We start from the raw sequence: 57,671 nt of genomic DNA, 5'->3' as shown, positions 1-57,671 counted from the left end.
TGAGCGACAGGCAGCGCAATGGTGTGACGAAGGGCGTGTTGCGCGTATCACCGATTTTTAAGTGGTATGTACAAGATTTCAGCAAAGGCTGGCAAGGCGCAAACTCTCTGCGTGAATACCTTGCCATGTATGCCAAGGCGCTAGGTTTAAGTGACGCCGAAAAGGCGCAACTTATTTCCGGAAAGCTTGCCATAGAGTACAGTGATTACAATTGGGCCCTGAATGACCTTGGTAATAAATAAGGTAACTAGCCATGAGTGTGTGCGACTCGGATGCCGTGCTGTCGGTCATTATTCCGGTACTCAATGAGGCGGCGGGGTTACCCGCCTTATTGACCGAGTTGATCGAGCAATGTGGTCAATGCCAAAACGCGGTCGAGGTGATTTTTGTTGATGGTGGCAGCAGCGATGCCTCTGCGGCTTTGATTGCGGCAAGTGGATTTCGGCTGGTGGCGGGGCCGCGAGGGCGCGCGCGGCAAATGAATGTCGGCGCGTCGCTGGCATCTGGGGGCTATCTTTTGTTTCTACATGCCGACACCCTGCTACCAAAACACGCTTTTGACCGTGTTATTTCTGTGTTGGAGTCTGGGCTGTGGGGGCGCTTTGACGTTCGTATTCGCGGTAAGGCGCAGATGTTTAAAGTGATTTCCTGGTTTATGAACTGGCGGTCTAGGCTCAGTGGTATCGCTACCGGCGATCAAGCCATTTTTGTAAGAGAAGCCGCGTTCATTGAAGTGGGTGGTTTTCCTGATCAGCCGCTAATGGAAGATATTGCGCTGTCGAGCTTGTTGCGCGAGCGTGAGGCGCCGGTGTGTTTGCGTAACAAAGTAGAAACCTCGGGACGGCGCTGGCAGGAGCGCGGTGTGTGGCGCACTATTTTATTGATGTGGCGGCTGCGTTACCTCTACTGGCGGGGCGTACCTGCTGAGCAGTTGGCCAGTCGATATGAATAGTTTTTTGTCACTATGACCGCAACAAAACCTCGAATAATACTCCAATTATTTGCTAAAGCGCCGCGGGCAGGGTTTGCCAAAACCCGTTTGATTCCTACTTTGGGCGAGTCGGGTGCTGCGGCAGTCGCTAAGCGCATGCTGGAAAATACCTTGGCAGAATGTCAGCGAGCATTGACTCAGGTGAACGATGATTATCGGCTTGCCGCCGAATTGTGGGCGACGCCAGGCGTCGGTGCGCCAGCGTGGGCTGCTATTGAACTGCCGAGTTCAATTGAAGCGTTAAATCAGCCTGTTGGTGACCTGGGTAAACGCATGGCCACTGCTGCGGAGCAAGGCTTACAACGCGCTGAGGGTATTATTTTACTTGGTAGTGATTGCCCTGCGATTACTGCAGAAAGTTTGCATTGGGCGGCCAAGGCTTTGCTTAGCCACGATAGCTGCATGATTCCGACCTTTGATGGTGGTTATGCTTTACTCGGCCTATGCCGCTTTTCGCCGCACTTGTTTGCGGATATTGCGTGGAGTACAGATACGGTGGCAAGCGTGACTCGGCAGCGTATAGCAGAATGTGGCATGAGTTTAGCGGAGCAGGACAAAGTCCATGATATTGATGAGGCCGCTGATTTGTTGTATTTACCTGAGGGCTGGTTATGAATGCCCGCGCTATTGGATGTGAGCCCAGATGATTGGTGAAGGCCACTAATGTCCCGTTTTCTCAGTAATATTCAAGCTGGGCGGCTAGAGTGGATAGGTCTGCGGCCTGAGCGTCAAGCGCCAATGCGGGTTGTTGAGCAAGCCCTGGCGATTGCTGATCGCGGGCTACAGGGAGATCGGCGTGCGGTGGGGAGTAAGGGGGCGGCGCGACAGATCACCATTATTAGCGACGAGTTTATTCAGTCGATTGCCGAAAACCTAGGGCGCGAGTTTATTTCGCCAGATTTGCTGCGCCGCAATCTTGTGGTGTCTGGGCTTAAGCTCAATGCCTTGCATTATCAGTATATTCAAATTGGTGATGCGGTGTTTCAGCTCACGGCCACGTGTCATCCCTGTTCGCGTATGGACTCGACATTAGGTGAAGGCGGCTTGGCGGCGATGTTGGGCTATGGTGGTATGTGCGCCAACATTATTGAATCCGGAAAAATTCAATGCGGCGACACAGTGCTGTATTTGCCCCCCGGAACATATCAAGATCGCCAAATGATCCTGTGTTGAGGGCATTTTGATTGTTATTTAGATTACTGCTGCTTGGCCAGTTGCCGCGCGAAAAATGCCCATATCTCTTCCGGGCCGTTTATTTCTAAGCTGGTAAGCCCAAGTAAACGCAGGGGTCGGTATATCGGCTGCGGAATCACGTGACCGCCATCGGTAATGGTGTACAGAATAATTTCCGGCCGACCTCGATCGCGCCATGCGTAATATTTACTGCTAGTGGGGTCGTTTGCTTGGGTGTTTTTGAAGTGCTTGATTTCACTTGGGCTGCCTCTGTAACCCGCTAAATTAGCAAAGTATTCAGCGCTCGTGACCGCCGATTTAACATCACCGCGTGCGCCGAATCCAAATAGCTTAACGTGGCCACCGTAGTAAGGATTTACTGGATCTTCGCTGCCATTCATTATTAATACCGGCACAGCTATCCCAGATTCAATACAGTCGAGGTTGTCGGCGCTGGGCAGGTTAGCGGCAATCGCGGCAATTGCGGCAACGCTGTTTGGGCGCTCCAGAGCAAAGCGAAACGCCAGTTGGCCGCCATTGGAATATCCGGCAACAAAGGTTTTATTGAGATCGCTACCGAGGCGGTTATGCAATTGTTGACGTATAGCGTCAATAAAACTTAGGTCATCTATATTTTTTGTGCGGGCAGTATAGTTTGCGACTTTTCGACAGTCGTTCCAGTGGTTTTCGTAGCCGCTGGGGTAAACAAGAACAAAGCCGTGTTGCTCGGCCAATTGTTCAAATTGGTAGCCGCTGAACTCCCTGATATCGGCAACCGACTGCATCGAGCCATGAAGCATAAAAACAACAGGGGAGTGCTCAGCAAGTTTTTGGGGGATATATAAGCTGTAATTGCGCTGCCGCTCGCCTACTTGAATGGTGATTTCTTCTAGTGCGTGGTTTGTTGGTGGCGCCACCGATGGCGCGTAACCGTAATAAATCAGGCTAATTATTCCCGCTGCGGTCGCGAATAATACACTGAGCCGGATTATCTTTTGCTTTAGCATTGGTGCCTTCAAGTGTCATTTTCGTGGTTCGGGGCCGATTATAGCGCGAATTGCCTTGGCCTACGCGAGCTAGAAATAATACTCCAGCCCTAATTCCACGTAGCTGTCTCTGCGAATCGAGTAAAGCGGGTCAGCAGTTTGTTTACTGCGAAAATGATATAACTCAGCAATCAGGCGCATTGTGTCGCCAAGACGGGTACTCGCTTCAATAACCGCTGAGCGACTATCGCTATCGTCGAGGTCTTGGCTTATGCCAAATAAAATTTCCGTCGAGGCAATATCGTTTAGGCTTATCCGCCCACCACTAAAAATATCATTTTGGAACGCCCCTGCCTGCGCCTTACTGCGGCTGTCGTAAGAGTATTCTAGCAGCACCCCTAAATCCCAGAACCGGGTATTGATGCCCGTGAAGGTGTATTCAAAGCCAGCGGTACTGGCATTCATATCTTCCGTTAGTGAATGCCCTAATCCGCGGCGGTGAATGGCTTCGAGTTTCCACAGCCAGTCGCCGCTAATATATTGAGCGTCGATGCCACTCTGTTCAATTAGCGGGTAATAGGGCGCAAGCGCAAAATCACTGCCATTGATAATAACTTCATAGAGTGGTTCGCGAGATGTGCCTTGAAACCACGACAGGCCTAGATTCCAGTCGCCTAAATAATGACTCCAACGCAGGGCGTAGTCGATATGCTCGTCTTCCTTATCACTTTGATATCGCTCTTGGTTGTTGAGCGTGGCGGGGGTGGAGCGCAGTCGTCCGTCTTGCCCTGCAAATTCCCTTGGCCGAAAATGTGGCAGGATAAACGCGTCTATCACCCCCCAGCTTTGAATGCTGGCAAAGTGAATCATTGGCTGGCCGAGTTTGTCTTCGCCGTCGGCAGATTCAACAAAATCAGTTTGATTGATAATGTCGACCAAATGCTGAGATTCAGTCACGCCCCAGAATACCGTGTTAATGCCTATGCTTAGTTCCCAGCTAGGGCCAACATGCTGCCAATAGAATTCCCGCAGATCGCCATGGCTGCGCTCACTGTCTAGCGAGTCGTAGCGGTAAAACGCCTTAATATTAAAGCTGTCATCGCCGTCGTTCCATTGTGTAAACCACTCTGGCGCAATGACCGCCGACACCGTCTCTGATCCCTGCTCTGCTTCGGCGGCGGATGTTGGGTAGACACGTCCCTGTAGGCCAATATAGCCGAGCAATTCGCTATGAACGAACAAGGGGTTTAGCGCGATTGCAGCGACGCTTAGCCGCAGTAAAGGCAAAGACAATTTTTTCATAACGATGCCTTTAACGTGCGCGCTTCAAGCTGTTTTCGGTGAAGTCACTTTCATCTAAGCCAGTGCCAAATTGGTAGTTGCGTAAATACACTTCAGTGCGGCGCTGATTTTTGTGATTGAGCATAGACTGCTTGGTTGGGCGCCAGAATTTGTCCAGGTGTAGTTGGTAGTCTGATAATGTGAGCGTTTTAAGCAGGGTGTCTTTGCGGTCGTAAAAATCGATCTTCAGTGCGCGATAGTGAGTCTTGTCTATCCACGAAATTTGCTTGCTATAGCCTGAATATTCATCTCTTGGTATGGATTCAATAACAAAGCAATCTTGGCCATCGAGAGTCTCGTCGCGCAACCAGCGGTAGTCGTATTGTTCAACTTCAAAGGAATTTAAGTCTTCGTAAGCGAATTCGCTGCCCATAAAGGGGCCAGATTTGTTTTTGGACGCGATGCGCTTTACCCGTTTAAGCGCGGGCAGGTAAAGCCATTGATCGTCCATGGCATTGGTATGGGTGAAGCTGAGAAATGCGGTACCTTTAACGTCGTTGGGGCTGTCGAAGATGGTCATGGACTTGTCGCCGTCGTCGGCCACTTCAAGCGACAACACCCGCATTTCTCGCCGGCTTTCGCGCTTGCCGTTGTGCAGCACCATTTCCATTTCGGCGCTATTATCTACCCAGCCGCGGTCACGGGCTTTCATTTCCTTGGCAATGCTTAGGCCTATTGCTTCAGGGCCGTTCGCGGTGTTGTTTTGTTCTTGGCCATTGGCTAATAGCGCGGTACATAAGCATAGCGCGCTGACAAAAGGTGCGATGAATTGAGTTCTTATAGGCACGTTGGGAGCTCCAGGCAGACGGCGGTTTATTATTGCCGATTATACATTTGAATGTGGCTGTGAACTTAAAGCATAATCGGGTCATAAATCAAATTTGCTTAGATTTTATGCGCGCGCTTAATAGTGCTCGTATACAGCGAAATCATAATAACAAACAGGGGAGTTACCATTGGCTATGGCCATTCAAAACAATAAATTTGTTGATCGAGTCGATCGGTCATTTGGCTATTTAGCGGATTGGGCGGTGCACCACCGCAAATTGGTCCTATTGTTGTCCGTAGTCATGTTGGCCTTGGGCCTATATTTTGCGGGTATGGTGAAGAGCGATAATAGCCTCGACGCCTACTTTGATAAAAGCGACCCAGCGTATATTGCCTATAGCGAATATCTCGATGAGTTTCTGTCTGATGAAGTGACCTATATTGTGTATCGGGTGCCCGACCGAGAACACGGCCCCTTTAATATTGATGCTATGCGCCAAGTGGCTCAGCTTAGCCAGGCGTTTGCCGACGAAGTGCCCTATGTGCGAGACGTGATCAGCTTGCCAACGGTTGAGTTTATTCGCGCTGATGGTGACTCGATTACCGTTGATGAGCTCATGCTCGACTTCCCTGAGACCCAAGCGGAACTATTGGATTTGCGCAAAGAGGTTTTAGGGCGGCCGCTGTATGTGAACTACATTATTAATGCCAAGGCTGATTACGCCGCGATTATTCTGGAAATGGAACGCAGCAGCGTAGACCCCCTAGAGAAAATCATTTACGACGAGGCCAAAGGAAATCAACTCGACAATCTCTATCCTCAGGTAAGTGATATAAAGATTCGAGAGATTCTTGCGCGTCCTGAGTATGCGGGTATTGATTTTTACTTGACTGGTGATGTGCCGATGAACTCGGCGTATAACCAAGTGTTTATGGAAGACGCGGCCATCGGTACGGCGGTGACCTTAGTGGTACTGGCTATTCTGTCGGCCATTCTATTTAGGGCAAGTGTCATCGCTTTGATTGGCCCGCTAGCCGTCGTAGTGCTTAGCATTGTTATGGTCATGGGCATGATGGGGGCCTTTGGCTGGGTACTTGGCCTGTTCTTCGGTATTGTACCGACCTTGATCTGCGCGGTTGGCGTAGCTCAGTCGGTGCATATTCTCCTCGAATTTCAACGGGCCCACGCAGAAACCGGCGACCGCCAAGCTTCGGTAAAAGCGGCTATCGCCAAGGTTGGTGGTGCGTGTTTATTGGCATCGATTACGACCGCCGTTGGCTTTTTGGTGATGACAGTGTCACAGCTCAAGGTCCTGAGTGAGATGGCCTTATACGCGGCCTCAGGGGTGATTTTTACCTTTGTATTATCGATGACTTTACTCGTTGTGGTTCTGTCGTTTGGCAAGAGCACTAAGACTACAACAAAGCCCAACCAAGTAAAAACCACGGTATTGCCGATAATTTTACGCGCAGTGGAAGTTTGTATTGCGATAAACCTCAAGCGTCCAATGCTGTTGTTAGTGATGGGGGGCACAGTACTGCTGGTGTCCTTAATTGGTGTGACCCAGGTCAAGGTGGATTTTAATTTTCTAGAAGACTTTAAGCCCCATGTTGAGTGGCGCCAGCATACCGAACTCGCCGAAAGTGTCATGGGCGGCATTCTTAATGTCACCTATATTATCGACACCGATGACAGTGAAGGCGTTAAGCGTCCGGACGTACTAAAGGCCATTGAGGGCATCCAGCAATTTGCAGAATCCCAGTCCTTGGTCAAAAAAGCCTATTCGGTTGTGGATATACAAAAAGACCTCAACCGCAGTTTTCATGGCGATGACCCAGCGTGGTATCGACTGCCAGAGGAACGGAATTTAATTGCTCAGTACTTCTTGGTTTATGAAATGTCTGGCGGTGAAGAACTGCAGGAATTTGTGTCTCAGGATTACAGTCGCACGGTGATGGAATTACGTGTGGAGATGACGGGATCAGCGGCGATTACCGAGCTACTAAAAACGATTGATGACTATATAGCGGCTAACCCCATTCCCAATGCCGAGATTCGTAAAACGGGAATTGGCTTAATGTGGGTGAAAATGGGCGAATATATTGCTGATACCCAGCTTTACGGCTATAGCCTGATTTTCATTATCGTTGCGGGGTTTCTCTGCCTCGCCTTTGGTTCGGTAAAGGTCGGCATGCTGGCGATGATTCCAAACTTGGCGCCAGTGATTGTGGTGTTAGGACTTATGGGTTGGCTGGGTATCCATCTCGACTATATGAAGTTGCTACTGGCGACCATCGCCATAGGCATTGCGGTAGACGATACCCTGCATTTAGTCATTCGTTTTCGACGCTGCTTTTTACAAACCGGCAACTACCGCCGCGCGCTAGAAGACGCCATGCGGGATGTGGGGCCTGCGCTGTTAATTACCACGGTAATATTGTTGGGTGCATTCTCCTGTTATTTATTGTCGAACTTGGCGATTGTTTCCAGCTTTGGCATTTTGCTGAGTGTCGCAATTACGGTGGCCTTATTAGCGGACATGTTGTTTATGCCGGCGCTGCTATTAATTACCAAACCCTTTGGCCCAGAATTTGAGCCAGAAGCGGTTTCATCGCCGTTGAAGGCGACTTAACTTTCAGGCTCACCATGGCGGCCTCGGCCTTGTTCAAAGCGCTGGGCGCCCGCCAAGGTTTCGCCTGAGGATAAGGTTTTTAAGCCTAAGGTGAATTCATTGTGCATGGCGTGCTCTTCATTCATGCCCCACTGCTGGTAGGCGCTGCGGCGATCATTGCGCAGGCATTCCTGAGGAAATCCGGCAATTTGCAGCGCGAGCTGCTCGGCACTATCGCGAAGATTGTGAACACTCACTACGCGATTAACGAGGCCAATGGCTTGGGCTTCGCTGGCATCAACGGCGCGACCGGTTAATATCATGTCCATGGCACGGCTCATGCCAATTAAGCGGGGTAAGCGCACGGTTCCGCCATCAATAAGTGGCACGCCAAAGCGGCGGCAAAACACCCCCAAAATAGCGCGTTCAGTGGCAATGCGCATATCACACCATAAAGCCAGCTCTAGGCCGCCAGCCACGCAATAGCCGTCAATGGCAGCAATCACCGGTTTGCTTAATTGCATGCGGCTGGGCCCCATCGGGCCAATACCGCCTGCATTAAGGGGGTTGCGCAGCGCGGGGTCGTCGCTGGCGACGGCCTTTAGATCAGCCCCCGCGCAAAAATTGTCTTCAGCCCCACACAAAATGGCTACCGATAGCTCGGGGTCAGAATCGAACTCTAGAAATGCGTCGGCCAGGGCGTGGGCTGTTGCGCCGTTGACGGCGTTGCGAGCGAGAGGGCGGTTAATGGTGACCCAGAGAAGGGGAGGACGGCGGTCGATTTGAATCAGGTCAGCGGGCTTCATTCTTACCTCTAATTTTCAGTATTCATCAACAGCGTCATCATGCCATTTTTTACCAAGGCGTGGCATTGCGTTTTGCCTAAATTGGTTTGGCGGTGCAAAATAGCGGGCTTGGCGCTTATTAGGCAAACGCGGGCGCCGGATAATAATCGGATTGATCCGAAATAAAGCCCGCTGCGGGCGCACTCACTACTAAATGTACAGACAGGACAGAATTATGGGACCACTTAGCGGAATACGGATTATTGAACTAGAAGGGCTAGGGCCCGCGCCCTTTGCGGGCATGATGTTCGCAGACATGGGCGCCGAGGTAATTTCCATTACCCGTAAGTCGGCAGCTGCCGACGCGCCAGTAGCGAATATTATTAGTGAACGGGGCAAGAAATCCATCGCGCTGAACTTGAAAGACCCCCGTGGAGTCGAAGCGGTATTGAAACTGTGTGAGTCAGCTGATGCGTTAATTGAAGGTTTTCGCCCAGGTGTGGCCGAGCGCTTGGGAATTGGTCCCGAGCAATGCTTAGCCCGTAACCCTAAACTGGTATTTGGCCGCATGACGGGTTGGGGACAGACTGGTCCAATGGCGCAAGCCGCTGGTCACGACATCAATTACATCTCCCTGTCGGGCGCACTGCATGCCATGGGTCGCGCTGGGGACAAACCGGTACCTCCGGCTAATTTGGTGGGCGACTTTGGCGGTGGCGGTATGTTTTTAGCGTTCGGCGTGGTTTCCGCAATTTTAGAAGCGAGCCGCAGTGGTAAAGGTCAGGTGGTCGATACCTCAATGGTAGAGGGCTCTGCGGCGCTGATGCATATGATGTACTGCTTTTATAACCAAAATCTTTGGAAAGACGAGCGCGGTGTAAATATGCTGGATACCGGCGCGCATTTTTATGAAACCTACGAAACCAGTGATGCTAAGCACGTGTCTATCGGTCCTATCGAGCCCCAGTTTTACCACATTCTTAAAGAAAAACTCGGTCTAGACGAAGACAGCTTTGGCGCGCAAATGGATACTTCACGCTGGCCCGAGCTGAAGCAGAAACTCACTGAAATATTTTTGACCAAAACTCGCGATCAGTGGTGTGAAATATTTGAAGGCTCAGATGCCTGCTTTGCGCCAATCCTGTCGATGAGCGAAGCGCCAAAACACCCGCACAATGTCGCCAGAAAATCCTTTATTGAAGTGGAGGGCCAAATACAGCCGGGGCCGGCGCCTAAATTTAGTCGCACCGCGCCTGAGGTGCTTAAGGGTGCACCGCGGCCCGGTAGTGACACTGAGTCGGTGCTAGCTGAGCTAGCGGGCTACGATGCCGCAAGCTTGGCCAGTCTTCGCGCTGAAGGTGTTTTAAGTTAAACGTCAGGTTTGGTTATATCTATTTTAAAGGGCCTTAGGGGCCCTTTTTTATTGACTCAAATGTAGATACGCAAAATCCGTATTGAGAAGGGCATCGTAATAAGCGCAAAACAAAGCCTTATCTATGTGCCAGTACGGAGTGAATTATGATTAGTCCTATTATGCTTGCCGAGCGTGGTCTTGTGCCTGATCCTTTGCTGCGTCGAGGTATACGGCGAGAGTTAGCGGATCGTCTAGTGCAAGAATGCAGTGGCGACTTACATCGCAATGAGGCGCGCCGTCGCCAATTTCGTCACGAACTTAGTGTCTCCGCCATTGCCATTAAAACCGGTGAAGCAAATGAACAGCACTACGAAGTACCCGCGGCTTTATTCCAACTTATGCTCGGGCCGTGTTTGAAATACAGCAGTTGCTGGTGGGGCGAAAACTGCCAAAGCCTCGCGGATGCCGAGCAAGCCATGCTGGCGATTTATGCCGAAAGGGCACAACTCGAAAATGGCCAAAAGATATTGGACTTGGGTTGCGGCTGGGGGAGCTTTACCCTCTGGGCTGCGGCTCGCTACCCCCAGTCGCAAATTACGGCAGTGTCTAACTCTAGTGCTCAGCGGGCATTTATCGAGGCACAAGCTGCGTTGCGTGGATTGAATAATGTAAAGGTTATAACCTGCAATGTGGGTGAATTAACATTAACCGAGCGCTTCGACAGAGTCGTGACCATAGAAATGCTCGAGCATGTGCGCAATTACCGAGAATTACTCGCTAATGTCTCTGGCTGGCTAGAACCGAACGGGCTAATGTTCGTGCACATCTTCTGTCACGCCTACTTACATTACCCCTTTGATGGTGGCTGGATGACCGACAACTTCTTCAGTGGTGGTCAAATGCCTGCCTTTGACACCTTAATGCACTTCTCTGAACATATGCGCATGGTTGACAGTTGGCGAGTCAATGGCGAGCACTACTCCAAAACCCTTGAAGCGTGGTTAGTTAAGCTAGATGCCAACAAAGCCCAAGCCTTAAGTATTCTAAAAGATGCACCCAATCCCAAAATTCAGTTCCAGCGTTGGCGGATGTTTATGCTCGCTTGCTCTGAGTTGTTTGCTTACCGAGGTGGTCAGGAGTGGTTTGTGGGTCACTACCTTTTAACGCCGGGGCAGTTAGCTGATTAATGAAGATGATTAAAAAGTGCTTTGAACGCTGTATTTTAAGGGTTGATTTGTGTTAGTGAATTACCCGAATGCTGTTATATATCAATATCTTGGCGATTTTTTGAGCAGAAATCACTAATTACGAATTTATTTCACGAAGTCGTTGACAGCGGGAGGCGACATCCATATAGTACGCAGCCTGAAGCGCCCGTAGCTCAGCTGGATAGAGTACCTGGCTACGAACCAGGCGGTCGCACGTTCGAATCGTGCCGGGCGCACCAAACATAAGTCTTTGACTTATATGAAGAAACCTAGACCTCCGGTCTGGGTTTTTTTATGCCTGAAATTCCTCTGTGACGCCCCAGTGACAAATCTGTGACAAAACTCGTTTCAAAGGGTGTCGAATTTGACCATCTAGCCGCACCCGTTGTCACCGGGAGAAAGTGGTCGTTGACCTCTTAGTATGCGCCGCGCCGCCAATGCCAAGCGGTCAAGCGGCTCTACCCCATTAAGGGGGGATGGCACTCATCAAACCCTGTTAATCACACCGTCCCATCCACAATGGGCCAGGTTCTACCCCAGGCTCAGTTTCTAAAACCATACGGCCATACGCGGCTCTACCTCAATGAGGTTGGCGCGAAGAGTAATTAGTCGAAAACAACCGATAATTCTGCCGTTAGTCCATCCCAATCAGCGCCGATTTGCCCAGCGGAGGTATTTCCTTCCGATTGTTTGACGTACTCCGCTTTGAACAGGGTGTTGTCCGTTAGCCACCAGCCTAGGCCGAGCTGGATGCGATTAAGGTCCTTGTCGCCAGAAATATTATCACTCTTGTTGGTGGCCGAACTAAAGCGCGATGCAATGTATAAGCGGTTGAGTGTGAGGTATTGTGTGGCCTCGATTGCGTAGTAGTTAATTTCGCTAGCGATCTCTTGATAAGCAACGGCTTGACTGGCTACAGTTTGATCGCCATTACTATCAACGAAGCTGAATTCATCTTTAGCGATACCCGCCCAGCCACGGAATTCGGTGCCTGGGCGGGCTTGGTAGTGAGCGTTGATTTGAAAAATATTCGCGTCTAAGCCCGGCAGTAGGCCAGCGTGGGTGTCGCGTGAACTTGCACCGGACGCAGCGAAATTATAGTTGTCACCATCGCCTTGAATTAGCCCAGCGGTTTGCACGTCGGCAAAGGGTCGGTTAGTGACTTGGTCACCTAAACTGCTGATAAACCAGCCTAGGCCTAAATTTAAACCGAAACCCGTGTTAAGCGACAGCCGACCGAAGGTGTTGAAACCTCGATCTCCACTGTAGTCTTCAAAGAACGTCGGTACTGTAAAGCCAATGTCGGCATTCACTTGTGTGATTACCGAATCAGACACCTTGTGTGACCACAAGCTCTGAATGCCGGATTCTGCAGTAACAAAGTCAATAGGGGAATTGCCAATAAGTGGGTTGCTTTGTACAGCGGCGCCGTCCGAATAGCCCCGGAACTCAAATACCGTGGAAACAATGTTCCCAGCACGAAATAGCCAGCTTTGGTCTTGTTGAGCGCTTCCAGCTAGGCCGAAAATATCTAGGTCGATGTAGCCTAAATCTTGGGAAATTTCAAACTGGTCATCAGTGCCGAAATCATTGGGTTCTTCGCCGAGGTCAACATAGACGGTAACGTGATCGTGAACTTTAACAGCTAGCTCAATATTAAAGCGAAGCCGTTGGAAGCCCGGTGCCATATCGGTATTGGGTATTTCAAACGCACCTGGCTTTGCCTCTATTGCTTGGAAACCCTGCATAAGCATTAATTTGGCTTGAATTTTATTATCGAGAAATTCAGCGGAAAATGTCGGGTTTGACAGTGCTATGCAGGAAATAACTAGGGTCAAGCGAGCACAGATTAATTGGGTTACGCGTTTTTTTATCATGGTTATTACCTTGTTGTTTTGCCTGGCTTTGCAGGTCTGATTATTGTCATGTGGTACTGGTGTGGTGCGCCAAAATCGTCATATTTTTATTAAATTAACTTATGTGGGCAATGGCTCACAGTATGAGCATATTCCCAGTATGTTATTTCGGCGTCAAGTTTTGTTGGGTGTACACGCTTAGATTTTTTCAGGGTAATATATTAAATGTATTATTAATCAATTGCTTAAGTAGGATTTATTGTGTTGGAGGCTTCTTTGTAGGGGCAGGTAACAATAACTCCTTGGTCTTTCTGTGAGGCTAATATTGGTGTTTGGTGGTGAATTCATGATTGACATTGGGGTTAGTGTGTGGGAATCTGCTCGATAGCTGAGCTTTTGCTCACGCCTCTTCGGGCAGTGAGAAGACCGTAGTTATCGCGATTACCGATAGCTTTCGTATGGCGAGCTATATTCATCGGAGCAACAGCTAGCTTGTGGTGTCCTCGATGCAAAACGTGATAGGTATGGCAATGAATAATAATATTAAGCTGATTATTTTTGACTGCGATGGCGTGCTAATTGATAGCGAAATTATCAGCGCCACAGTTTTAATTGAGAAATTACGCGAGCTAAGAGTCGATATTGATTTTCAGTATGTTCAACGTCATTTTCTCGGGTATAGCTTTAAATCCGTTCGCGAAAAGGTGTTTGATAATTTTCACGTGAATTTGCCTAAGTCTTTTGAAGCAGAGTATCGCACCGTTCTGCTTGAACAGTTTAGGTGTGAGCTACAACCGACAGACGGCGTTCAAGCACTTTTATCTGGACTGCAGCTGCAGTTCTGTTTGGCGACCAGTAGTAGCCCAGAACGCACGGCCGAAGCACTTCGAATTAGCGGTTTAGAGGATTTTTTTACAGCCAAGATATTTACCGCTGAGGATGTATCGCAGGGTAAACCGGCGCCAGATTTGTTTCTGTATGCCGCGACAAAGATGGGGGTCGCACCCAGCGAGTGCTTAGTTATTGAGGATAGTCATGCAGGGGTGACCGCAGCGATTTCGGCCGGGATGCAGGTAGCTCATTACACTGGTGGGCGCCATCTTGCCGGTACAGTATCAAAGGTTATAGATGCATTTCCCCACGTTCCAGTGATACCGCATTGGAAAGATCTAGTAGAACTGCTGCCAGCAGCTGAATAGTCAACTTACATAAGATAATTGTCATTAAATAATAATTATTAGGGTATCACTATGGATAATAAATCGAACTCCGAGTTGAAACGATTAGACGATGCTGCCCGCGCAGCATGGCTCTATTACGTTGCTAAGAATACCCAGGATGAAATTGCTCAAAAACTGGACGTTTCTAGGCAATCAGCTCAGCGCTTGGTCGCACTTGCTGTCAGTGAAGGCTTGGTGAAAGTGCGCTTGGAGCATCCAATAACACAATGCATGGAGTTAGCTCAACAACTTAAAGAAAGGTTTGGTATGCTCGATTGCGAAGTTGTTCCAAGCGACCCGTCCTCACCTAATGATAATCACGGGCTTGCCCAGTGCGGTGCCGCAATACTAGAGCGCTATCTAAAATCCGAAACACCAAAAGTCCTAGCATTTGGTACAGGCAGAGCTTTAAAAGCATGTATCGATGAGCTTCCTGCGATGCAATGCCACCACCATAAGTTAGTTTCCATGCTCGGTAATATGATGTCAGACGGCGCCGCCTCGGCATTTGATATTGTTGTGTCCATGGCTAATCGAGTTAACGCCAAGCATTACCCCATGCCTCTTCCTGTTATTGCATCGTCTGTGCAAGAGAAGAAAATGCTCCATAGCCTGCAGCCGGTAAAGAGTATCTTTCGTTTAATTGAACAAGCAGACGCAACTTTCGTCGGTGTGGGCCAGATTACGGACAGTTCCCCGTTGTTTGTAGATGGCTTTATCGACGATGACGAACTGGATGCCGTCATGACTGATGGTGCAAAAGGTGAGGTCATCAGTTGGCTGTATGACGACAATGGCAAGCTTCTTAAAAACGAAATAAATAAAAGAGTGGTGAGTGCCCCTTTAATAATAAACGCGAAAAAGCCGGTATATGGAATTGCCGCCGGAGAGGATAAAATTGTTGCTATCCATGCGGCGCTGAAAGGAAAACTGCTTAATTCTCTAATTACTAATGAATATACGGCCAAAGCCCTGCTTAATTTATCATCGCAATAGTCGTTTCGGGAGATCGAACTGCTGTGCCTTTAAGTGACTTAACTAAGCTTGGTTAACAACAGAGCTGGCGATCTAGCACTTTCGATCTTTATCTTAAAATTTATATCACATACCCGTATAGCGAGGGTGATACCTAGTAAATAGGAAGTCGTAAAATGCCTAGTAATAAAATTAATATTTTATTTTCCGACGTTAATGAAGAGCAATTACCCGTTGCAAACAACAAATTACATGGTTGGAAACATTTCGCTGGTTTATATGCTGGCGAACATGTTGCTGCGACGGAATTTGTGATTGGCGCGACCTTCGTTGCCTTAGGTGCCGCAACTAAAGATATTTTACTCGGTTTGTTAATTGGTAATTTGCTGGCGATGTGTTCGTGGTGGTTGTTGACCGCCCCAATTGCAGTAGAAACTCGATTGAGTTTATACAATTACTTGAACAAAATTGCCGGAAACTCGATGACCAAGCTTTATAACTGGGCGAACGTCGCTATTTTCTCGGTGATATCTGCGGCAATGATCACGGTGTCGTCCACTGCTGTTAGGTTTTTATTTAATATACCTGCACAGCTCAATTGGTATCCTAGTAGCTTTTGGTTTGTTCTTATTGTTATTGCCATGGGTTCAATTGTTGTGCTGGTTGCTATGTACGGATTCTCGACTGTGGCTGATTTTTCTAAGGTTTGTGCGCCATGGCTATTTGTTATTTTTATCGCGGGCTCATTCAATTTGTTCCCAGGCTTGTCTTTTCATGTGCTGGGCGATACAGCGATTACTAATTGGTCTGATTTTATTGCGATAGGTGACAGTTCTATATGGACCGGCTTTACCGGTAGTGGCGAGAAAGGGATTGGGCTGTTAGAAGTCATTGGTTTTGCCTGGGCGGCGAACTCGATTACCCATTTTGGTTTGATCGATATGGCGATATTTCGCTTTGCTAAGCGGAAGCGCTACGGCTTATTGTCTGGTGTTGGGATGTTTTTCGGGCATTATATTGCGTGGATTTCGGCAGGAATTATGGGCGCTGGCGCCGCTGTTCTTCTGAAAACTACGATTACCAGTTTGGATCCTGGCGATGTTGCTTATCACGCGCTGGGCTTAACAGGATTTGTCATTATCATTATCGCGGGCTGGACTACCGCTAATGCCAACTTGTATCGCGCTGGTTTGGCAGCGCAATCCATTTTTGTTAATCATTCCAGAGAAAAAACTACCGCAGTTGTTGGTGTTGTAACCGTTATTATCGCCTGCTTTCCCTTTGTATTCTCGCAGATGTTACCGCTGTTGACGTATGCAGGGCTCTTGGTTGTTCCTGTTGGTGGGATTGTGTTTGCTGAACACGTTTTGTTCCCAAAAATTGGCTTAACCAGATATTGGGCGAAATACCAGAATATTTCTCGAAGTGTACCCGCCATAGGCTCTTGGGCTTTGGCGCTAATGTTTGGTTTTGGATTGAATGCTCTCGACGTTATGTCTTTCTACTATTTGTTTATCCCAACGTGGATGTTCACGATTGTTACTTACACCTTGTTGGCTAAAAAATATGGTGCGGACAGGAATTACAGTGAAGAGATAGCAGCAGAAGCACTTGAGCAACAGCAAATAGTTGAGTTTCAAGATGCACAAGCTATTCATGATCAAGCTTTTGTGGTTGACACCAGTGTCGTAAGTAGAGTTCTCAATGCGGTATCCGTAATTTCATTGCTTATTATTGCTGGATTCGCCTGCCAGGTTATGTTCTTTAGTTCCAGTATGGAAATTTACAGAATTAACAAATCCCAGTTTGAGACTTATTGCTTTATTTTCACTATTGCCTATTTTGGCAGCGCCTACACTTCATTGCGCCGTCAAAAAAAGCTTAATGCTTAATGCTTGCAGCGATTTTTCAATGTGCCAAAGACAAAATATTTTTTAGTTATCAACTTATTTGTAGAGCGTAGAATATGAATACTGCACCGCACGAACAAGTGAATAAAGGATTCTTGAATTCGTCGATATTGGCGAGATTGCCTAGCCATATTGATGTTCCAACATATGATCGCAGCCAGCTTAAGGCGGGAATTGTTCATATTGGTGTGGGTGGTTTTCATCGCTCGCACCAAGCTGCATATCTTAACGAGCTATTGAAGTCACCGGGTTCAGAGCAGTGGGGAATATGTGGCGTCGGTTTGCTGGATTGTAATAGTGACTTGCGAGATATCCTCGTCAAACAAGATTACCTCTATTCTTTGGTGGTTCGTCATCCAAACGGGACAATTGACAATAAGATTATAGGGTCAATGATCGATTTTATTTTTGCACCGGAAGATAAGCAAAAAGTAATTGATAAATTAGCGCATAGTGATACCAAAATTGTCTCTTTAAGCATCACTGAAGGTGGTTATCATATCCATCCCGAGACCGGTGAGTTTGATTTTGATAATGACGATGTTCGCCATGATATTCAGAATCCAAATGACCCAAGAACAGCATTTGCTTATATCATTGCCGCCTTGAAAAAACGCATGGTCAGTGGCCTAGGCCCATTCACGGTACAGTCGTGTGACAATATTCAACATAATGGGGCGATCACGCGGAAAATGATAACGGCGTTGGCTGAGCGGCTAGATCCTAGCTTAAGTCAATGGATAGAAGAAAACGTCTCTTTTCCGAATGCGATGGTGGATCGCATTACACCAGTAACAAGCAAGTTAGATATTGCTTACGTAGAAAACACCTTTCAGGTAATTGATCAATGGCCAATTACCTGCGAATCATTTTCGCAATGGGTCATTGAGGATGATTTTTGCTGCGGCCGTCCGAATTGGGACCTAGTCGGGGCTCAGTTTGTAAGTGATGTTACGCCATTTGAGAAAATGAAAATCCGGCTACTGAATGCTGGGCATTCTGTCCTTGGTTTGCTTGGCTCTATTTATGGCTATGAAACGATAGACGAAACGGTGTCTGATGTGTGTTTCGCTCAGTACTTACGTGCGTTTATGGATCTAGAAGTAACGCCTTTGCTGGATGATCTAGATGGAATCGATTTAGATGGTTACAAAGACACTCTTATTGAGCGCTTTGCGAACCCAAATATTAAAGATAGTCTGGTTCGTATTTGCTCTGAGAGCTCCGCTAAGCTACCCAAGTTTTTGCTGTCTTCTATTTTCGAAAATATAGACAAGGGGCGAGATTCATCTCTCGCGATTTTAGTCATAGCGGCTTGGTGTTTTTACAGCGATAAAGCGCTTAATCAAGCCCAGCTAGCGATTACTATTCAAGATGCAATGGCTGTAGAGCTGGCTGCGTACGCGCAAAAAACCGCTGAAGATAAGCTTTCATTTTTGAGAAATCGTCATTTTTTTGGAAATCTAGTTGAGAATAGCGAGTTTACTCTTAATTATACGAAAGCAATTGATTCCTTGTATTCCCCCTCGAGTGACATACGAGAAATTATGAATCGTGTTCTCTCGGAAAAACACAGAATTGTAGCTGAAGAGGTGAGCTGATGGCAGGTTTAATTGTTGACAGAAAATCATCTGAAGCGCTTGTAGTAAGTTGTTTTGGTGAGGTGCTTTGGGACTATTTTGATAGTGGCAAACGCTTAGGTGGTGCGCCTCTCAATGTTTGCCTGCGCTTACAATCGTTGGGAGTAGAGGCACATATATTAAGCGCAGTTGGTAGCGATGCGTTGGGCAATGAGTTGTTAAGCGATATAAAAGAACGCGGCTTAGATTCTGACTTAGTAGTAGTTAATCCGAATAAAAAAACAAGTACTGTTGAGGTTATTCTCGATAAGGGTGGGTCGGCAACGTACGAGATTGCTACAGATACTGCTTGGGATAATATTGAACTAACACCTAAGATTGCTGAGCGTGTTGAGTCGTCAGATATATTTGTTTTTGGAAGTTTGGTCGCGCGCAGCGAGGTTTCCCTCAATACCTTGCGGCAGTTAGTCAAATGTTCTGTTTACAAAGTTTTTGACGTTAACCTGCGAAAACCACACTATGCGCTTGATACTCTAGTAGAGCTGATGAACGTAGCCGATTTTATAAAACTTAATGATGATGAGTTATTTGAAATTGCGGGTGCAATGGGATCGAAATTTAATTCCTTGGAACAGAATATTGAATTTATAGGGAATAAAACTAATACCTCTAATATATGCGTCACTAAGGGCCGACACGGCGCCCTGCTTAAAGTAGGTGACAAAACCTACTACAACTCCGGTTTTTTGATTAATGTAGCGGATACCGTTGGCGCGGGAGATTCTTTTCTAGCCTCGTTGATTTATCAGTTAAGTGTTAGCAAAGATGCGCAATATGCTGTTGATTTTGCATGTGCGGTTGGTGCGTTGGTAGCGCAGAATCATGGAGCAACGCCCAAAATTTCAATTCACGAAATTCAGAAATTTATGAATCCTGCATAGATAGAGATGCTGAGAACGCTAACTAATAATAAGCATCCGTATCTAGATTTAATATTATAGGAAATTACCCATATGTCGGTTTCGTTAGTTAATAGGGCGTTTTTACCGGTGCTCCAGCAGGATTTCTCGCGGCTGGAATCGATACATATGCGCGATTTATTCGCGCAAGATCCGCGGCGGGTTGAGCGCTATTCCCTTGCTGCGGCAAATCTCTTTCTTGACTATTCAAAAAATCGCATTGATGACGAGGCCTTAGATCATCTTTTTGAACTGGCGGCGGCTTCGGAGCTGGGTGCGGCGCGAGAGGCGATGTTTACGGGTCAGGCTATTAACAACACTGAAGACCGAGCGGTTTTGCACACAGCTTTGCGTTATAACGGTCCGGATTCGATTGTGGCAGAGGGCGTCAATGTTATGCCAGCGATACGCGAGCAGCGGCAGCGCCTTGCTGATTGCGCTGCCGCGGTGCGCAATGGCCAGTGGCTGGGTGCCACCGGCGAGGTGATTCGTGACGTTGTTAATATCGGCATCGGTGGCTCGGACCTTGGCCCTGCGATGGTGACGCAAGCGCTAGCGCCTTATGGTCGCAGTGGCCCTAAAATGCACTTTGTATCTAATGTTGATCCGGTGCTGATTTGCGATATTTTGTCTGATTTAAACCCTGCCACTACTTTGTTCATTGTCGCGTCGAAGACCTTCACAACCCAAGAGACCTTGGCTAATGCGGGACTGGCAAAACGGTGGTTGGCTGCGGGGTTAGATTTGGCTGTGGACGATAATAGTTTACAGCAGCATATGCTTGCCGTTACTGCACGCCCGAGCGCCGCTATAGCGCTTGGCTATCTGGACGCGAACATATTCTGTTTTTGGGATTGGGTGGGCGGGCGCTATTCACTGTGGTCTGCAGTGGGGCTGCCAATCGCAATCGCAATTGGCCCTGAGGGGTTTGACGAGTTGTTGGCAGGTGCTGAGGAAATGGATGAGCACTTCCGGTCGGCACCACTGAAAGAGAATATGCCGCTCGTTCTGGCCGTACTGGGTATTTGGTACCGTCAATTTTTTAACTCGCAAAGCTATGCTGTGCTGCCGTATAGCCAGCGTTTAGCGCGCTTACCTGCCTATTTGCAGCAATTGGATATGGAGAGTAACGGTAAGTCGATTCAAAAAGATGGTGCTCCGGCGAGCTGGGCAACGGGATCGGTGATCTGGGGTGAGCCGGGCACGAATGGGCAGCACGCTTTCTACCAATTAATCCATCAAGGCCAAGATCTCATTCCCTGTGATTTTCTTGTTCCGACTTCGCACGAGGCGCCAGAACATGCCGAGCAACACCAAATACTTGTCGCTAATGCAGTGGCACAAGCCGAGGCTTTGATGTGCGGTAAATCAGCGGAGCAGCTTCGAGCGGAACTTGCCGAGTGCTCGCTGGCGCCAGATAAGCTCGATTTACTTGTAGCGCATAAGACAATGCCGGGTAACCGGCCTAGCAATTGCTTGTTAATACCTGAGCTGAGTCCAAAAGTACTTGGCAGCCTAATCGCGCTTTATGAGCATAAGGTATTTTGCCAAGGTGTTATTTGGGGCCTTAACTCCTTTGATCAATGGGGTGTAGAGTTAGGCAAACAGTTGGCATCGCGGATATGTAGGGAGATGTGCGGTGAGGATTCAGTTGGCGCGCGGCATGACCCCTCTACTGAAGCCCTCTTGGCGCGCCTGTCTGCGGAGGTGTGTTAATTCAGTATGCTAGTTACACAAGCTTTTGTGTAATAAAATTACATTTAAATATTATTTAGTGGTTTTTTGTGTATATTGGTTAATTTAGTTAATTAAAATTTGATCCAGTGTAGCCTTGCCATATGACGATGGAAGGCTGACCCAGTGAGGATAAATAGCGTGCTTAACGAAGTTATCAACAAGGTCACCCAAGCGGTAATCGAGCGCAGTGCAGCAAGTCGGCAAGCGTATCTTGAAAAAATTCGTCGCGCCCATCGCCCTGGGGTGTCGCGAGGGCATTTATCCTGCGGTAATTTAGCGCACGGTTTTGCCGCTTCAGATGCTCACGACAAGTCTGCACTGGCGATAGATCGCGCGGCGAACTTTGCCATTGTCTCTTCTTATAACGATATGTTGTCGGCCCACCAGCCGTTTCAGGATTACCCCGCGCAAATTAAAGCGGCGGCTCGCGAGTTGGGCGCCGTAGCTCAGTTCGCTGGTGGTGTGCCGGCGATGTGCGACGGCGTGACCCAGGGGCGTGAGGGCATGGAACTGTCGCTCTTTAGTCGCGACAATATTGCGATGGCGGCTGGCGTTGCGCTTTCTCACGATATGTTTGATGGCGTTTTATGTCTTGGTGTGTGCGACAAGATTGTACCGGGCTTGGCAATTGGTGCGCTGGCCTTTGGGCATTTGCCCTGTTTGTTTGTACCCGCAGGGCCGATGGAGTCGGGGCTGCCCAACGCCGAGAAAAGCCGTATTCGCCAGCTTTACGCCGAAGGCAAGGTAGGGCGAGCGGAATTGCTCAAGGCGGAAAGTGAGTCTTATCACAGCGCCGGTACCTGCACTTTTTACGGCACTGCAAATAGCAACCAAATGCTGATGGAAATTATGGGTATGCAGTTGCCCGGCAGTTCGTTTATTAATCCGGGCACGCCGATGCGCGAAGCAATGACCAAAGCCGCGGTTGCTACGCTGAATACATTGTCGCCGCTATCGCCGGAGTTTTTGCCGCTCGGTGAGATGATTAATGAAAAGAGCATTATCAACGGCATTATTGGCTTGTTGGCAACCGGTGGTTCTACGAATCACACCATCCACCTCGTCGCCATTGCCCGCGCAGCTGGGGTAATTATTAATTGGCAAGACATGGCCGAGCTGTCGGAAGTGGTGCCCTTGTTGTGCCGGATTTACCCTAATGGCTTAGCCGATGTAAATCATTTTCAGGCTGCCGGCGGCATGCCGCTATTAATTAAAGAATTGCTGGATAACGGGCTGCTTCATAACGATGTGAGCACGGTCGCTGGTGCAGGTGGCATGCGGCGTTATTGCAAAGAGCCCTTTTTAGATCAGGATGGCAGTTTAGTGTGGCGCGATGGGCCGACAGTCAGTTTGGACGCAGAGATTATCGCCACAGTCAAAAAGCCCTTTAGCAAAGAAGGGGGCTTGCGCTTGTTGCAGGGCAACCTTGGACGCTCGGTGATTAAAACCTCGGCAGTCAAGCCTGAGTATCGCGTGTTAACGGCGCCTGCGGTTATTTTTAATGACCAAGATGAAATGAAGGCCCGCTTTGATTCTGGTGATCTTAATCGCGATTTTATTGCCGTGGTGCGTTTTCAAGGACCCAAGGCGAATGGTATGCCTGAACTTCACAAATTAACGCCATTGCTTGGTGTGTTGCAGGACCGTGGCTACAAAGTTGCTCTAGTAACGGACGGTCGTATGTCTGGGGCGTCGGGCAAGGTGCCTGCGGCAATTCATTTAAGCCCAGAGGCCCTTGATGGTGGCCCAATAGCGCGGTTGCGTGACGGCGATATGATCGAGTTCGACGCCGAGCGCAGTGTCTTGCGGGTACTTGACGAATCTGTGTTCGAGCGGCCAGTAGCGATTTACGCCGGTGGCCATCAAGAGGGCATGGGGCGCGAGTTATTCTCTTGTTTTAGAAAGTTAGTGAGTGATGCCGAACACGGTGCGTCGGTAATGGATATGTAGTTGCCCACGGTTGCTAGGAAGCCTTCGGCTATGCGCCCTTGTTGGTGACTGACCTCGTAAATAATTAGGAAATGGTATGACAGAGCCCTTTGATATTGTCATTTTTGGTGGTGCTGGCGATCTCTCGTTTCGTAAGCTTATTCCCGCGCTGTATCGCAGTTATTGCGAGGACAAATTGCCCGCTAGCTCAAGGGTGATTGCCTGTTGCCGAAATGCGCAAGAACAGTCGGCATACCTGCAGAACGCTGATGAGGCCCTGCAGGAGTACTTAGCTGAAGGCGAGTACAGAACAGAGGCGGCGCAAGCGTTTATTGAACATGTGTATCCGGTAGAGCTTGATATTACTGAGTCGGGTGCTTTTTGGCAGACAATGGCCGAGCTATTAAACGAATATCGCCAGCGGGTGCGGGTGTATTACTTAGCCATTCCGCCCGCTATTTTTGGCGTTTGCTGCCAGAACCTTGCTAAGTATGACTTAGTCGATGAGCGTAGCCGTGTGGTGGTGGAGAAGCCTCTGGGCTATAACGCGGATACAGCCAATGCGATAAATGAGGAGATTGCCCGTTATTTTGATGAATCGGCTATCTACCGCATCGATCATTACCTAGGCAAAGAAACCGTTCAAAACTTAATGGCGTTGCGCTTTACCAATGTTATTTTTGAACAATTGTGGGATGCCAAATCCATTGACCACGTTCAAATTAGTATCTCTGAAACCGTTGGCTTGGAAGGGCGCGCCGGCTTTTACAATGAAGCCGGTGCGCTGCGCGATATGGTGCAAAACCATCTGCTTCAGTTATTGTGTTTGGTGGCTATGGAATCGCCCCACAAGATGAAAGCCAGCAGTATCCGCGCTGAAAAAGTAAAAGTATTAGAGTCTTTGCGACCAATGCGCGGTGACGACGTAAAACGGCATACCGTGCGGGGCCAATACGTTGCCGGCAACCATAAAGGCAAATTGGTGCCCGGCTATCTTGAAGAGTTGGCCGAGGCGCAGAGCAATACCGAAACCTTTGTGGCCCTGCGCGCCTATGTCGACAATTGGCGCTGGGCGCGGGTGCCATTTTACCTGCGTACCGGCAAACGCATGAAGCAGCGTTGTGCCGAGATTGTTATTCAATACAAAGAGGTTTCTCATCGCGTTTACGATCGTGATGCGGGTGCCTTGGCGCCCAACCGCTTAGTCATTAGATTGCAGCCAGAAGAAAGTATTCAGCTCACTATGATGGCCAAAGATCTCGACACCTTGGATATGCGTCTGCAGCCCGCCACCCTCAATCTTAATTTTTCCGACACCTACAAAAAGTTTAAAAGCGACGCCTATAAGCGCTTGATTCTCGATGCGGTGTCGGCCAATCCGAGCTTGTTTATTCATCGCGATGAAGTGGCCCATGCCTGGGCTTGGATAGATCCAATTATTGATGCCTGGCAATCGGATGCTCAGGATCCTCATTTGTATAGGGCTGGAACGTGGGGGCCAGAGGAATCTGACGAGCTGCTCGCCGAAGATGGTTTTAAATGGTTTAACGCTGGAGAGCAGCATTAATGGCGGCGGTCGAGTATTGCTTTGACGAGCGACAGTCCTTAGTGACAGCCCTGGTGGATCACATAAGTGAGCTGCTTAATAAGGCGATTACCGAGCGAGGCTCAGCAAGTTTTTTGGTGTCGGGTGGAAGTAGTCCACAAGCGGTTTATGAAGCACTTGCGGAGCGTCAGCTCGATTGGTCTAAGGTCGTAGTGGCGCTTGTCGATGAGCGTTGGGTGACGCAAGAGCACGCTGCGAGCAATGAGGCGTTTATCCGCCGGTCCTTGTTGCAGAGCCGCGCTGCCGCAGCGAGGTTTATTGGTATGAAAACGGCGGCTCACTCAGCTGAAGCAGGCTTACAAGACTGCGAAACGCGGTTTGCTGCGCTACCGCCTAAGGCTGATGTGTGCCTGTTAGGAATGGGCAGTGACGGTCACACCGCATCGCTATTTCCCTACGGCGCAGGGCTGGCTCATGCAATGTCGTCAGGCGATGCGCGTTGCGCGGTAATACACGCGCAGCAGAGTGAAGTGACTGGCGCCCACACTGAGCGTATGAGCTTAACGTTGCCCTATTTGTCGGCGGCTCGGCAGCGAATTTTGCTTATTACGGGCAGTGAAAAATATGAGGTGTATTGCGCAGCAAAGGCCAGCAGCGACTTTATGTCGACACCGGTCAGCGCAGTGTTAAATACCGATGTGGATGTGTATTGGGCCCCGTAATTATCTTTTTTTATTTTGAATAGTGGAATTTAAAAATGCGCAACTTAGATGAAATTATGGATCTGTGCCCAGTCATTCCGGTTATTGTTATTGATCGTGCAGAGGACGCAGTGCCACTGGCAACTGCGCTTTACAACGGCGGCCTTAAAGTACTTGAGATTACTTTGCGAACAGAGTTTGGTTTGGCGGCCATTAGTGCTATTCGCAAGGCATTACCTGAGGCAGTGGTTGGTGCCGGTACGGTAGTTACCGCTGAAGACGTGCGCAATGCCAAGGCGGCAGGTGCGGAATTTTTAGTAAGTCCGGGCTGTACATTGACGCTGCTTGCAGCCGCTCGCGCCGAAGGTATTCCCTTGTTGCCAGGGGTGAATAGTCCGAGCGAGGCAATGTTATTGCTCGAACAGGGCCAGCGCCACCTAAAATTTTTCCCGGCTGAGGCTGCGGGCGGGGTGCCCATGTTGAAGTCGATATTAGGGCCATTGCCACAATTGCGCTTTTGTCCAACGGGCGGCATAAATCCCGATAACGCGATGGAATATCTTAGCTTGGCCAATGTTGCCTGTGTTGGCGGTACCTGGATGCTGGATAAAGCGGCGATAGCGGCGGGCGATTGGGCAGAAATAGAACGCCTGTCACGCATGGCTGCGGGACTGGCGGCGTAATGGATTTAGGGCTTACTGTTTTTTGAGGTTTTGCGCTCAGCGCTTGCCTTACGCTTGGTAGTATCGAGGCTGTGTTTCACTTTTGTTAGTTGGGCTTCGGCGGCGGGACCCTGAGCGAGGGCTAAGGCCGTTGCTATTATATCGATGATGGTTAAGATAATAATTCGAGTGGTCATCGGTACGTAAATGGTAGTGTCTTCCAGCTCGTCACCAGAGGTAATGGTGATATCGGCCAGTTTGGCTAATGGCGAATCGGGATTAGTAATCGTGATCAGGGTCACTTGGCTTTGTTTCGCCAATTCGGCTATTTCAATCATAGCGTTGGTGCGGCCGGTTACTGAGAATATTAAAAAACAGTCTTTTGACGAAGCGCCAGCGGCGGCCATTCGCATCATTAGATGGTCGTCGTAGGCTACGGTGGGAATCCCAAGACGAAATAGTTTATGTTGCGCATCTTTGGCGATGGCGGCGGCTCCGCCCATGCCTGCAATAATAATTTGCCGCGCACCGCTCATGGCTTTAACCGCGGCATCTATCGATTGGGTGTCGAGGTGACTGCGCAAATATTCAAGTGCCGCTTGATTGGCGTTAATGCGTTTTTCGATAATGGTATGGGCTGTATCGCCTTTTGATACCGCTTCACTAATAAAGCTGGCGCGGTGGGCTAGGGCTTTAGCAAGTTGTACTTTAAGTTCCGGAAAGCTGTTGCAGCTCACGCTGCGGCAAAAGCGCGACACCATAGGGTCACTGACTCCCGCACGGCTAGCAAGCTCGGCGGTTGCCATATTCATCGCCTCTTCTGGCGCCGCCAAAATTTCATCTGCGACCTTGGCCTCGGCTTTACTGAGCTGATCACGCTGAACTTTGATTAAATGCAGAATGTTCATTATCTAAATTCCGGTGTTTGGCGGTGATCGACCGCGAAGATAAATATGCAAGGGGCGCAGCATTACCTGAAACACTAATGTTTTCAACAAACTGGTGATCTTATCCAAAGACTTCGAGATGCCTATACTGTAATTGGTGTAATTTTATTACATTAAAATGTTTTAATTGTCTTTTTTTGGTGGTATATTGTAATTAAATAACATTAACGCGTTAGGTAAAGGTATTGGCTATGAAGATCCGCGCTGCAATAAATGGTTATGGCCGTATAGGTAGAAACATTCTTCGTGCTCTCTATGAGTCTGGCTATAGCGATTCTGTAGAGCTAGTGGCAATTAACGATCTCGCCGACAACACCACAAATGCTCATCTAACACGCTACGATTCTGTGCACGGGCGCTTCAATGGGAAGGTCGAGACGGCCGACGGCGCCTTAATGGTGAACGGTGATCGAATCCTTACCTTTGCTGAGCGCGATCCCGCGAAATTGCCGTGGGACGATCTGGCCATTGATGTGGTTTTTGAATGTACCGGCTTGTTTACGTCTCGGGACAAAGCCGCTGCACATATCCGTGCTGGGGCACGCAAAGTTATTGTATCGGCGCCCGCCAGCGACGTGGATGCAACCGTTGTCTACGGCGTAAACGACCAGGTGTTAAATGCGCGCAGCGAGGTGATCTCTAACGCATCATGTACAACAAATTGCCTCGCACCTATTGCCAAAGTGCTTAACGACGGCCTTGGTATTGAACAGGGCTCCATGACCACTATTCACGCCTTTACCAATGACCAAAACTTACATGATGTTTACCACGCCGATCTTTATCGGGCGCGTGCGGCAGGGCAGTCGATGATTCCATCTAAGACTGGCGCTGCGCAGGCGGTTGGCTTAGTACTTCCTGAGCTGGCCGGTAAGCTGGACGGCATGGCGGTGCGGGTGCCAACGATTAATGTTTCCCTGGTTGATTTTAATTTTTTGGCGAGTCGAGACACCTCTATTGAGGAGGTGAACAGTCTGATCAAGGCGGCGGCCGACGGCCTGATGTCGGGTATTTTGGTTTACAACGACGAGCCGTTGGTATCGATTGATTTTAATCATCAGCCAGCATCGTCCATATTTGATTCATTGCAAACCCGCGTAAATGGCCGAATGGTTAAGGTGATGGCGTGGTATGACAATGAGTGGGGTTTCTCAAATCGAATGCTGGATAACTGCTTAGCGTTGATGGCGGTGGCAAAACCTGCAGTAAACAGTAGAGGAAGTCACGCCGCATGATTCGCCGCACCAAGATTGTTGCCACCCTAGGCCCAGCTACCGACGGCGAAGGCGTGCTAGAAAAGCTAATACTTGCTGGTGCCAATGTGGTTCGGCTTAATTTTTCCCACGGCTGCCCAGCCGACCACCGCCGTCGCGCCGAAGAGGTTAGGGCGCTGGCAAAACAGCATCGTCGGAGTGTCGCTGTGCTGGGTGATTTACAGGGCCCTAAAGTCCGGATATCGCGTTTTTCTGCAGGATCAGTAACGCTTGAAAACGGTCAAATTTTTACGCTGGATGCGAGCCTGCCGAGTGACGGTGGCAGCATTGATGGCGTAGGTCTTGATTACACTAGCTTGCCTGATGAAGTTGTAATTGGTGACAGGCTACTGTTGGACGACGGTCGCATAGTGCTGGAGGTAGAGCGAAAATTAGGATCTAAAATTATTACACAGGTCATCGTGGGCGGCAGTCTTTCGAACAACAAAGGCATTAATTTGGAAGGTGGCGGTCTAGCGGCCAGCGCGCTGACTGAAAAGGATTTTGCCGATATTTTGCTCGCGGCCGAGATCGACGTGGACTATCTCGCCGTATCGTTCGTGCGTAGTCCAGACGACTTGCACCGCGCCCGCAAAGCACTTGTTGATGCTGGCGGCAAAGCCGGCATTGTAAGCAAGATTGAGCGGGCTGAAGCCGTGGCCGATCTCGACCTACTGGACGATATTATTCGCGCCTCAGATGTGGTGATGGTTGCTCGTGGCGACCTTGGTGTTGAAATTGGCGACGCTGCCTTGATTGGTGTGCAGAAGTATTTGATCAAGCGCAGTCGCGCATTACAGAAAGTGGTAATCACCGCGACGCAAATGATGGAGAGTATGATCGACAGCCCGCTGCCGACCCGTGCCGAAGTATTTGATGTGGCTAACGCTGTTTTAGATGGTACCGACGCGGTGATGCTCTCCGGCGAGACTGCGGCCGGGCGCTTCCCTGTTGAGGCGGTCGCGGCGATGGATCGGGTTATCCTTGGCGCAGAAAAACACCCGGAATCGCGGGTGTCGTCGCACCGCTTGCATGAAAACTTTGTTGCGGCCGATGAGTCCGTTGCCATGGGGGCGATGTATATTGCCAACCATATGCAAGGCGTGACCGCGATTATCAGCTTAACGGAAACCGGAAATACACCGCTGCTAATGACCCGTATTTTTTCCGATATACCGGTATTTGCGTTTACACCGAACGCGAAAACCGAAAGCCGCGTTGCTCTGTATCGCAACGTTATACCAATAAGCTACCAAGTTGCCGATGTTCCCGCAGACAAAATAAACGAGAGTGTGGTTTCCGAACTGCTGCGTCGCGGCTTGGTTGCAGAAAGGGATTGGGTGATTCTCTCGAAAGGGGATTACAACAACGTTCATGGTGGCACTAACACCATTAAGATTGTCAATGTGGGTGACCGCTTGGGCTAGGGAGGTCCATTGCTGTCTGTCAGGTCTGTTGTCCCGCATTACTTTTCGCGCCTATGGCGCGTTTTTTTTCTCAAGATTTCCGTAATTTCTCTCGGTCAATGGAGTTATATCAGCACAAAAATAACACTATTTGTCGATTATCTACTCTGCTAAAAATTACGCATTTCTAGTCGGTATAATTATGAAGCTTGTAAATAACGACTATGTAGGCCTTTTTTTGAACACTAATAATTAGAGGGAATTGATTTTCAGTTCAGGCAAGTGGAGATGAAGCGCCGAACTTCGGTTGCGACCAGACTGTCGCACGGTTAGATCGTACAGGGCTAGCTAAGCGTAAGTGTTTGACTTATATGTGAAAAATATTTCATCTGGCTTTTTTGCCGGAAATTTGCCAGAAATTTGGCTGCGGTCAAACTGTGACCAATCGATTTCCATAAGGACAAAATTTGACCTTTTGGGTCCATCTTTGCCAGTAATTTCTCCTAATTGGCCGAAAAACCTAATAAAAAGCCCCTAGTGGCCAATGTTTCAATAAGCTATTACTCACAGAATCTGCGATGAGAAATATTCAATGAGCAGTTTTTAGAGTGATATCATCGTAACTTGAGCTGGGTAGGCTATCTTAAACAGTAGCCGAACTTACATAACAAAAAATCTGCCCGAGTTTATGTCTAGGGCTATGCTCTTACTTCCTTCTAGAATAATGAGGACCACAATGAAAAAAAGAATTAGTGCCTTATCATCCCTGCTGCCGTTGGGCTTGCTTGGTAGCCTCGCACATGCCGCGCCAATGCTCGAAGAAGTGGTGGTTACGGCTCAGCTGCGTGCGCAAAGCCTGCAGGACGTGCCGGTTTCCGTTAGCGCCATCGGTGGCGAGAAAATGATGGAGGCGGGCATTGCTAAGATTGAAGACTTGCAGGCTTATGTACCCAACTTCACCATGTCGGAATCCGGCATTGGCACTGATATTTATATTCGCGGTATCGGCTCAGGTGAAAACCAAGGTTTTGAGCAATCGGTGGGTATGTATGTTGATGGTATTGCCTATGGCCGCGCTCAGCTGGCGCGTGCACCCTTCCTCGATTTGTCTCGAGTAGAAGTTCTGCGCGGCCCGCAGAACATCCTGTTGGGCAAAAATAGTATTGCTGGCGCGATCAGTATCCAAACGGCTAACCCAAGCGAATACGCTGAAGGCAATGTTCAGGTCACTTATGAGCCTGAACAGAACGAGCGTATTATCGATTTGGTGGTCAGCGGCCCGATCAATGATCGCTTGGGTTACCGCTTTGCCGTGCGCAAGCGCGAGCTAGACGGCTTTATGGAAAACCTGGTGCTGGATCGCGACGAAGCGCAGCGCGCAGAAGAAACCTTCCGTATTAAACTCAGCTGGGATGTCAGCGACAGTGTGACGGCCAAATTTAAAATCGAGGCGGGCAGCTTTGATGTGGTCGGTCGCAACTCTGAAATTATTACCAATTACGCGTCTAACTCCGATGTTTTCTTGTTCCAAGGCCGCACCTACGGTGAGATCATGGATCGCACAACATTCCCAGACGCCGGTGGCTTAGCGGCATTGACTGGCGTGCTGCCAGCGCCGGTGTTAAGTTTTCTACAGCTTCAGCCCAGCGGCTCGATTATCGATATCGACTCCGATGAGGGCGTACTGAACAATACCGCTGATCGCAAACGCCACAGCAACGGCGACTACAGCAATAACGACACCTATAACCTTACAGCCAATGTCGACTGGTATCGCGACGATCACCAGTTCACCTCGATCACCGGCATCATGGGTTATGAGTACGATGAAGACTGCGACTGCGACTTCACTGGCGCGCCGCTATTCCAAGTTGAATTTCAAGAAGAGTATCAGCAGTTCAGCCAAGAATTCCGCTGGATTTCCCCAGCCGGTGGAACTTTTGAGTATATTGCGGGTGCCTATTTTCAATACAGCGAACTCGACTTTTTTGACTCGTTATACTTGCCCTCTGACATTATTCCACAACTGGTTAACGCCGCTGACCTGCTCGAAGGTGGCGCCCGTGGTGATGCTGATCCCGGTGCTGACGGCTCCAGTGGCTTTGAACTGCTAGGTATTGGTGACGCCGGTAACGCGCTCCGCGGCATCCGTACACCGCGTGACTTCAACAGCGAATCAACCATCGCCTCAACCTTTATGCAGGCAACTTGGAATATGGCGGACACCTTGCGCCTAACCCTCGGTGGTCGCCTGACTTGGGAAAATAAAGAAGGTGCGCGTAAACTCGAATTTGGCTTGGACGATGGGACAATTCAGCCACTGGGTGAAGTCGACACCGCCGCTGCGGTCAGTTTTGCCGCCGAGCGTCACGACCTGAAAGGTGAGCGCGAAGAAGTGCAGTTCGCACCGCTGATCAACTTGCAGTGGGATGCCACTGATAACTTAATGAGCTACTTCTCCGCCAGCCGTGGTTACAAGTCAGGCGGTTTTGACGCGCGCTCCAATGCGTCGCCTAGCGCCGACCCTACGCCGATTAACCCCAATGCGCCTACAGGTACTAATCAGCAAGTGTTGATTGGTAGCTTTGAGTTTGAGGAAGAGGAGGCGCTTAGCTTTGAGTTGGGGGTCAAAACCACCCTTCTCGAAGGCGCTGCCGAGCTGAATGCGGCGTTGTTCCGCACCGAGTTCGATAACCTGCAGGTCAGTGTCTTCGACGGTACATTGGGTTTTAATGTGGGCAATGCGGCCAGCGCGGTTTCTCAGGGTATTGAACTGGATGGCCGTATGGCTCTGACCGAAAACCTGATATTGGCCGGCGGCCTGGCTTTCCTTGACTTCGAGTTTCAGGACCACCAGCTTGGCACCTGTATTCAGGATCAAACGCCTGACAATGCCAATGGCATAAACTGCGACTACAGTGGCAAGACTAATCAATACGTTGCTGACTATTCTGGTAATTTGATGTTGGCCTACGAGCGCCCGCTCGGTAACGCACTTATGCTACGCGCCAATATTGATGTGATCTTTACCGACGACTACCACCCCTCGCCGAATTTGGATGATCGCATCAAGCAGGATGCCTATCAAACCTTCAATGGTCGACTTGCCCTGTCGTCAATAGACGGCGAGTGGGAGGTGGCACTGTTGGCTAAAAATCTTAGCGATGAGTTGGTCGTGCTTTACGGCGTTGATGCGCCGACCGCGAAAACCATCACCGGGGCGACCACCCATCACGGCTTGGTTAATAATCCACGTACTTTTGCGCTGCAAGCCAGCTACCGCTGGTAACCCTGTGGCCCTCTCCGGTGGTGGCTCGTCGCTGCACCGGGGTAGGTAAAAAATAGTGCCTTGACGGTAACTGCATCGAAACTGGTTTTTATATACCTGAAATATGGCTCTACCCCACTAGAGTCATACAGTAGAGGAACCTGGCGTAGCCGATGACGCGATTTTTTCATCTAGGAATCTAGGTTGAGCTTGAGGCCTATCAAAGAAATCTCGCCATTTTTCATTTCCTTAACAGTCAGTTTAAGCTGTGGGAAGGTCAGTGCGTCACCAACCACGGGGCGTCCCCTAAACTTGCGTTTAATGTGCTCGCCTACGGTGAGGTGTTTTAATTCATCGGGTATGTCAAAGGTATATAGGAGCGCCAGATCGCCTAATTTGCTGTTTGGTCGAATTGTGAAATCCCCGAAATAGCTGGACGATTGTTTTGATGACATGCGCGAGAGGGCCGGTGAGAATAAATCGGCTAGTTTTTCGGCCATGCCGGTAGTGGCAACGATGACGACTTGATCGCTTTCCTGAAGCGTGTTTTCTTCGTTTGAGTTAAGCGGGATTTCATCGCGGATGAGCGCAACAACCTGAGCGCTAACAGGTAGCACCAGCTGATAGATTGATTTGCCAATGACACTGCTTCCGGCAACCACCTGATACACCACAAGGTCCTTGTGGGGATTGCTGGGCAAGTGGGTACTTTTAAAACTCGGCAATTTCAGTGTCACGGGCAAGTCGACTTTTAACCAGCGGGCCATTGGTGCAATGGTCCAGCCCTGGATGACCAGCGAGGTTAATACCACGAAGAACACCAATTCAAAGTAAATGCGCGCGTTCTCTAAGCCTGCGAGGGAGGGGAATAGAGCGAGGATGATCGGTACCGCACCGCGTAATCCGCACCAGCTTACAAAAACTTGATCGCGCACGGGAAACCTGAACGGCAGCAGTGATACCGCTACCGCCAGTGGCCGCGCGATGAATATCAGTATACCGGCGATAATTAGCGCCGGAATGATGATGGGTGGCAGCAGACTCGGCGTTACCAAGAGGCCTAGCATTAAGAACATGCCAATCTGGCTCAACCAGGCGATGCCATCGTGAAAGCGTCGTATGTCAATCATATACAAAGATGACGTGGTGCCGGTCATCACGCCAGCGATGTAAATGGCGAGAAAACCACTGCCCCCGCTAAAGCTGGTGCCGCCAAATAAGGTGAGCGCGGCGGCAAAGACCATTAATGGGTATAAGGACACCGGCAATGTTATTTTGCCCAGCGCTGCTGGGATGGCGTAGCCGCCCAGCACCCCGAAGAGAAGGCCTAGACCCATTTGCTTGGCAAGCTCGGCTAGCAGCAGCCAGCCACTTAATCCGGCAGGGCTGCTCAGGGCTTCAACGAGTGTGATCGTCAAGAAAATGGCCATAGGGTCGTTGGAGCCAGATTCAATTTCTAGGGTGGCACCGGTTCGATCCTTTAGGTTTAGCCCAGCATTTTTGATAAGGCCGAATACCGCCGCCGCATCTGTTGAGCCGACGATCGCGCCGATCAATAAGCCCTCTTGCCAAGGTAGGTCAAGGATATAACAGGCGGCTGCGCCGGTTATTCCCGCGGTGAGAAATACGCCCACAGTGGCTAAGGAGAGCGCAGGCCGTAAGCTGCTGCGAAAAGTATCCATACGCGTGCCAAGTCCGCCATCAAAAATGATAATGGCGAGTGCGAGGTTGCCAATTAAAAACGCGGTGTCGATATCATCAAAGTGGATGCCGCCGATGCCGTCTTCACCAGCTAGCATGCCGAGCAGCAGGAATATCAGTAATAGGGGAGCCCCTAGGCGACGGGAGATGATGCTGGCAAACACCGCAAACAAGAACAGTGCGGCGCCGATAAATACAAGTTGGTAGGTGTGTTCAATCATTTGTCGGTTAGGTGCTCATCACTTGCGGTGTATTGGGCTAGTTCTTTGTAGTCTGGCTAGGTAACGGCAATTCTATCCCATTAAGGTCCTCCTCTTGGCCTTTAATAGGTAGGCTAGATAATTATAGGGAACCGTGGCGATTTCTGCTTTGCTGCCGTTAGCGGGCGGTGCTTTGTTTAAGTGCCAGCCCTTAGTTGGCGAATTCCTAAGCCAGTGCGTCGCTTGAGCATTTTTCCTAGGGATTTGGCATCGGAATAGCCCAGTTTTTCGGCAATCGCCTCCATAGATTCACCGCGCTGCAGTTGGCGGAGGGTGAACTTTTCAAAGACTTGTTCTTGGACCTCTTTGTAAGTGAGGTTTTCATCTTTCAGTCTGCGCAGTAGTGTGCGTTCACCTATCTCCAGTTTAGCGGATACTGTTTGACGCGATGGCGCCACGCCTTCGTCGATCAATTTTAGTATGGCTTTTTCGATAATGGCACTTTGGCTGTTGAGTGTCCTAACTTGATAGTCAAGGCTGGTATCAAGGGATTCGTAGAGCTGAGGGTCAGCTGATTGCAGGGGAAGGTCTAGCAGTTTTGCGTCTAGGCATAGTGCGTATTCCTTACAGTTAAACCGACAATGCGAGCTAAGCTTGGCCTCGTATATATCTTTTAGGCCAAAGTCTGGGTGCGCAAACCAGATTTCGGCATATTTATAGGTGTTGTTTGGGAAGCAGTCTTGCAAAACCCGAACACAGGCACAGATAAATGCATCATACGAGTAATGGGTAACCTCTAAACTGGGGTTTGCAAGGCGAAATCGCATTACGCCTAAACCGCGTTCTTCCGTAAGCGAAAACTTCCACACTTCGCTGACCAAAGATATTTGATCGAGTGCTTCTAGAATGGATTGCCGAAATGTCTTGGCGACCATCATCTTAAAAGCCAGCGAGCCAATGGTTCTAAAGTGGAAGTGTTCTAATACATCGAGACCAAGATCGACCCGGCCAGTTAATCGCTGTGCTAACTTCCACAGCGCAGTGAGTTCCTCTTGGTTCACCCGGCTCACTGAGTCCCAGGCGGATAACGGAATGCCCGCTTCCTTGAATAACTGCTCGCGATCAAAGCCGCAGGCCGCAGCGGTAACATTGGCGACCATGTTGGCCCACTGAGCGTGGGCGGTGATAGCTAATGCGCTGTTTGTCACAAATTAACCCGTTTAAGACACGTTTCCGCATTGTACCTAATTCTTTACAAGGTAGCATAATTGCTTGATAGCGGCAGGCCGCTCAATAGTTCACAGACGTCGCAGATGGAATGTTATGTTGAAATTCAAGCAAAGACCCTTATCTCACTATTTACTATTACTGCTGGTGCTAATCCTTGCAGCTTGTGGTGGCGGTAATAGCGCTAAATCGAACACTGGCTCGAATCCGGGTAATCCAGACACGGGCGGTAACCCCGGTGTCGAGGACGGGCAGGGACGTACTTTCTTCATCGCAAACGGGCCGAATGCGACCACTGAGATGGTGTTGGCGATGATCAGCGCCAAACCCAAGGATGTCATTGAATTTGGTGAGGGCTATTATGAACTGACCTCAGGCATCCAGATATCCGGTACAGAAGATATCCTCGTTAAAGGCCAGGGTATGGATAAAACGGTACTCTCGTTCAAAAATAGCGGCTCGCAGGAAGGCTTTCTTGCGACTACGGTGCGCGGCATTACCGTTGAAGATTTGACGGTGCTGGATTCGCCGGGTGATGCTTTCAAGCTACAGGGTGTTGATCACGGGACTCTACGCCGGGTTCGTGCATTTTGGTCTAGCGGGCGCAACACGGCCAACGAAGACACCATAACGGCGGCAAATTATAAAACTAAGTTGCAGGTTGCCTGTACCGATCCAGCGCGACACAACCCCGACAATCCCAATCCCCTTGAAATGGACACGACGTCACCAGATTACAATGTCAGTAAGTTGTCGGGCCGCTATGGGGTTTACCCAGTAAACTCGCGGAATATCTTGGTTGAGTATGTGGAGTCGGTAGGTGCATCTGACGCCGGTATTTATGTAGGTCAAACCGATAACGCGATTATTCGCAACAGCCGCGCTGCGTTTAACGTCTTTGGTTTTGAAATTGAGAATGTGCGCGGCGGTGAGTATGTCGACAATTTGTCGGAATGTAATACCGGCGGTTTCTTGGTTTATGACTTAGACGGCTTAACGCGTTACGGTAGCCGTACCCGTATGTACCGTAACACCTCGCGTAACAATAACACTTACAACTTTGCCGAACCCGGCAGCATCGTATCTAACGTACCTCGCGGTACCGGTATGTTGACCATGGGTTACGACAAGATCGATATTTTTGATAACACTTTTGAAGACAATGGCACTGCCGGTATTGTGCACACGAGCTACAAGCTATTTGGTGTGCCTGGCGATCGCCGTATGGATTTATACAGCGAAGGTGTTCACATTTGGAATAACACCTTTAAAAATAACGGTAACGATCTACCAAGCCCTGATTTTGCCTCTATTATCGATACTGGTGGTGAGCAGGTCACCTCCGCATTTCCTATGTTAATTGGTTTGAAAATGGTGGCTGGCACCGGTGAATACCGCGGCGCGCACATCGCATGGGATGGCTATGAAGACGAATACAACGCCGACTGCCCTTACCCAACCGACAGTAAGGGCGACCCAGTACCTGCAGATGCTGAAGGCAAGCCCATCTCAGGTAACCAGTACCCCAATCCCTCTTGCCGATATAATGCTTACAAGTTTAATGAAGCGGGCGAACGCAAGAAGCCGCAGTGGTGGTATTCCTGTATAGACCCCAGCAATAACTTTGACAGCGACAGCGCTACTTTCGCCAATTTTCACGGCACCGAAGGCCTAGAAGCGCTGTTATACCTGCCACCGCAAGGCCCAGAAGACCTCATAGACATTGTGACTAGTCTGCCGAACTTCCCTGTGGATACCGATATCACGCCGCACCTCTGCGACGAGACTTATGGCAGCAATATGGCGCCGCTACCGCCGATAGTGATCCCAGCGTTTGAACCTTCTGGCACAATTGATCCCGCTCCGTCAGATGCATTGGTTGACCAGCTTTGTAATGCCTCTGTCCCTGCCGGTGAGATCAATGCGGCGGCCTATACGGTTAACTGCCCACGGCTTGATCAGTACCATTTATTTGCCGATGCGGAGGACCCCACTAGTCTACCCAATGGTCAGGGTGTGCCCTTTGTGCTGAATACCAAGTTGTTTTCGGATTACGCCACCAAATATCGCGTGGCCTATATTCCTAAAGGCGAACAGGCTATTTATCGCGATGGTAATGACAACGCCAATGCTGCAATTTTATTCCCCGTCGGAACGATTCTCGCTAAGACTTTCTCCTTTACGAATGAAACGAATCAAACCGAAGTTGCGGCAGAAACGAGGTTGATCATTAAACGGCAAACCAGTGGCGGTCAGTATTACTGGGATGGCCTAGAGTATATTTGGAAAGAAGAAAATGGTAAGAAGGTAGCGTACTTGACCCAGCAGGGTGGGGTGATGAGCGCAAGCTGGGATTACAGCGACGTGAATAGCGGTGATCACTACCAAGGCTCAACGGACGCCTATGTCTTACCAAACGCTAACCAGTGTCAAAGTTGTCATGCTAACGACGATGCCGAAACAGGCTCTGCGCCCATTGGTCCCAAGGCGCGGAATCTTAACCGTCCGTATAGCAGCGAGTCGCCTCTTGCCTCGGGTATGGATGCGCACGCGGTTAACGGCAGAAACCAATTGGTGTTTTGGTGTGAAACTGGCCTAATGAAAAACTGCCCAAGCAATATGGCAGTCGATTCAAATACACAGTATCTGAAGGCTGTTGAACGCAACCCAATCTTTAATATACCGGGTGACTCAGGCTTTGATTCAAACAGCGACAAAGATGTTGAAGCGCGCGTACGTTCCTATCTCGAAGTGAACTGTGCCCACTGCCATAATCCTCGTGGTTTGGCGCAGAACACTGGCTTCTACCTCGATGTATTCCGTGCGGTGAACGATACCTTTGGTATATGCAAAGGGCCAACTGCCAGTGGCACCGAAGGTCGCGGCGGTCGTGAGTATGACATTGTTCCCGGTAATGCTGCTGAGTCTATTCTTCCCTACCGCCTAGGGCCCGAAGCTACAACCTTGGCTGCACGGATGCCGCCGATAGCGCGGAGTACGGTGCACGCTGGGGCATTTGATCTAGTAACAAAATGGATCAATGAAGTCGTCAACGACACCTACGACAATGCAGATGCCTGCGGCACCAGTAGTGGCAGTGGCTCTGATTTGGAACTTTGTCTACCGGGCGAAGTGCCGGTGCTTGGTGGCCAATGTTTGCCGCTAGATAGCCTGTAAACGTCTAAGGTAATACTCTAGCGAATAGGTCAGTGCTAGCTGGCCTATTCGCTTTCAAGTTCCGGTCTTTATTTCTCTCAGTGCAACCACCATTTGGGCAGCATCGCTTTGATATCCTCACGTAGAAAACGGTCGTCGATGAGTTCAATCACGCCGCGATCTTCGGGGGTGCGTATTAAACGACCAGCCGCTTGTATGACTTTTTGCATGCCGGGGTAGAGGTAGGTGTAGCGGTAGCCGTCGCCATAGCGTGCTTCCAATCGCGTGCGTAATACCTCGTGCAATTCGTCGTGGGGTGGTAGGCCTAAGGTGGCAACAAAAACCCCAATCAGTTTGTCACCGGGCAGGTCGATACCTTCAGAAAACACGCCGCCTAATACTGCAAAGCCAACGCTGGGAGTGGTGTCGCTGGCATCTAAAATAAACTGTTCCCGCGCCGAAGGCGCCATTCCCGCACTTTGGCGAATTGTAGGGATTTCTGGCTGCAGTTTGTTTAAACACGCGCACAGCGCATTGAGGTATTCGAAGCTGCTGAGGTAGACAAGGTAGTTACCGGGTTGCGCCTTGAACTGGGCGGCGATGCGCGCGCTGATGGGTTCTAATGAGGCAAAGCGGTCGCCGCGGCGAGTGCTGATGTCGGTCACAAAACGCAGCTCAATTTGCTCGCGCTGAAAGGGGCTTTCGATGTCTTTGAAGACGCTGGTTGCTGGCATGCCCAAGAGGTCTTGGTGGTAGCGGTTTGGCGACAGTGTTGCCGAAAATAGCACGCAGCTGTCGGCATCAAGAAAGCGCTGCTTTAAGTGGTCTGCGGGAATTAGGTTGTCGATTTTAAGTTTGGCACTGCCGCGTAAAATGGTGCCCGCTAGGGGCGACACGGTAAACTCTAAGGTGCAAAGTGAATGATCGGCAAAGGCGTCGGCGAGGCGCAGAAAGCCGAGCGCGGTAAACAGCACATACTGAATGTCGGCGGCAGTGGGGTGGTCGCTTAGGTAGTCGGTTATGGCCGCAATTAGGCTGTATAAAGCGCTATTTAACTCTTCGGGTACGTCTGCTAAGAAGTAACGATGTTCTACATCTGCCGCTGGGGTGTCGCTTAAAAAAGGCTTTATTAGGGTTTGCCATGCTTCTTCGAGATCCGCCAGCGGCTTTTGCAGCGGCGTTGGTGCCTTGCTGATGGTGTAGAGCATTTCCGCTTCGCTGAGCACAATGCTGTACATACCACGGGCGCGGTCGATTAGGTTGTGGGCTTCGTCAACCAATGGCGCAACCTTCCATTCGTTTTGCTTGGTCAGGCTGTGGAGCAGTGCGAATTGATCAAAGTAATGGTTCACATCGCCGACCACAATATCGCTCCAGCGCGCCATTTCTTGGGCGAGAAAGTAGCGGCAAATAGAATGGTTACGGGCAATAGCGCGGAGCGCGGACTGATCTAAAAAACGTTGCTGAATGGCTTCTTCCCGGGCGTCGCTTAAACGGTCAAAAAAGTTTTTAGCCAGCGGGCAGGAGTCGCCATGGCAGGCTTTGTCTGGGTGGTCGCAGGCGGCTTCGCGAGAGGAAAGCTCAAGTACGCGAATAGGGGGCGCTTCGAGTCCGCGTGGGGCTTCTTGGTCGACAGGAGCTTGCGCTTTAATAATGGTGCCCAGGCCGTCGAGCCCAAGTTTGCGCCCGGTATTACGGCAGGTTAAAAAGAACAGGCGGTCTAAGCCGGTTTTGGGCATGGCCTTCATTGCGGGGTATAAAACCCCAACGGTTTTACCGATGCCGGTAGGGGCTTGTAAGAGCAGCGGCACTGAAGATGCAACCGCCATATATACATTGCGCGATAGATCGTGCTGGCCTGTGCGGAAATCCGCGTGGGGGAAAGTTAGCGCGGCGAGGGCGAGATCGCGCCGCTCGCGATGGCGCTGCTCTTTTATCGCCCACTGAGCATAGTCTCGGCATAAAGTGCTGAGGTAGTTCCAGAGCTCGTCGGCGCTAAATTCTAGCGTCTCGTGGGTTTCTTCCTCTTTGCGCACTTCAAAATAGGTCAAGCGAAGATTGATTGACTCGCGATTGTCGCGCCGGCAAAACAGCGCGCCATACACTTTTAACTGTGCCCAGTGCAGTGCGCGGCGGCCAGGGCCAATTCTGGCGACATTGCCGCGATGGGTCTTTATTTCTTCCAGAAAGCAGTCTTGTTGCAGTGCGTAGTAACCGTCGACACGTCCGCTCACAAACACGTCTTCGCACTCGCCTTTAATTAGATACTCGGCTACGTAGGGATCGGGGCGTCGTTGCTGAACGGTAATGTGGCCGATAATACCTTCTTCGGCGCTTGGTGCCGGGGTGTATTTAAACTCCAGGCTGCCGGTGCGGGCGGCAAATTCGCACAGTGATCTCACCGACACATTTATCATGGTGGGCTTATCCATTGCACTTGCGCGACCTCAATGGGAATGCCTGCAGCTAACATAGATTCTATCCATAGGGTTTGGTGGTCTTGCAGTCTATCGCCGGGGCCTTTGACTTCAACCAGTTTGTAACTTTGCAGGCGACCGTCAAACACGCATAAGTCTGGCATGCCGCGGCGATGGTTACGTAGGTCGCTCAATAGGTGCGTGAAAATCGCCTTTAAGTGCGCAGCGGGAATAATCGCTAAGGCTAAATCCAATAGTGCCTCTGTGATCACCGGCCAGTGTACTAATGAACAAGCGATGCCGTATTTTTGCTGCCAGCAGTGTTTGATCAAGTCGCGGTATTCACCGGAATCTAATGTCGCGAGGCGCTCATCAATTTGAGCTTTTCTGCGTGCTACAAAATCTGGCCGATAAAGATCTGCTGGGCCAGCTTGAAAAGGGTGAAAGAAGGCGCCGGGTAAAGGCTCGAACAGGACTGGCCACAAGAGTAGGCCAAGGAGGCCGGTGAACAGCCAGTTTTCGGTATAAAAGCCTTCTTGCTGGTCTTCTGCCGTGAGTGCGTCTAGGGCGGCAAATTCCACGCGCCGGTCGTTGTTGTTAAGGCTCAACTCAACAACTGGCAGCTTTTGCCTTTTTGGTCTTGGCTGCGGCTTGCCCATTTTGCGACTAAGCCGCAGGAGAATACGCTGGAGATGAACTTGGGTTTCTAGCCTGAGCGGTGATTGTAAATCTTGCTCTATGGCGTGAATAACGGCGAGCGAATCGTCGCTGTGTTTCTCGAGCACCCGATACAGGCGCACCTTGGCCTCATTCAGAACATTGCCGGTATAAAGCTCGATAGCCAGCGGAATGTCGCCTGCACGCTCAGCGTGTTGCGCCATTTGAAAGCCCAGTCGTTGGCGTCGATATTCAAGCCAAGGATTGCTTAAGCGCTCAGGGAGTAGCGGTAAAATGGCGGTGATGTCGCTTGCCTCTTGCAGCGCGGTTTGGCAGTGGTGTAAGGCAAGATAGCTATTAACATCGTCGCGGTCGCCAAAGGCGCGAAACTGCGGGTCGAAGGCGACGATTTCATAAGCTTGATGGCCGAGTTCAGTTAACACAAACTCTGACCAGTCCTGATGAAGATTGCCAAAAAACATCAGTCGCAAGCGATCAAATAGTGCCATGCATTGCAGTGACACCAAGCTAAATGGCGCCTCCGGCCACCAGGCGTGGAGGGGGCTGGCGCTTGTCGCTAGATCTAGCGTCTCAAGCGCGAGTAGCAGCTCGGACTTTTTGGCAGACTTTGGTAGCGCGCTACCGGCGGCGATGAGTAAATTGAGAAGTTCATCGCGGCGGCAGTGTTTATGTATTTGTTCAATAGCTATCAGCGGATTACTGTTGATAAAGCCATATTTACTTAGTTCATCTAGTGCGTTCGCGCTTGATGGAATTTCGTCGTATTTGAGCTTATCACTGCGGAATAGCTCGCCCTTGCGAATAATCATTCGGGCCAGTAGGGCCTGTGCGGGAATAGAAAGTTGCAGGAGTTGTTGGAGTGTTGTTAATTCCTCAGCGTCGAGCAGGTCGTGATGGTGGGTCATTACCCAAGTCACCACTGCCTGAAGGTTTTTTAGGTAGTAGAGTGGGTCGTCGAGCGAGGCCGGTGCAAGGGCGCTGGCTAACAGAGTGGCTTGCTCGTTCATCAATTGCGATTGTGCGAGGTGATCTGATTCATGCGCTTATTGTTGTGATTTTATGCTGCTACGTCCATTGATTAATTGCCGCGTTTAGCGGCCGGGAGGCCGGCGTCTAAGACGGGGCATGTAATAGGCATAAATTGACACCCAGTGAAAACGCCCTAGTTCCCTAATCTAGGGCGTTTTGATTTCGGAGGTGGTATCTACGTAATTACGATGCCGTTGAGCTAGCTTCAGTTGGCGCTATTTCGGGCTGGTCGGTGTCGACTCGCACATAGGCTGGTGGTGCCAAACCTTCTTTGTCTTCCCCAAAATACAATGTGGTGTGGGGGAAGGGAATTTCGATACCGGCCTTGTCGAAGTGCATTTTCACCAAGCGGTTGTAGGCGCGACCAACGGCCCATTGCATTCCCGGCGCGGTTTTGATGAGCACCCGTATATTTACCGAGCTGTCGGCTAGCGCCGAAACGCCGGCAACCTGCAAATCTTCCAAAATATCGTCCTTGTGTGCGCCTTGACGAAGTTCTTCGAAAGCCGCCTTGAGGTGTTCTATCGCATGGTCGATATTTTCGCGGTAGGCAATGCCGTATTCGCCGAGATGGAAGGCGAAGTCCCGAGTGAAATTTGAAACCGCTTCAACGGAGGAAAACGGCACTATATGGTAGGTGCCAAAGAGATCGCGGAGGGCGACCGAGCGAATGCCGACGCGCTCAACGGTCCCTTCATGGCTGCCAACATTCACATAATCGCCGGTATTAATGGCGTTCTCCAGCTGGATGAATACGCCGTTTATAATATCTTGCACTAATTTTTGCGCGCCAAAACCAACGGCAAGACCGAGCACACCGGCACCAGCGATTAAGGGGCCAATCTCTACGCCAATCTCTGACAAGATAATCATCACCGTCATGACAATAATGACAATGGCCAGCGAGCTGCGGAATAAGCCTAACAGGGTTTCGGCGCGGGCGGCGGCCGAGGGTGTGACTTTTTTGCTCGGTGACAAACGGTGCTCAATGTAGCTGGCCGCCAGGATCCAAAATGCCGAGGCCAGTACTAATATCAGCAAACAATCCAACAGTGATGACACCGCACTGTTACCGGTTTCAGTGTCATACCACGCATGCAAGTCAAATACCGCCCAGGCATCCAAGGTGAACACGCTGATAATAATGGCAACGAGCGTACCCAACACTTTTAAACCGGTTGGAATGTAGGTATTCACTCGCGACTGGAGTTGGGGTAATTGTTCGGTGAGCGAAGTCGGTAAACTGATTTCTCTGCCGATGAGTTGACGGATAACCGTCAGCAAGAGCGCGCCAATACCGATGTACAGTCCAGTTTTTAAGCTCGCGGTAGCGATAAACGGCAGAGCTGTTTCTGGGTACAAGACGCTGCTAATTGTCACTGCAGTGGCGTAGATAAGCGCCAAGAGATGCCAGCAGCGCGCAAGCAGGCGCAAGGCAATAGCTCTGCTGCCTTGTTGCAATTTCGCTTTAGCAATTAGGCTTTGGCTTATATTGCGCTTGTTGCGCAGCACCACAATACTAAAGTAAATGGCGGCACAGAGTACAAGGAGCGTCGTTAGAGCAGCGCCCGATGTAGGCGTTAGGTTTTTGTTCACTATAGGTACCAGCACCATAATGCCGTAGCCGGTGAAGCCCACTAAATTGGCAAAGAAGCGGTTACAGTATTTCGCCTGTGTTTCGTGTAATGGTAGTAAGCGTAGCGCTGGGAATCGGCTGGCGAACAACATACGTAGCAGGAGCTTAACGCCTTCCACAAGGAGAAAAGCATTTAATAGTAATGCAAGTCGGGTAGCGTCGGCGCCGTTGTGTGTACTTAGTAGTGATGCGGTTGTGTTGCCGATGAGGTAGGCGCCTAGAACGACCCCGGTGTCGACTAAGCCCGCCGCCGTAACCGCTCCGATGGTGCGCAGCATGGCGTATTTGTTAGCGCCTTTGCAGGCCCAGGCGTTAATAGTGCTAAAAGGGCGGCGGGCAAACAGCCGCAAAAATATAAACACCGCAAAGGTCACGCCAATCAATACTGCTATATTAATAACGGTTGAGACTATTGCGGCGCTCTCCGCGTTTGCTGCAGTTGCCCTTTCACTGTTAAACAGCGCGGCAACAGCAGTGAATAGCGCGCTGAATTGCTGCTTTATGCTGCTGCCAAAATTGCTTGTCGTCAGTGCAATTGTGCGCGCAAAGGACTTTTGCTGTTCCCGTTTAGGCTGCGCTTCGGTGTTAGACAGCTTTTTGTCAGAGGGGCTTGCGGTCGGCTCGTCATCTGCCGCGCGCAATTTGTCGATCAAGGCTTGCCTGCTTTCGCTATTTTCGAGTAAATCCGCTAAGACTAGATTGGTGCTGATTTCCTGGGAAGAACTCGGGGCCACGCTTGCGCTATTTTGGGCATGACTGGGGCTTGCACTAAGTATTAATCCGGTTAATACCATGATCAATATTTGGCGCGATCTCAGTCGCTGGCGGTGCAGGTTTGGTGTTTGTCGGCGGGTAAAACTGATGACGTCCTCCATATAGGCCGTTGATTCATATGATTACGGTATATTGACACTCTGTCAGCAAAACGAAGTAAGAGTTCCCTTATTTTTATCAATACGGCTTACGCAGATAGCCTTCCCAGTTGCCGCAATATAACAGAGAGACTTAAATAGTTGGCTTGCTGGGTACTTTTAACCTCGGTAATCAAATTGCTTAAGTAGGCGGTTTGGACACTGTTGTTGTTTAGCCAGTTGTCGAGTTCGGTAACAATATTAGCGCTAATGTCTATGTCGTCGGCTACTTTTGCACATAGCTCGCGATGGCGTTGATATAGGTCGTCACGTAAGGCATTGCGCGCTAGGGCATGCCAGCGGGAGTCGGCAGTGAGTTTGTCGATATGTCGACGCACCCACGTTATTTGTAATGCCTCGGCCAATCTGAAGTAGATTTCGCTTAATACTTTTGCAGGCGCGCCAGTGCGTTCCTTCAGCCATGTAATATCGGGGCTGGCAAACAGGGCTTTTAGCATAACAACCCGCTGTGCAACTCGCCGGGGAATGCCGCTGTTACAGTACTCCGCAATACGATGTTCAATGCGATGCAGCTCATCTTTAGATAGGTAATGATGGATGTCGTCGGCGAGTAGCTTTATATCTTCGGCATAGCGGCTGATTAAAATTTGAATATTGTTTAATTGCTCTTTGTTGTTTATTAGCCACAGGGTGACGTGTTTTATCAGACGGCGAATTTCAAGCATCATGCGGGTTTGCAGTTCGTCGGGTACTTTATTGTCTAGTTTTTCAATGTCTGCCCACAGTGAACGGATATCAAAAAGGTCGCGGGCCACGGTATATGCGCGAGCTATATCCTCAAAACTGTTGCCGAGCTCGTCATTTAAGCGGTGGGCAAAGGCATTACCCATGCGGTTCACCAGGCTGTTGGTGATTACTGTGCAAATAATTTCGCGGCGCAAACGATGCTCACTGATTTGGTCGGGGTAGCGATCACCTAATTGCTGCGGGAAATAGCGATATAATTCCTGTGCCAGGTAGGGATCTTCTGGAATAGTGGAATCCAGTAATATTTTTTTGATATGTATTTTTGAATAAGATAATAGGCATGCTAGCTCGGGACGGGTGAGCCCGAGTCCGGCCGTCCTGCGACTTTGAATCGTCTTTTCATCGGGTAGTGACTCGAGCTTTCGATCCAATCCGGCGTCTCGCTCCAAGATGCGGATCAGTTCAGCCTGTTCCCCTAATCGCTCTGGGGATTGAGACGCGACCATGCTAATAGATTGAGTTTGCAGGTAGTTGTTGCGCAGAACTTGCTGTTCTACATCCTTGGTCATACTTTTTAAGAGCTTGTTTCGGTCAACAAAGCTTATTGCTTGTTTAGCGACGAGTTCGTTTAGCAATATTTTTATATTTACTTCATTGTCGGAGGAGTCGACACCGGCGGAATTGTCGATAAAGTCAGAGTTACAGCGGCCACCGTTCAGCGCGTATTCAATACGGCCAGCTTGGGTTAAACCTAAGTTACCACCTTCACCGACAGCTTTGCAGCGCAATTGCGAGCCGTTGACGCGCAGGTTGTCATTGGCGCGATCACCGGCTTGTTGATGGGTTTCGCCTTCTGCTTTTACATAGGTGCCAATGCCGCCGTTCCAGAGTAAATCCACTGGTGCTTGCAGAATATGATGGATCAATTCATCTGGAGCGTAAGCGCGATGTTCCAGTGCCAGTGCTTGGCAGGCTTGCGCGCTGGGGGTGATGCTTTTTAGTGCGCGGGAATAAATATCGCCACCTGCTGATACCAGCGCTTTGTTATAATCGCTCCAGTTGGAACGCGGCAGCTTAAATAGGCGTTTTCGCTCCTTCCAACTTTCTTCGGTATTGGGCGTCGGGTCGAGAAAAATATGGAGATGATTGAAGGCCGCTAGCAAGGCTGTTTTCTTAGACAGAAGCATGCCATTACCAAAGACGTCACCGGCCATATCACCGATGCCAATGGTGGTGAATTCTTCGCGTTGGATGTCTATGTTCTGCTCGCGAAAATGGCGTTTGACCGCTTCCCAGCCGCCCTTGGCGGTAATGCCCATCTTTTTGTGGTCGTAACCATTAGACCCACCCGAGGCAAAGGCGTCGCCAATCCAAAAGCCCCGGTCGTTGGACACACCGTTAGCAATGTCTGAGAACGCCGCCGTCCCTTTGTCGGCGGCAACCACTAGGTAGGGGTCGTCGTCGTCATGACAAACTGATAAGAGTGGGCCAATAACACGGTCGCCCTGCAGGTTATCGGTTAGCGACAGCATTGCCCGGATAAAATCTTTATAACAACTGATCACTTCAGCTTGAATGGCTTCTCTAGATCCGTTTTCTGGTAAGCGTCGACAAACAAATCCGCCCTTGGCACCGACGGGAACAATAACGGCATTTTTAACCATCTGCGCTTTTACTAAACCAAGCACCTCGGTGCGGAAATCTTCGGGTCGGTCAGACCACCGCAAGCCGCCGCGTGCGACCTTATCGCCGCGCAGGTGCACCGCTTCAAAGTTGGGTGAGTGCACCCAAATTTCATATCGCGGCCGTGGTGCAGGCGCTTCTAATATATCCCGTGTCGAAAATTTAAAGGCGTATATGGCGCTATTTTCCGCCTCCTCGTCCTCAGTTTGATAATAGTTGCTGCGCAGCGTCGCCATAATTAGGGTGCGTAAGCTGCGGCACAGACGGTCGGCATCTAGGCTTTGCACCGCTTCCAGTGCTATATCTAACTGCTCGTTTAGCTTGTGTTGGAGGGTGTCGCGTTCTGCAATATTTGGATTAAAGCGGGCATGAAATAAATCGATTAACAAGCGGCTGATCGCGCCGTTATCGACTAATAATTTACTGAGATAATTTTGTTCGAAGTAGTTGCCAAGTTGTTTTAGGTAACGGCAGTAGGCGCGTATTAGCGAGACTTCACGCCAGTTGATATCGGCGCTGATAATTAAGCGATTGAAATCATCGTCGTCGCATAATTCCTTGTGAATGGCAATGAAGGCCTGCTCAAAATAGCTGGCGTCGTGCCAAAAAACGTGATTTACATCAACGGCTGTCTGGGCGCGAAAATCTTGAACCCAATACGTTTCATCATGCTCAACGCTCACTGGGTATAAGTCTTCCAGCATTAAGCGCAAGCCGAGATTGTTGAGCCGGGGTTGTATTTCGGAAAGTGCTAGGGGTTGATGTTTAAAATAGCAACGCAATTCAACACGCTCGTCGCGGTGGGAGGTGTCGCGGTAAATCTTTACCGCTAAGTTATTGCCGGAATTTTTCAGTTGCTCCAGCTGTTCTATGTCCGCGGCGGCCTTTTTAATCTCAGTCTTTGCAATATAGGGCGCAGTAAAGGCGTCGGCATAGCTCTGGAATAGTTGCTGGGCTGTTTTGCGTGGATAGTTGTTATAAAGTACGGATTTTAATTTCTCTTGCCAGCTTTCAGTCACGCCGCAGATTAATTCCTCTATGGCGGCGTTGTCTAAATTTTTCTTCTCATCAGTGCCAACTTGAACGATGAGGTGTAAGCGGGCCATTCGGTTATCAGTAAAGTAAATCGAAAAATCGGAACTATACGCGTTCAGTTTTGCTGAGATTAAGATTTGTATTTTTTCTCGAACGTGCTGGCTATATTGCTCGCGAGGAATGTAGACCAGAATTGAGTAGTAACGGTGAAACGGGTCGGTGCGGTTGAAAACCCGCACTCGATTTTGCTCTTCTATTGCGATAAGCCCCATGGCAATTTCAAATAATTTTTTGGCACTGCTTTGAAATAGCTCATCTCGGGGAAAGGTTTCTAGTATTTGCAGCATGACTTTGCCGTTGTGACTGCCTGGCGGAAAGTGAGCAAGGTTCATGGCAGCATGAATGCGATCAGCTAGCAGTGGGATATCTAGGGCTCGACTGTTGTAAGCGGCTCGGGTCATCAATCCATAAAAGCGATGTTCACCTATAAGCTCGCCCTTGGCGTTATAGTCCTTAATGGCGATATAGTCCATGGGCACAAAACGTCGGATCGGCGCCAATTCACTGGATTTAGTAATTGTCAGCACGCGTGGACTATTTAAATAATGCGCTAAAATCTGCTCGCGCTGCTGGGGCGATTCTATGTGTTCCCACGGCGTAGATTCTAGTTTCAAGCCGAGCCGTGATGATTCAACTGCGTGTAAGCTGCATTTATCACCCTGTTGCCGTAGCTGCATCTCGACATAGGCAAGAAAGGTTAGGTTGTTGTCGGTAAGCCAGCTAAGAAAATTACAAACTTGCCGGCGGGCCCTAGCTTTCATCGGTGCGGGACTTTGGGAGTAGTATTGTTGCAGTGATTTCGCCTTTTCACGCATGGGCTGCCAGTGCGTAACAATTAGCGCGATGGTGTCTAGGGCTTTGCGGATGCGCTGTTTTAAACGGTTGGGCGATATTGCACTCGGACCAGCTTCCAGTTCATAACGCACAAAAGATTCGGCGTGATAGTCTGTGTGTTGCTGCTGTTTTCGGTCGAGCGCGACGATATCTAGAAGCTTACCGCGCTTGTCTCTGCATACCCAGAAAATGGGATGGTTAGATAATATTACGGTGTAACCCGCGTCGTACATTAGACTTGATAGGGTGTCAAAGATGAAGGGCTGATCTTTGGCCACCATCTCCAATACCAGAACACCACTGTCGATTGGCGGACTAATTCGTATTTTTGGATTGTCGGCGCGTCTTGATTCGGCAAGGGCCAAGTGCGACTGAACAATGTCGAGGAGTTCCGCTGCGCTGCGCTTGGTAATCGTCTCGCTTGCTGTAACGTCCCAGTAGCGTGCTGCCAATGCATTTAGCGCGGCAGAGTCAGGGGTATTGCCCAATCGCTGTTGAATAAGGCGTGTTAGTTTGCCGAGTTTTGATTTCATATGTCAGGCTTGCCTAGTAATAATCGTGTTATGACTAAATAGCGTGTTCGTAGTAATTCTGAATAGCGATACGGACTTTAGTTCAGCTTAGTCAAGATACGACTGATTTCAACCTTGTTGGCAGGGAGCAAGGTCGGGGATCGTTGATCAGCGCCTTATTTTTCTGAATTGGAAACAGGGGTATTAGACACGGCTAATAAGCGCAGTTGGCTGCGTTTCCTTTAGCGGGAGTGGGCGAGATGTGCGGATGTAATTTAGGGGCTTATTTGTGAATTAGCGTAGAATTCTCAACGCTAGTAATGAGCATACGCGATGCTTGTCGCCCGTGCTGTTGAGCTTGTCGCCTCAGGCTTGCCGATAATTTATTGGCTAGCCTGAGGTCAAGATATTTATCGTATATCAATATTTGCATTTGCCGGCGGACTGGCTTTATTTAGCTCCGGCTGCAGCACGGGATGGATAATTTTCAACAATTGCGTGGCGAGGCCGCTGGTGAATTCAAAGCCGGTTGATTGGCTGCCGCCAACGTGGGCGAGTATTACACCAAAGAAGCGGTCGCCAATATAGAAGGTGAAAATCGCATTTCGATTTACCGCTTCACTGCCGATGAGGCGTCCGCCGGCGCCGTAGGATTTAATGCGATGGTCACCGGTACCGGTTTTTCCGCCCACCTGAATGGGGGCGCCGCTGGCGTCGACAAAAACGCCTTTTAGGCGTCTTGCGGTCCCGTTCTCGACTACACCGGCAAGGGCGTTGCGCACAGTGGCACTCACTTCGGATGACAACACTCTTGTGCCGACGGCCGGGGTGAATTCAAACTTGGTTTCGTAGGGGGTACCTTGGGCGAAATGCAAACTATCGATCTGGCGAAAGGGGATTCTCATGCCGTCATTGAGAATAATACCCATCAATTCGGCGAGTGCGGTGGGGCGGTCTGCCGACGCACCTATGGCCGTTGCATAAGAGGGGACTAGGCTGCTGAACGGAAAGCCCACACGCTGCCATTGCTGATGGATGGCAACAAATGCATCGCGCTCTAACAGTATACGAATACTTCTATCTTGGGCGCGTTGCTTACGGGATTTGGTTAGCCAGGTGTACGCATCTTGGCGCAGTGGTGCGCTTTCTTGAACGATTTGGTCGTAGTTGATATTGGTGCTTTCGAGTAGATATTTTACCAACCACAACTCCAATGGGTGCATATGCGCCAAATAGGCTCGGTCGTTGCTGTTGAAGCGTTCGGGATCGAATTGTCGATACAGTTTGGCGACGTCGACTTCAGCAAGGGCTTCTGCGGATAGGCGTGAGCGCAGGAATGCCGTCAATGCCGCTTCGTCGGCATCTGGGCGAACTGAGCGGAACGCCATTGTTAACCGGCCGGGAAAGGGCTTGGTGCGACTTGCTAGACGCTCGATGATTTCCTGATGATTTAACTTGCGGTATTTGCTGTAAAATTGATTGAGGTAAATTTTACCTTCAAGGTCAGCAAAACGTCCCAAATAATCTTTGCGCCGAGGGTCTGTGCGATCGAGCAATAGCTCCCGCGAGCCGGGGATCTCCATAGAATAGTAGCGAGTGACGTCGCGCATCATACGAATAAACACGAGGTTAACTGAGCGATTTAAAGCTTCTGCTACGGTCAGTACTCGGGAGTTGTCCTGTTTGTCAAAATTACTGAAGGTGTGCAGTCCACCACCCGTGAAAAAGGACTCGGCTGGGCTGGCGGAATAGCTGCGCTGCATCGCGGCGTCGAGTAGCTGTTGTAAAGGGATATTCGCGTCGGCGATTAGTCTGTCTAGGGTCCACTGGCGCAATGGGTCTTCAGCGACTTTACGCGCAAAAGCGAGGTCCTTAGGCGATAGCGCCCGGTATTTTACGTAAACTTTTTCAATAATGTCTAAGTAGGAAATGAGCGTCCGCAATTTCGCTGTTGAGCCAAGATCGAGCTTTGAACCAGCGTTCATGTCGAAGGGCAAGTCGAGGTTGTCGGTCTGTACGCGCAGCACATTGCCTGTGGGTGTGCGTTCGTATAACAGCACGCTGTAATTGAGCGCGCTAAGTTGCCCCTCACGCAGGAGCTTTTCACCGAGTAAGCCTGACTGTTTGGCATAGTCAAGATCGGTGGCTTGTTTGAGTAATTCCGCAATTTTTACTTGAGTGTCGCCAGCTATAGTCGATTGTACGGTGAGATCGAGACGATCAAGGGTGTACAAGCTGCGCACACCCAGCAGATTCATTAGCTCGTTGCGGACATTATTGACTGCTTTTCGTGAAATAAAAGATGGCGTGGCTTGGCTGCGTTCGCGCTCAACGAAATGCAGTTTCTGCGCTAGGGCGGCGTCGCGCAATTTTTCGCTGATAACACCGTTACTGGTCAAAATACGTAAATAACTTGTGGTTAGGGCTTCCAGTTCTTCCCGGCCCTCAAGGAGGTAAAAAGACGGGCGCCGCTGTGATAACAACAGGCTTAAGGCGGCTTTAAACACCCTTGCCTTTTCCTCAATGCTAACCACGTCACTTGAGGCGGTGAGTGCATAATTCGCGTAGGCAAAGTCAATCCCGTACCACTGCTTAAGGCCATCGCCAACCCCGTGAATCTCACCGTGACCGGCGCGACCAGACAGCGGAGTTGAATTTAGGTAGCTCAGCGCGATTGCCTTTCGGGCGTCGCGGCCGCTTAATCCAGAGTGGTAATGGCGCACACTGGCCGAGACAATTTGCTTCAGTTTGTCATTGTGGTCAGCGGTCATGCCATTGGGCGAATAGCGGTATTTTTCCATCTGCGTCGCAAGGGTGCTGCCTCCTGGGCCGCCCTCGCCGGGGTGGAGTATGCGTGCAAGTGCGGCCTGCGCGAGGCGATCCCATTCCACCACGGGGTTTTTGGTTGGGTGTTGATCAACCAGCAGCTCACGGTTTTCAATGAAGAGTAGGGGCTTTAGCAACAACGGCGGAATATCGCTAAATGCGGCGTAAACATGCTCGGGTTCCCGGGAGGAAAACAGCGTGTTGCTATTGCCGATGATGCGTAACCCGGTTTGGGCTTTCTCGCGGTAGGGCGGATTGCCTCCCCAGCGGCTGTATTGCATTAGGCGGTCTGAGAAATTTGCCTGCAAGCTAATGTGATAGCCTTTTGCCTGCAATCGCTCACTAAACTCAGGGAGGCGGGTATAGCCATTTTGGATGTTGTAAGGGCCGTGACTTGGGTACCACGTGGCCTCAGCTGGCCCTTGTTTTAATTCAACGTCGAGGCTGGCGGCCAGCTTGGCAAAATAGCGCGACTGGAAATAGGATGTTTGATATTCAAAGATACCAACGCAAATCAGGACCACCAAGGTGGCTAGGACGAGGTAGAAAAAAGACTTAGTTATACGCGTTCGGGTAATCACAATATTAAAGCCAGCTTAGGTCAGGTTAATTCATATTTCATATGATAGCCCAGTTAAATCAGAGAGATTTACAGGGGGAATCGGGTGCGGAGCATAATGCAGCACCAAGCTCTTCGATAGGGCTTTTACAGGTTTATTTTTAATGGCGGTACTGGTCTAGCCCCTAGCGACGGATTGCGCGGTATTTTGCTCTTATTTTCATCCAGCTAGTGTAGCGGATAAGGGGCCTTGAACGGCTAGTCAATATTGCAATTCTCTAGCTATATGACGCGAACTCGTTTGTGACTTTGGCGGCGTAAGCGGGCTTTTAAGTCATGTAACGTCGGCTGGTTTGCGCTGCCTGGCTATTTTCTGGGTAGACTTTGTGTTCTTTCAAAATCAAGCTGAATTTATCAGGGTTCAATATGTGAGGTAAGAATTGGCCTCTTAATCTAATATCCAAAGTCCGTCGCCAGTGTAGCGTTCGGTGACCAGAATGGCCACCTCGTCAAACAGCGGTGCCCCAGCAATGATCACGCTTGATGGCTGCGCGAAAATATTGCTTGCGGATTCCTGAAGCAAGCTGCCCTCTAAATCGACTTGGAACAGGCTGCCGTTCTGCCAGTCAGTGACGACTAGCGTGTCTCCGACCACGGTCAGGTCATCCATGATGCCGCGCGGCGTGATATTTTCTGGCACCCCAGGGCTGCCGTCACTATTGATTGCCACCCGTGTAATTTGTCCGCCAAAACCGGGACGATAGTGAGTGACGTAAAGGCTTGTGCCGGTATGGACTATGCCATTGGGAAAATCTGGTAATGTTGCCAGCCAGGTGCTTTGAGACAAAACGAGGGTCGGATCAGTCGGGTCGATCGCTAGATGGACGATTTTGGGTTCTACCGCGACTGGGCCATCGGTCACGTATAAGCCGCTCGCCGTCGCTACGATCCCGTTGGGGAGTGTCATACCCGTTAGTGCGAAGCTAAATTCGGGTGCGGCGAGTGGGTCATCCAGTGACAATGTATACAGGCCAGAAAAGTCCGTAGGCCCACCGCTGCCAGAACAGAGCGCGTAGAGTGTGCCTTTATCTTCGGTTAGGCCACTGCAGCCGCTGCCGTCGGGTAGAAGGGCGTCAGCACGATACTCTTGGCCATCGCGATGTATCTCGTACAGGTTCGACTGGCCGCTGACGAATAGACGGCCATTGGAGGTGAATAAGCTATTTTCCAGTTGGGGTAGATTCACCAGTTGGCGTGGTGTGCCGCAGTCTAGGCAAATATCCTGAGCGGCCGTGCGACTTGCCGCATAGGGGCTTCCGCCACCGTTGCATGCGGACAATGCGACATAACTGACGGCGATAATGACGGGTAAAAAATACTTCATGGTGCAACCGTTATGGGTAGGTCGATCGTGCCGCTGATCGAATATAGTTTAGTAAGCCAAGCGGTAGACTTGTCTCGTTGAAGGCGTCGTAGTCGCCATATAGCAGCACTCGATGGGCAGCGGTATTAACGCTTGTGTTGTCGAATGACGCTTTACGATCATAATTTCTTGAACACCGGACTATTTTACATACCGAATAGTATCGGTCGATCATTAAACACTCAAGCCTCGCTAATTGATGACATGTCTTTAATACGGAGGGGCGTCGCAAGGAATTAATGGTAAACGCAGTTGCTGCCTGATCTTATCGGGCTGCTCGTATGACGTGGACTGTATAGCAGCGACCTTCAGTGATATTCTCATTTGCTATATTCAGGTGTTTTGCCTTACTGAATCATAAAGCGGCAGTGAACCTGCTATTTTTATGTTTATTAAGGTCCCAAGCACGTAACGCTTCTAAGAGAGTAAGATTATGGCCGACTTAGTAAATTATTCCTTCTCTGATGGCATCGCTACCATCACTATGCAAAATGGCAAAGTGAATGCCATGTCGCTGCCGCATATTCAGGCAATTGGGGCTGCTTTAGACCAAGCTGAAGCAGATAAGGCGGTGGTTATGCTGGTTGGCAAAGACGGTATTTTCTCTGCCGGTTTTGATTTGTCGACTATTCAGCGTGACCCCGTGGAAGCGGTTGAAATGATAAAAGCCGGATCGTCCTTGTGTCGGCGAATGTTGGCATTTCCCTATCCCATTATTGGGGTGTGTACTGGTCATGCTATAGCCCAGGGTTGCTTTACTCTTATGGCTTGCGATTACCGCATTGGCATTGATGGTCCATTTAATCTTGGCCTGAATGAGGTTCAAATCGGGATGACAATGCATCACGTTGGTATCATGCTATCGCGCGCACGCCTAAGTAAGACATTTTTTGATCGTTCGGTCATCAGCGCTGAAATATACGACCCCGCAACGGCGGTTACCGCTGGCTTACTCGATAAAATAGTGCCTGCAGATGCATTGATGTCGGAGGCGCAGGCACTCGCTTTGCGTTTGTCAGGCTTAAATATGCCGGCGCATAAGGGCACTAAACTGAAGTCTCGCGCAACGTTGCTAAAAGAACTCGATTGGGCAATTGAGCAAGACTATTTAGATGGGAAAGCGCTTCTGCTTGGGCAATAAGTACATTGCCCGCTAATTCACAGGAATGAACGCTATTTCTGACAAATAACTCCCATACAGCGCGGCGTTCATTATAAAAGCGCGCTGTAAATAATAAGCATATCTAAAGTATCGGTGTCTGCGGGCAAGCAAGGCTACTCTGGTCTAGACTTGCTACTTAAACTGTGTGGAGCACGGCCCGAAGCTCCAGCGGTTTCGGAGCAAAATTAATTTACCTAAGCCTAGGAGTAAGGTGTGCGACAATTAACAGGTCTTGATGCCTCTTTTCTTTACCTTGAAACCGCTAATTCACCTATGCATATCGGTGGCTTCACTATTTATGACCCAAGCACTGCGCCTGGTGGCAAGGTTCGCTTTAAGCAGATAGTGGAACATATGCACCGCCGGGCGCGCCGGGTACCCGCGATGACCAGCCGACTGAAGACAGTGCCTTTTAGCCTTGATCACCCCTATTGGGTAGCTGACGGTGATTTTGATCCGGAATTTCATGTTCGCCATATTGCCTTACCGAAGCCCGGCGACTGGCGTCAGCTCTGTATTTTAATTTCCCGCATTCACGCCCGGCCGCTTGATCGCAGTAGGCCACTTTGGGAAGCTTACGTTATTGAGGGTCTAGACGATGTGGCTGGGTTTCCAAAAGGCTGTTTCGCTCTTTATACAAAAATGCATCACGCGGCGATCGATGGCGCCTCGGGCGTCGAAATAAACAGTGTATTGCATGACCTGTCGGCTGATTTTGCCACCAATGTGGATACCGAGGCTGAGCCG

37 protein-coding genes and 1 tRNA gene (2 of these 38 cut by a window edge) are annotated in these 57,671 nt (G+C 49.8%); 24 read left to right on the top strand and 14 right to left on the bottom strand.

Annotated elements, in window-relative coordinates:
* The 4 genes in view from AZF00_RS13145 to AZF00_RS13130 are tightly spaced (at most 48 nt apart) and all read left to right on the top strand, a layout consistent with a single transcriptional unit that may run on beyond the window.
* Positions 1–242: the 3' end of a DUF547 domain-containing protein gene (locus tag AZF00_RS13145; protein ID WP_008248627.1), read on the top strand. It extends 562 nt beyond the left edge of the window; the window shows 242 of its 804 coding nt (coding positions 563–804); its start codon lies beyond the left edge, outside the window; it ends in the stop codon at positions 240–242.
* 11 nt (positions 243–253) lie between these two features.
* Positions 254–952 (top strand): TIGR04283 family arsenosugar biosynthesis glycosyltransferase, encoded by a 699-nt coding sequence (locus tag AZF00_RS13140; protein ID WP_008248628.1) that lies wholly within the window; start codon positions 254–256, stop codon positions 950–952.
* A 12-nt stretch (positions 953–964) separates the two neighbouring features.
* Entirely contained in the window at positions 965–1,606 is a 642-nt protein-coding gene (locus AZF00_RS13135) for a TIGR04282 family arsenosugar biosynthesis glycosyltransferase (RefSeq protein ID WP_008248631.1), read from the top strand.
* 48 nt (positions 1,607–1,654) lie between these two features.
* On the top strand, positions 1,655–2,164 hold the full coding sequence (locus tag AZF00_RS13130; protein WP_008248632.1) for an MOSC domain-containing protein: 510 nt from the start codon (positions 1,655–1,657) through the stop codon (positions 2,162–2,164).
* A 23-nt stretch (positions 2,165–2,187) separates the two neighbouring features.
* Here the strand turns inward: AZF00_RS13130 and AZF00_RS13125 are convergent, their stop codons facing one another.
* The 3 genes from AZF00_RS13125 to AZF00_RS13115 form a co-directional block, all read right to left on the bottom strand.
* The gene (locus AZF00_RS13125) at positions 2,188–3,171 is read right to left on the bottom strand and encodes a CE1 family esterase (protein ID WP_008248633.1); all 984 of its coding nucleotides are present in this window, start codon (positions 3,169–3,171) and stop codon (positions 2,188–2,190) included.
* 69 nt (positions 3,172–3,240) lie between these two features.
* Positions 3,241–4,452 carry a hypothetical protein gene (locus tag AZF00_RS13120; protein ID WP_008248634.1) on the bottom strand — a complete coding sequence of 404 codons (1,212 nt, stop codon included), beginning with the start codon at positions 4,450–4,452 and terminating at the stop codon, positions 3,241–3,243.
* Positions 4,453–4,462: 10 nt separating this feature from the next.
* Entirely contained in the window at positions 4,463–5,278 is an 816-nt protein-coding gene (locus AZF00_RS13115) for an outer membrane lipoprotein-sorting protein (protein WP_008248635.1), read from the bottom strand.
* A gap of 175 nt (positions 5,279–5,453) precedes the next feature.
* Between AZF00_RS13115 and AZF00_RS13110 the strand changes: the two genes are divergently transcribed.
* Positions 5,454–7,892: an efflux RND transporter permease subunit gene (locus tag AZF00_RS13110; RefSeq protein WP_008248636.1), complete on the top strand. Its 2,439-nt coding sequence runs from the start codon at positions 5,454–5,456 to the stop codon at positions 7,890–7,892.
* Here AZF00_RS13110 and AZF00_RS13105 read toward each other — a convergent pair.
* Positions 7,889–8,677, bottom strand: coding sequence for a crotonase/enoyl-CoA hydratase family protein (locus AZF00_RS13105; RefSeq protein WP_008248637.1), 789 nt, complete (start codon positions 8,675–8,677; stop codon positions 7,889–7,891). The genes AZF00_RS13110 and AZF00_RS13105 overlap by 4 nt on opposite strands.
* Positions 8,678–8,891: 214 nt before the next feature.
* Between AZF00_RS13105 and AZF00_RS13100 the strand changes: the two genes are divergently transcribed.
* From AZF00_RS13100 to AZF00_RS13090, 3 genes are all read left to right on the top strand, one after another.
* Complete coding sequence (locus AZF00_RS13100) at positions 8,892–10,028, top strand: CaiB/BaiF CoA transferase family protein (protein ID WP_008248638.1); 1,137 nt, start codon at positions 8,892–8,894, stop codon at positions 10,026–10,028.
* 146 nt (positions 10,029–10,174) lie between these two features.
* Positions 10,175–11,197 carry an SAM-dependent methyltransferase gene (locus tag AZF00_RS13095; RefSeq protein ID WP_008248640.1) on the top strand — a complete coding sequence of 341 codons (1,023 nt, stop codon included), beginning with the start codon at positions 10,175–10,177 and terminating at the stop codon, positions 11,195–11,197.
* A 183-nt stretch (positions 11,198–11,380) separates the two neighbouring features.
* A tRNA-Arg gene (locus AZF00_RS13090) sits at positions 11,381–11,457 on the top strand.
* A gap of 366 nt (positions 11,458–11,823) precedes the next feature.
* On the opposite strand, the gene AZF00_RS13085 is transcribed toward AZF00_RS13090, so the two are convergent.
* Positions 11,824–13,095 (bottom strand): hypothetical protein, encoded by a 1,272-nt coding sequence (locus tag AZF00_RS13085; RefSeq protein WP_008248647.1) that lies wholly within the window; start codon positions 13,093–13,095, stop codon positions 11,824–11,826.
* A gap of 509 nt (positions 13,096–13,604) precedes the next feature.
* Between AZF00_RS13085 and AZF00_RS13080 the strand changes: the two genes are divergently transcribed.
* From AZF00_RS13080 to AZF00_RS13035, 10 genes are all read left to right on the top strand, one after another.
* Complete coding sequence (locus AZF00_RS13080; protein WP_040803304.1) at positions 13,605–14,273, top strand: HAD family hydrolase; 669 nt, start codon at positions 13,605–13,607, stop codon at positions 14,271–14,273.
* A 51-nt stretch (positions 14,274–14,324) separates the two neighbouring features.
* A complete protein-coding gene (locus AZF00_RS13075) occupies positions 14,325–15,290 on the top strand; it encodes a sugar-binding transcriptional regulator (RefSeq protein WP_008248651.1) in 966 nt (321 codons plus the stop codon).
* Between the two features lie 155 nt (positions 15,291–15,445).
* Complete coding sequence (locus tag AZF00_RS13070; protein WP_008248653.1) at positions 15,446–17,161, top strand: purine-cytosine permease family protein; 1,716 nt, start codon at positions 15,446–15,448, stop codon at positions 17,159–17,161.
* 74 nt (positions 17,162–17,235) lie between these two features.
* Complete coding sequence (locus AZF00_RS13065; protein ID WP_008248655.1) at positions 17,236–18,780, top strand: mannitol dehydrogenase family protein; 1,545 nt, start codon at positions 17,236–17,238, stop codon at positions 18,778–18,780.
* The gene (locus tag AZF00_RS13060; protein ID WP_008248656.1) at positions 18,780–19,700 is read left to right on the top strand and encodes a PfkB family carbohydrate kinase; all 921 of its coding nucleotides are present in this window, start codon (positions 18,780–18,782) and stop codon (positions 19,698–19,700) included. The genes AZF00_RS13065 and AZF00_RS13060 overlap by 1 nt, the downstream gene beginning before the upstream one ends.
* A gap of 72 nt (positions 19,701–19,772) precedes the next feature.
* Complete coding sequence (gene pgi, locus AZF00_RS13055; RefSeq protein ID WP_008248657.1) at positions 19,773–21,434, top strand: glucose-6-phosphate isomerase; 1,662 nt, start codon at positions 19,773–19,775, stop codon at positions 21,432–21,434.
* A gap of 159 nt (positions 21,435–21,593) precedes the next feature.
* Positions 21,594–23,405, top strand: a complete 1,812-nt coding sequence (edd, locus tag AZF00_RS13050) for a phosphogluconate dehydratase (protein ID WP_062383900.1) — start codon at positions 21,594–21,596, stop codon at positions 23,403–23,405.
* A 76-nt stretch (positions 23,406–23,481) separates the two neighbouring features.
* Positions 23,482–24,951 carry a glucose-6-phosphate dehydrogenase gene (gene zwf / locus AZF00_RS13045; protein WP_062383897.1) on the top strand — a complete coding sequence of 490 codons (1,470 nt, stop codon included), beginning with the start codon at positions 23,482–23,484 and terminating at the stop codon, positions 24,949–24,951.
* Positions 24,951–25,652, top strand: coding sequence for a 6-phosphogluconolactonase (gene pgl, locus AZF00_RS13040; RefSeq protein ID WP_008248661.1), 702 nt, complete (start codon positions 24,951–24,953; stop codon positions 25,650–25,652). Before zwf ends, pgl begins: the two co-directional genes overlap by 1 nt.
* A 35-nt stretch (positions 25,653–25,687) precedes the next feature.
* Entirely contained in the window at positions 25,688–26,314 is a 627-nt protein-coding gene (locus AZF00_RS13035) for a bifunctional 4-hydroxy-2-oxoglutarate aldolase/2-dehydro-3-deoxy-phosphogluconate aldolase (protein WP_008248664.1), read from the top strand.
* Positions 26,315–26,319: 5 nt separating this feature from the next.
* Here the strand turns inward: AZF00_RS13035 and AZF00_RS13030 are convergent, their stop codons facing one another.
* Complete coding sequence (locus AZF00_RS13030; protein ID WP_008248666.1) at positions 26,320–27,201, bottom strand: SIS domain-containing protein; 882 nt, start codon at positions 27,199–27,201, stop codon at positions 26,320–26,322.
* A gap of 230 nt (positions 27,202–27,431) precedes the next feature.
* Between AZF00_RS13030 and gap the strand changes: the two genes are divergently transcribed.
* The 3 genes from gap (at position 27,432) to AZF00_RS13015 (ending at position 33,188) form a co-directional block, all read left to right on the top strand.
* Positions 27,432–28,475: a type I glyceraldehyde-3-phosphate dehydrogenase gene (gene gap / locus AZF00_RS13025; protein WP_008248667.1), complete on the top strand. Its 1,044-nt coding sequence runs from the start codon at positions 27,432–27,434 to the stop codon at positions 28,473–28,475.
* Positions 28,472–29,920 (top strand): pyruvate kinase, encoded by a 1,449-nt coding sequence (gene pyk / locus AZF00_RS13020; protein ID WP_008248670.1) that lies wholly within the window; start codon positions 28,472–28,474, stop codon positions 29,918–29,920. The genes gap and pyk overlap by 4 nt, the downstream gene beginning before the upstream one ends.
* 715 nt (positions 29,921–30,635) lie before the next feature.
* The gene (locus tag AZF00_RS13015) at positions 30,636–33,188 is read left to right on the top strand and encodes a TonB-dependent receptor (protein ID WP_008248672.1); all 2,553 of its coding nucleotides are present in this window, start codon (positions 30,636–30,638) and stop codon (positions 33,186–33,188) included.
* 170 nt (positions 33,189–33,358) lie between these two features.
* Here AZF00_RS13015 and AZF00_RS13010 read toward each other — a convergent pair whose 3' ends face one another.
* Positions 33,359–35,089: a potassium/proton antiporter gene (locus AZF00_RS13010; protein WP_008248673.1), complete on the bottom strand. Its 1,731-nt coding sequence runs from the start codon at positions 35,087–35,089 to the stop codon at positions 33,359–33,361.
* Positions 35,090–35,265: 176 nt separating this feature from the next.
* Positions 35,266–36,276: an AraC family transcriptional regulator gene (locus tag AZF00_RS13005; protein ID WP_008248682.1), complete on the bottom strand. Its 1,011-nt coding sequence runs from the start codon at positions 36,274–36,276 to the stop codon at positions 35,266–35,268.
* Positions 36,277–36,391: 115 nt separating this feature from the next.
* Between AZF00_RS13005 and AZF00_RS13000 the strand changes: the two genes are divergently transcribed.
* A complete protein-coding gene (locus AZF00_RS13000; RefSeq protein WP_008248683.1) occupies positions 36,392–39,472 on the top strand; it encodes a parallel beta-helix domain-containing protein in 3,081 nt (1,026 codons plus the stop codon).
* A 77-nt stretch (positions 39,473–39,549) separates the two neighbouring features.
* On the opposite strand, the gene AZF00_RS12995 is transcribed toward AZF00_RS13000, so the two are convergent.
* The 6 genes from AZF00_RS12995 to AZF00_RS12970 form a co-directional block, all read right to left on the bottom strand.
* Positions 39,550–41,883, bottom strand: coding sequence for an ATP-dependent DNA helicase (locus AZF00_RS12995; protein ID WP_197465655.1), 2,334 nt, complete (start codon positions 41,881–41,883; stop codon positions 39,550–39,552).
* Entirely contained in the window at positions 41,865–43,553 is a 1,689-nt protein-coding gene (locus AZF00_RS12990) for a VRR-NUC domain-containing protein (protein WP_008248686.1), read from the bottom strand. The genes AZF00_RS12995 and AZF00_RS12990 overlap by 19 nt, the downstream gene beginning before the upstream one ends.
* Positions 43,554–43,758: 205 nt before the next feature.
* On the bottom strand, positions 43,759–45,945 hold the full coding sequence (locus AZF00_RS12985) for a mechanosensitive ion channel domain-containing protein (protein WP_197465654.1): 2,187 nt from the start codon (positions 45,943–45,945) through the stop codon (positions 43,759–43,761).
* Between the two features lie 227 nt (positions 45,946–46,172).
* Positions 46,173–50,975 carry an NAD-glutamate dehydrogenase gene (locus AZF00_RS12980; RefSeq protein ID WP_008248688.1) on the bottom strand — a complete coding sequence of 1,601 codons (4,803 nt, stop codon included), beginning with the start codon at positions 50,973–50,975 and terminating at the stop codon, positions 46,173–46,175.
* A gap of 389 nt (positions 50,976–51,364) precedes the next feature.
* Complete coding sequence (locus AZF00_RS12975) at positions 51,365–54,361, bottom strand: transglycosylase domain-containing protein (RefSeq protein ID WP_008248689.1); 2,997 nt, start codon at positions 54,359–54,361, stop codon at positions 51,365–51,367.
* A gap of 426 nt (positions 54,362–54,787) precedes the next feature.
* A complete protein-coding gene (locus AZF00_RS12970; protein ID WP_008248690.1) occupies positions 54,788–55,723 on the bottom strand; it encodes an SMP-30/gluconolactonase/LRE family protein in 936 nt (311 codons plus the stop codon).
* A gap of 472 nt (positions 55,724–56,195) precedes the next feature.
* On the opposite strand from AZF00_RS12970, the gene AZF00_RS12965 reads away from it, so the two are divergent.
* Both AZF00_RS12965 and AZF00_RS12960 read left to right on the top strand, forming a co-directional pair.
* Positions 56,196–56,903, top strand: a complete 708-nt coding sequence (locus AZF00_RS12965) for a crotonase/enoyl-CoA hydratase family protein (protein WP_008248691.1) — start codon at positions 56,196–56,198, stop codon at positions 56,901–56,903.
* A 234-nt stretch (positions 56,904–57,137) separates the two neighbouring features.
* Positions 57,138–57,671, top strand: partial view of a WS/DGAT/MGAT family O-acyltransferase gene (locus tag AZF00_RS12960; RefSeq protein ID WP_008248693.1) — the 5' portion only. It continues 1,005 nt past the right edge of the window; the window shows 534 of its 1,539 coding nt (coding positions 1–534); its start codon is at positions 57,138–57,140; its stop codon lies off the right edge, out of view.

This window comes from Zhongshania aliphaticivorans (assembly GCF_001586255.1).
GTDB lineage: Bacteria > Pseudomonadota > Gammaproteobacteria > Pseudomonadales > Spongiibacteraceae > Spongiibacter > Spongiibacter aliphaticivorans.
The sequence above is the reverse complement of the archived record's forward strand: the minus strand, read 5'-3'. Positions and strand labels throughout refer to the sequence as shown.

Bases quoted from the DNA above. Each gene is read 5' to 3' on its own strand.
- AZF00_RS13140 (WP_008248628.1), top strand. From the start codon at position 254: ATGAGTGTGTGCGACTCGGATGCCGTGCTGTCGGTCATTATTCCGGTA.
- AZF00_RS13135 (WP_008248631.1), top strand. From the start codon at position 965: ATGACCGCAACAAAACCTCGAATAATACTCCAATTATTTGCTAAAGCG.
- AZF00_RS13130 (WP_008248632.1), top strand. From the start codon at position 1,655: ATGTCCCGTTTTCTCAGTAATATTCAAGCTGGGCGGCTAGAGTGGATA.
- AZF00_RS13125 (WP_008248633.1), bottom strand. From the start codon at position 3,171: ATGCTAAAGCAAAAGATAATCCGGCTCAGTGTATTATTCGCGACCGCA.
- AZF00_RS13120 (WP_008248634.1), bottom strand. From the start codon at position 4,452: ATGAAAAAATTGTCTTTGCCTTTACTGCGGCTAAGCGTCGCTGCAATC.
- AZF00_RS13110 (WP_008248636.1), top strand. From the start codon at position 5,454: ATGGCCATTCAAAACAATAAATTTGTTGATCGAGTCGATCGGTCATTT.
- AZF00_RS13105 (WP_008248637.1), bottom strand. From the start codon at position 8,677: ATGAAGCCCGCTGACCTGATTCAAATCGACCGCCGTCCTCCCCTTCTC.
- AZF00_RS13100 (WP_008248638.1), top strand. From the start codon at position 8,892: ATGGGACCACTTAGCGGAATACGGATTATTGAACTAGAAGGGCTAGGG.
- AZF00_RS13095 (WP_008248640.1), top strand. From the start codon at position 10,175: ATGATTAGTCCTATTATGCTTGCCGAGCGTGGTCTTGTGCCTGATCCT.
- AZF00_RS13085 (WP_008248647.1), bottom strand. From the start codon at position 13,095: ATGATAAAAAAACGCGTAACCCAATTAATCTGTGCTCGCTTGACCCTA.
- AZF00_RS13080 (WP_040803304.1), top strand. From the start codon at position 13,605: ATGAATAATAATATTAAGCTGATTATTTTTGACTGCGATGGCGTGCTA.
- AZF00_RS13075 (WP_008248651.1), top strand. From the start codon at position 14,325: ATGGATAATAAATCGAACTCCGAGTTGAAACGATTAGACGATGCTGCC.
- AZF00_RS13070 (WP_008248653.1), top strand. From the start codon at position 15,446: ATGCCTAGTAATAAAATTAATATTTTATTTTCCGACGTTAATGAAGAG.
- AZF00_RS13065 (WP_008248655.1), top strand. From the start codon at position 17,236: ATGAATACTGCACCGCACGAACAAGTGAATAAAGGATTCTTGAATTCG.
- AZF00_RS13060 (WP_008248656.1), top strand. From the start codon at position 18,780: ATGGCAGGTTTAATTGTTGACAGAAAATCATCTGAAGCGCTTGTAGTA.
- pgi (WP_008248657.1), top strand. From the start codon at position 19,773: ATGTCGGTTTCGTTAGTTAATAGGGCGTTTTTACCGGTGCTCCAGCAG.
- zwf (WP_062383897.1), top strand. From the start codon at position 23,482: ATGACAGAGCCCTTTGATATTGTCATTTTTGGTGGTGCTGGCGATCTC.
- pgl (WP_008248661.1), top strand. From the start codon at position 24,951: ATGGCGGCGGTCGAGTATTGCTTTGACGAGCGACAGTCCTTAGTGACA.
- AZF00_RS13035 (WP_008248664.1), top strand. From the start codon at position 25,688: ATGCGCAACTTAGATGAAATTATGGATCTGTGCCCAGTCATTCCGGTT.
- AZF00_RS13030 (WP_008248666.1), bottom strand. From the start codon at position 27,201: ATGAACATTCTGCATTTAATCAAAGTTCAGCGTGATCAGCTCAGTAAA.
- gap (WP_008248667.1), top strand. From the start codon at position 27,432: ATGAAGATCCGCGCTGCAATAAATGGTTATGGCCGTATAGGTAGAAAC.
- pyk (WP_008248670.1), top strand. From the start codon at position 28,472: ATGATTCGCCGCACCAAGATTGTTGCCACCCTAGGCCCAGCTACCGAC.
- AZF00_RS13015 (WP_008248672.1), top strand. From the start codon at position 30,636: ATGAAAAAAAGAATTAGTGCCTTATCATCCCTGCTGCCGTTGGGCTTG.
- AZF00_RS13010 (WP_008248673.1), bottom strand. From the start codon at position 35,089: ATGATTGAACACACCTACCAACTTGTATTTATCGGCGCCGCACTGTTC.
- AZF00_RS13000 (WP_008248683.1), top strand. From the start codon at position 36,392: ATGTTGAAATTCAAGCAAAGACCCTTATCTCACTATTTACTATTACTG.
- AZF00_RS12995 (WP_197465655.1), bottom strand. From the start codon at position 41,883: ATGGATAAGCCCACCATGATAAATGTGTCGGTGAGATCACTGTGCGAA.
- AZF00_RS12990 (WP_008248686.1), bottom strand. From the start codon at position 43,553: ATGAACGAGCAAGCCACTCTGTTAGCCAGCGCCCTTGCACCGGCCTCG.
- AZF00_RS12980 (WP_008248688.1), bottom strand. From the start codon at position 50,975: ATGAAATCAAAACTCGGCAAACTAACACGCCTTATTCAACAGCGATTG.
- AZF00_RS12970 (WP_008248690.1), bottom strand. From the start codon at position 55,723: ATGAAGTATTTTTTACCCGTCATTATCGCCGTCAGTTATGTCGCATTG.
- AZF00_RS12965 (WP_008248691.1), top strand. From the start codon at position 56,196: ATGGCCGACTTAGTAAATTATTCCTTCTCTGATGGCATCGCTACCATC.